Source organism: Ochrobactrum vermis, assembly GCF_002975205.1.
GTDB lineage: Bacteria > Pseudomonadota > Alphaproteobacteria > Rhizobiales > Rhizobiaceae > Brucella > Brucella vermis.
Window position 1 is genome coordinate 2,164,614 of the sequence record NZ_PCOC01000001.1, and the last position, 54,932, is coordinate 2,219,545.

Consider the following 54,932-nt stretch of genomic DNA (forward strand, 5'->3'; position numbering starts at 1 on the left):
CGATACAAGCACAGACGTTTTATCACTACCCCTTTTGTGATCTCAGCCATTGAACTGGTGGTCTGATTCCAACATTTGCATCCCCCGGCTCAAGCGCCGAGCAAATGTTGAAATCAAAAAGACCACTGGCAAGCATATGTGTCAGCCGGGATTCAAACGTCAAATTCAATCCACTCGCTTGCGTTGGCGTTGAAAAATGGCCAAAGAGACATAAAACTGTGCGTGCGCGCTCGCCACGCGTTTTCTCCGGCGCAATCTGCCGCTAAAGTCAAAAAGATAACAAGAAAAGTGGAAAGATCATGGGCGTTACAGTCGTCAGCCATCCGCTTGTCCAGCACAAGCTCACCATCATGCGCAAGAAGGAAACGTCCACAGCCAGCTTCCGGCGGCTGCTGAAGGAAATATCGCTGTTGCTCTGCTATGAAGTGACGCGCGACCTAGAACTGACCACCATGCCGATCGAAACGCCGTTGATGCCGATGGATGCGCCGGTCCTTGAAGGCAAGAAGCTCGTCTTCGCCTCGATCCTGCGTGCGGGCAACGGCCTTCTGGAAGGCATGCTCGATCTGGTGCCAGCGGCCCGCGTCGCCCATATCGGTCTCTACCGCGATCACGACACGCTGCAGCCGGTCGAATATTACTTCAAGGCTCCGGAAGACATCGTCAACCGCCTCATCATCGTGGTGGATCCGATGCTGGCCACCGGGCATTCGGCAATCGCAGCCATCGACAAGCTGAAGGAACGCGGCGCGACCAATATCCGCTTCCTCTGCCTGCTGGCCGCACCGGAAGGCATCAAGCGCTTTACCGAGGCCCATCCAGATGTCGACGTGTTCACGGCTTCCATCGATGAACGCCTCGATGAAAAAGGCTATATCGTTCCTGGTCTCGGCGATGCCGGCGACCGCATGTACGGCACGAAATAAGCTAAAACGTAACCAGACAGTAATCCGCGCCGGATACTCTCGTTTTTTAAAAGCGGGGTAAGCATGGCGCGGATTTTCTTTATTGTTCTGATGCTGGCGGGACTGGCCACGGCTTTTCCGATTCTCTTCGAGAAGTTCCAGTCGGCAACGGTCGAGCAAGCCGCGACGGCAACACACTCCACGTCATCCCAACAGAACCCTTCTGCCTATAGCGGACGCCGCACACAGATCGCGCCGGACAGTCGCGGTCATTTCATCACGGACGTAAAAGTTGCCGGTCAATCCCTTCGCGCCATGGTGGATACGGGGGCGAGTGTCGTTGCGATCAACACAAGCGCTGCGCGGCGCATCGGCCTTTCGCTCAAACCCGCCGATTTCAAATATCGCGTCTCGACCGCCAACGGCGAAACCGTCGCTGCATCCGCCATCCTGTCGAGCATCGAGATCGGACGTGTCCGGCTTGAGAATGTGGAAGCCATGGTCCTGCATGACGACGCCCTGTCCGACACGCTTCTCGGCATGAGCTTTCTGAAGCGTCTGCGCCACTATGAAGTTTCAAACGGTACACTCGTGCTGACGCAATGATGTGATACCGTACTTCCGATATAGATCGAAAGCGGCTACACCCTGACCACCGATACCCAAATACCAATACCCAAATACCAACGGAAGCCAGCCATGACACCGGACCAGCGCCTGACCGAGCTCGAAATTCGCGTAGTCGAACAGGAAAAGACAATTGATGAATTGTCATCCGTTCTGGCCGAGCAATGGAAAACCATAGATCAGCTTTCCAAGAAACTCGGTGCATTGACCGACCGCTTTCTGGAACTGGAAGAACAGACCGCGCCGGACGTGCCGGTCACCAAGCCACCGCACTGGTAAAACCATGCTTCAGATCGTTTCCCTCGCCGACCGCCCCGATCTCGTATCCATCTGCGCTGCATGGAACCATGCGGAATGGGGCGAATTTACCGGCTCATCCCTCGAGCAGACAGCCGAGGCTTTCCGCGACATCTGCCGCGAAGACGATGGACAGGTGGCAAGGGTCGCACTGTGGAACGGGCAACCCGCCGGGCTTGCCCTTCTGATTCACAGCGATCTTGAAACCCATCCACATCTGAAGCCATGGGTGGCGAGCGTGTTCGTCGCGCCCGATTATCGCGGTCGAGGCATTGCCAAGAGCCTGGTGGGCGCCGTTGAGGATGCGGCCAGACAGCATGGCTATGGGGAAGCCTACCTCTATACAAACAAGCCGGACCTTTATCGGCAGATCGGCTGGAGCGATTTCGAGCCGCTGGAAGGCGACGATGCCGGTATGCTGATTCTTGAAAAGAAAATCGCGCGGTAAGAACCGCGCGATCTGTCGATTACAGCCTGCTTATTGCGCCAGCGGAATCGGACAACTCACACCGGTACCGCGCAATCCGCAGTAACCATTCGGGTTCTTCGCCAGATACTGCTGGTGATAGTCCTCGGCATAATAGAGCTCAGGCGCATCCTCGATTTCCGTGGTGATCGGACCGAGGCCACGGGCAACAAGCGCCTGCGAATAGGCTTCACGGCTCTTTTCCGCCACATCACGATCTGCCTTGTCGAAAGTATAGATGACCGAACGATATGTCGTGCCAATATCGTTGCCCTGCCGCATGCCCTGGGTTGGGTCGTGTTCTTCCCAGAAAAGGGTCAGCAGCTCATCAAGGTTCACGACCTTCGGATCATATACGACCAGCACAACTTCGGCATGGCCGGTCAGTCCCGTGCAGGTTTCCTCATAGGTCGGGTTGGGCGTCGTGCCGCCCGCATAGCCGACAGCGGTGACATAAACGCCCGGAACCTGCCAGAACAGCCGCTCGGCACCCCAGAAACAGCCCATTCCGAACAGAACCTGCTTGTAGTCTTCCGGCCAAGGCCCCTTCAGCGGACGACCGTTGACGAAGTGCGTGGCGGCTGTCGGGATCGGTTGCGCACGTCCGGGCAAAGCCTCATCCGACGAAGGCATCTGCGTCTTCTTGCGATAGCTGTCCAAGAAACTCATGGTCTCCACCTCCTGATTATCGAGCGGTGAAGCGTCCCAGAGGACGCTCCCGACGATGACCGATTGCATAGAATAAAAGGGCGAGAACGCCGAAGAGGAGCCAGCCCGGCTGCTCAAGCAGCGGAATGCAGACGGCGTTCCAGGCTCCAGCCCCTATATAGTGTGTCACGAAGGTTTCTGCATCGGCCAATGTCTCGGGCGCGTTGCGCAACCACATGGACAGAAGTGGTTTTGCCATGAACTGCGATGCCCCAACGGAACGCGCGCCATCAAGGACCGCGAAAATCACGGCCAAAGCCAGAAAAACAACCGCAAAACTACGCAATACAAATCGGATCACGATTCTCTGCCCCGGAATTCCTACCCTGATCTCGGCACCCGTTTTCAGTCCCGTCGTCCGAAGATTTGTCTTTTTGATGTTGCTAAAGCATAGCACATAGAGCCCATCAGACTCAAAGCCATGCAGCAACACAATTGCATGATTAAAATAAAACCACATAATTACATATGGTTACGCCACACATACCGTTCTTTGCACAGGCCCGGTGATTTAGACGCAAAAACTTGCAAATAGCTGTTGAACATATGCATTTTCTGGCTATATTCGCGCCGCACCCGCTAGTTGGCGATTAACCAGCGCCTGTTTCGAAAAGCGGTGCATCGTTTGCAGTCAGTTTTTGCCGCGATACGCGGTTTCCCGACAGCAAGGCGGATGGAGAGGTGGCCGAGTGGTTGAAGGCGCACGCCTGGAAAGTGTGTATACGGGGAACCGTATCGCGGGTTCGAATCCCGCTCTCTCCGCCATATCCTTTGTTTTCATTGAGTTTTTTCCGTTTTTCTCCCCTTGTCATAACTGTGAATAACTGCCCATCGCGGCGCTGCGGCAAAGGTTTGCGACCCGACGGTGGCCGCGATGGGCATTCTCGCTCCTCGTGTTTTTGGTCTGCATCCAAAAATGGATGCAATGGCCTGCTGGTGACCGGATCCCGTTCACCTGTCCCGGCTGGTAAACCGGGTTTCGGCTACCCGTATCCAATTTTGGATAGGGGGCTGTCTCCTCGTGTTGTGGTAGCAAAGTTAGAATATTTAACTTTGCTCGCCGGCTGGTGAGGCCGGGATAATGGAGCCCGCGGCGCGACTCGAACGCGCATCATTCAATTACGGCTATCCGCTTAGAAAGCGGGGCCAGTACGCGGGCAATTAGGCAAATTGTTTTGTGTACTTCTCTTCCAGCTCTTCAGCCTTCTGCTGAAATTGCGGCTATTAAAGAGCGATGGCATTGATTGCCTTGTAGGGTGACTGGCTACCGATAAAGCAGCGTGCATTTGCGAACTTCTTTTAGGGTTTTTCGAGAAGTGCGCACAAAGAAGACAGGAAGGACGGCCGCTTCCCGTCACAGGTAGCCAAAAACTACGCCTTATTAATTTGGCTGATTGCCAAATTCGTGAGCTTGTTGTTGGTGGGCTTTTCCTGATCCAGAATCTGGGTCAGCAAAATTTGGGATTCTGAGTATCTCAGTTCTTTGGGTCATTCCCTCGGCGAGCCATACCTGGAAATTTCGCAGTGCTCTACTGTATGAAGGGCGGCCAACAGACCAGCATCGAGGGCCGTTCCGCTTGCCTCTTCAATCAACCCGTCAGCTTCTTTATTCAATCCTTCAATCGCTTCACATTTTTCAGCGGTTGGCTTAAGCGCCTTTGTAAAAAAAGGTCTGACAACAACAGTTGAATGCCCAATCGTCTCGCTTGTCCATAAGAAATAATGGTGCTTATCTCTACTAAATGAGGATTGCCATACTGACGGCCATCTCGATGCTGGCATTTGCCGCAAATTCACTTTTGGCAAGGCTTGCGCTTTCGAATGGTGACATCGATCCGCTTTCTTACACTGGCCTGCGCTTGGTGTCAGGTGCGGTTGTGCTCTTTGCATTGGCATGTATCACATCTCGACGCACGCTAATTTCGGGCATGGGTAACTGGTCAGGAGCATTTGCGTTATTATTTTACGCTGGCGCTTTCTCCACAGCTTATGTGATGATTGGCGCGGCTACAGGTGCCCTTATTCTCTTCGCTAGCGTTCAGATCGGAATGATAGCTTGGGCAATCTTTTGGGGTGACCGACCCGCGATTTTGGAATGGATGGGAATTGCAATTGCGTTCCTGGCACTCTTATATTTGATTTCACCTGGACTTGTGGCGCCTAAACTTTCGGGAACTGTGCTAATGATGGGCGCAGGCCTCTCTTGGGCAGCCTATAGCCTCTTGGGTAGAGGGTCGCAATCTCCACTGTTCGATACCGCCGGCAATTTTGTCCGATGCCTGCCAGTCGGGATCATAATGATTATTGTCGGTTTATTGAAGTTCAATCCAACCCTTGCCGGAGCGACATATGCAGTAGTTTCTGGCGCTATTGCTTCAGGTTTGGGGTATACGATCTGGTACAATGTGCTACCCGAACTCTCACGTACACGGGCCGCTTTAGTACAGTTGACCGTGCCTTCTATCGCAGCACTGGGTGGTGTTTTAATCTTGGGTGAGCCATTGAGCCAACGTCTATTGATCGCCACTATCGGAATAGTTGGTGGTGTAGCGCTTGCGCTATTAGTGGCTAAACGCAGAACCCGAGTGGACGATGGTCCAGAAAAAGCAAACTGACTATTTTACAGCCAGACAGATATCCCTGCAGCCCTTCTTAGTTTACGCGCGCGATTTCATCATTAAGGTGCCATGATATATTGTTTGGCCCCTCTGAACGCTCCCAATGAAAACCCCGCTCGATGGCGGTGCTATTGAACGCAGCGATAGCGCGCTGTAAGTCTTTCGCGGGCTTCCACCTTTTTCCCACAAGGGCCGTTTATGATTGCCGCCTATGTTTCATCTGCTGCCATTGGCGTAAGCGCCTATCTCATACTGAGACGGAGCCCTAGTCACCTGAATCTGAAGTTCGGTTCATTGTTTTTTGGCAGAAACGCTTGACCGAAGCGAGGATTTGGTCGGCGGATTTGACCCACTTATATGGGGTGGGGTTTTCGTTGTGGATTTCGATGAAGGTGTCAATGTCGGCTTCCAGTTCTGCGGTGGAACGATGTACGCCGCGCTGCAACTGCTTTCGTGTCAGTTCTGCGAACCACCGCTCTACCTGATTGATCCAGGATGCCGACGTTGGTGTGAAGTGAACATGCCAGTGTGGGCGGCGCGCGAGCCAGGCCTTGATCCTCGGCGTCTTGTGGGTCGCATAGTTGTCCATTACCAGATGCACGTCCGGCCCATTGGGCATTTCGGCGTCGATCCGCTTCAGGAAGTCAAGGAATTCAGTCGCCCGGTGACGCTTGTAGCAACGACCTATCACCGCCCCAGTGGCAATGTCGAGCGCGGCGAACAGCGATGTCGTGCCGTTGCGGACATAGGTATGGGTACGTCGTTCGGCGACACCTGGCGCCATGGGCAGCACAGGCTGCTCGCGATCCAATGCCTGGATTTGCGATTTCTCATCCACGCAGAGCACAATCGCCCGGTCTGGTGGCGACATATAGAGGCCGACGATGTCCTGAACTTTATCGACGAAGAGCGGATCAGAGGAAAGCTTGAATGTCTCGGCACGATGCGGCTGCAAGCCAAATGCGCTCCATATCCGACGGATGGTGGTATGCGAGAGGCCGCTGTTAGCTGCCATCGAACGAATGGACCAGTGCGTGGCATCCTTGGGAGTGGTGTTCAATGTACGCTCGACAACTTCAGCAACCTGAGCGTCTGAAACAGTTCGCGGTCGACCCGTACGATATTCATCTGTCAGCCCTTCAATGCCATCTTGCACGAACCGGCGGCGCCACTTGCCAACAGTGTGCTCGTGAACACCCAGGCGTTCGGCAACGTCCTTGCTTTGCAAACCCTGCGCGCACAGCAATATCATCCGGCATCGATCTGACAAGGAGCGTGGCGCTCTATGCCGACGCACCTGAGTTTCAAGGAAATTTCTATCTGCGTCACTCAGAACGATGACGTCCGCCTGCCTGCCAACCATTGGTCAAACTCCTGCACTTGTGACAGAAGAAGAACAAATGAAGCTTACTTTGGTTCCAGGTGACTAGGAGAACGCGTATCACCGTCTCGGTCTCAGTATTCTTAGTCCTGTGCACAATTTTCAGCGTTTGGTTTATTAATACAGGGGGAACATACGGCATCATGGGTAAGAACGGCATCACACCAGATTGGTCGCAGCAATAAAAAAGCGGAGCCGAAGCCCCGCTTTCTGTATCCCTAAACCACCATTACGAACATTGAGACCTTCCGCTTTCAGAGTGCACAGGAACCCCAAGACAATTCACCGGATTTCCACAGCTTCAAGATCGTGATTGACTCTCACCTCGGATGAGAACATTTTAGGAACATCAGCGAGCGGCGCTGATGAAATCCAGACACGTTTGGTGGCGTGTGTGTCTGCTTCACTTGGAGCAGGACAATGAATGCGGTTGCGCAGGAAAATGAATACGACAACGAAATTGAATTGGTTCTCACCCACCACAACGGCGATGCGCGGGCTGCGATAGAGACGCTTCTGAAAGATCGGGATTTTCTCGTCAAAGAGATCGAATACGCCAGTATGGCTATGTCGGTGGGCTTTGCGCGAGGCTGGAAGCCGACGGTGTTCGTGAAATGAGCGGCAGATCCCGTGGCGAGCCTCCGAAGACGCTGATCAATAGGGAATACCCGTTCCAGGTGGTTTTGTATCTCACCGATGAACTCCGCAGAGGGCTTCTGGAAGTGATTACAGACGAACATCGGCTGGGCGCCTATCGCTTGCACCGCCGTCAGTATCATGAAGGCCATCATTTCTCGATTGTGAAATTCCAGACCGAGGAAGGCCAGCAAGAGTTCATCCGGCTGAATGGCGGCGTACCTTATGACCCAACGGACAAGAAATCCAAGCCGTGGGAGACGTACTTTGATCGATGAAACCGCGTCCACCATACTTGACCGAAATGCCGGTATCGGCCCGGATCACGGATCTATTCAAATGGTACGAGTTATACGGGGTTTGTTGCCGCTGCGGGCACATCGGATCAGTCGATAGAGAGATGCTCCTACGCAAATACGGAACGCATACCTACTTCGTCGACCTGCACAGGCGTATGCGCTGCAGGGCCTGCACGACAAAAGGCTATGCTCAGTTTGGAATTACGAAAATGCCGAGGGGATAATGGCCGGATATAAAAATGACAACGCACATGTGGCCAAGGCCGGAAGTCTGTTCGTGCATCTCTGTGATTCAAAGGACTGCAAGGAATGGGGATCGTTCGGCTTCAAGGCTACATAAGGCCAGCTATGGTTTTGTCGTACTCATAAGCAGGAAGGCGAAGATGCCCTGACTGGACGGCGTAAATAACCGCGCTATTTGCGCCCGCGCTGGCTCTCAACACAGGTTTTAGCATCCTTTCCAGGTACGCATTCGTCTTCATCTAGCTTTTTCACGCGATCCTGCTTCTGCGGCCCAGAATCAGGAGGAACATGAACCGAATCTGGGTCGGAAGGCGGCTGCCCAGGCGCAGGTGGCGGGTTGCCCGGTACTTCTGGTTCTTGCGTACCTGATTGCGTTGGCATTCCCGATTCCTGAGCTGCCGCTATATTCGGAGCAATCAGTAGTAGCGCAAAAATGACTATGCTTTTCATTTTCCTACTCCGGATTTAAATCATGGAACTGCCTTACATCTTCATTCCGCATCTTACGAAGAAATGCCTATTGAACCTCCGAAGAGCCTTGTTCGCCACTGTTCTGGGGAGTTACTCCATAATAATAAGGTGTTGCGAAGATAAATCCCAAGATCACAGCAACGGCTAAAATAAAGAACAGTATCGACTTACGCATTCAATTCTCCTGTCCAAGATAGGCTAAACGAAACAGCTACCAGTCAGGTTCCATCCTCTCGACAAACATCTGTGGCGCGCTATCTGCCGAAACAGAATATTCAGGGGATCACGATGCCCAGTTTGGAAGAGACGGCGCCGATAGCGGATAGGTTGAAGGAACAACTTCTGCCAAAGTCTGCGGCCCTCTACGAGCTAATCTGGCGGAGGCGCGCATGTGCAATCTGTACAACATCGAGACAAGCCATGAGGCCATGCGCCGCCTGTTTCCGAAATTCGGAGACATGACGAACCGTATCGATCCTCAAATGGATATTTTCCCCGACTATCCAGCCCCGGTTTTGCGAAACATCAAAGGTGATGAGCCAGGGCTCGCAATGCTCCGATGGGGCATGCCTACACCGCCAGACAAGTTGAAATCAGACATCGACAGTGGAGTGACGAACGTACGCAATCTCAGGTCGGGGCATTGGCGGCCGTGGTTTGGCGTCGAGCATCGTTGCGTCGTACCGGCCACCTCATTTTCCGAGTACGGTAAAGTCCGCGATCCTAAAACTGGAAGGCTCCCCGCTCACTGGTTCGCGCTGAACGAGGATAAGCCGCTGTTTGCCTTCGCAGGCATCTGGACAAGCTGGAAAGGCATGCGGAAGAAGAAGGAAGGGCCAGTTGAGTCGATATCTTTGGCTTTCTCACGACCGAGCCGAATGCCGTGGTAAAGCCGATCCATCCAAAGGCAATGCCGGTGATTCTCCGCACCACGGAGGAAATCGACACATGGCTACGCGCTCCATGGGATGAAGCCAAGGAAATGCAAAAGCCCCTGCCCGATGCTGATCTAATCGACCTAACACCAAGCAATGACAATGAAGAATCCCAGGCAAGTTTGTTCTAGGGATGATGAAATGAAAGCCGAGTGAACGTATCAAACCCGTCCTTTTCCGAAGCATAATTTAATCTGAAATTTTATTGTCGCGGTAACGTATTAATCAAACAGGGATTTCACGCTTTAATGAAACTTGTTGTACGCAATTTAACAACGGGTTGCAGCCATTTATTAAAGTCAATAAAAATTGATACTGATTACTACGAATAAGGAAGAATATATGTACCGTCTACTCCTCGCGGCATCAATAGCCGGAACGACGATGACTTCTGCGTTTGCTCAGCAGCCAACGCCTGAACAGATGGAAATGGCTTACAATGCAGCGCGCAATCAACTTGGTGTGCTCGCATATTGTCAAGAAAAAGGCTTTATCGACGGCAGTGCATCAGAAATTCAGACGAAGATGATGACGCTTATCCCTGCTCCTGCGGACGCATCAAAAGGCGATGCAGCCGAGGCTGTCGGCAAAGAGGGCAAAGTTTCCGTCATGGGAACGGAGCAAGACCTTCAAACGGCCGCAAAGGCTCAGGGCATAGACGAAGCTAAGCTTTGCGAAATGATGGCCAGCACTCTTAAACAAGCAGCGGCAAATATGCCGAAATAAAAAAGTAGCCCCGCTCTATCGAGATGCGGGGTTCTCTTTTTAAGTGGCCCTACTGATCTCCAACGCCTTAAGTCGCTCCGCGAAATATATGATCTTGTTCAAGTCATACATGCGACTCGCCGCGCCTTTTTCTCCGAACCGATAGCAAGCCTTAAAGATGTTGCCGAGCGCAAAGGACATGCCTTTGTGCTCGATCAGATCGTTCAGTTCGGTCGCGCCAGCTGGCAATTCGTAATAGCTCGTGCTGCCGCCGTCGGAGGTGACTGCAGGAGGATCGTATACAGGCTGGCCTTCAATGGTAGCACCTACGCGCGCCCAATCAGCCATCTCACGGTCAATTCGTGCGTCTGGAACCATTAGATTTCCTCCCTGACCTTCCGCTTGGGCTCTTCGAACTTCTCAGTCACTGGGCCACCTGCGAGCAGTCCCCGGACCGAGGACAGCTTATCGCGAACAAGCGGACCAAACCGACGCGCAGCGAACGGCGGATTGTCATAACCGAACTGCGGGCAAATGCCACGATCGACGCCTTTGAGGCGCACTCCGATGAAGCTGCCCTGCGTGTAGTGCTCGAATGGGCCAATCCAGGCGATTTCATAAATTTCGCCTTCCTTGATCTCGATGAACTGCTCGAAGCCAACCTTGGCATCGATGCAGACAACCTGATCACCTACGTGGAAGTTGGTCATGGCGTCTCCCCGATCATTTCGAGAGCTTTTGTATAGCGCACTCGATGTTCCTCATCGTCGCCGTAGGTGCGCAGATTATCGCGCAGGTCTGCGATCTTCACCGGTCGCGCGATAGGGTTAGAGCAGGCCCGTTTAACGTAGACGAGATAGTCTTCATCGTCGCGTCGAGTGATCGCGTTCAAAGCCAGCACGATGTCATCATCAAAACCGAACGAATAGATATCGTTCAGCGACGTGTTCGTGTGCTCGACCATGTCGTGCATAACAGCGAGGATCTGCGTTTCACGCGTCTCCTGAGCCATCATAACTCGCAGTGGGTGCAGAATGTACGGATCGCCGTTATCGCTCTTCTGGTCCATATGCGCCGCTGCCGCTACCGCAATTGCAGTTTCAAGGTTACTCATGGTTTTTCTCCTGCGGCGCTCTCAAGCTGCTGCGCTTGCTTCAATATTACGGAACTCGACCAATACACCAAACCGCTTGCCCCGCTCGATACCCTCAATCATACCACCGCTAATGCCACGGTCACCGTAAACAACGCATTTCTCCGCCACTTGATACCAAGCAAGGCCCGCTTCAATGCCGAGTTCACGCTCATCAGGCCACATATCATCCAGCACTTGCGTGTGCAGCAAGTGGCTCGCGATCGGTGCTTCGCCCCGGCGTAGGCTATCCAGCAAACAAGCACGGGCGTATTCTGTGTTGCGCGCGGCGTCGCCGCCATACGGGCTTTCTAGGATTACGAGCGGCTTGCCGGTGTTAGCACGTTGTCGTTATAAGGTTTTGGCAGGTAACTTATAACCTTCCCGCCTGCCCTCATCTGCCGTCCTTCAACAGCCGCTCGCGCAGCGCGGTCTTCTACTTCTTCAAGCATGTTCTCTCCCCGTGTTTGTGGTGAAAGCGCCGCTTGGTGGGCGGCGCAAAAGGAATGATGGATTGCCACGATAAATGTGGTGTCAATGGATCCGCAACAAAGTCGAAAAATTGTAATTTCTAGGAAAAATACTATATAGATTATAGAAGTGGAGTTTATTAAAGAATGTCTAGTGATACCGTAGAGAAAAAAGAGACGTCAATGGAGAGAGCAGATCGTATTTCGCGCGAAATTCTTTCTGGAGAACAAGCGGCACGTGAAAAGAAAACTGCACGTCTTCGTAAAAAACGATTGGAATTAGAGCGCATTGCTGCGCTCTAATCGAGATATAAAAAGAGCGGCCCGAAGGCCGCTTATGTTCTTGTACGCCCCGTCCTCGTCGCCATGATGTTGTCAATCCGCTCCGTGAGCCCGTCGATGCGGTGCGCCACGCTTTCGATGGCCCGCATGATCTGGGAGGTTTGCTCCTGCATACCGGCCTTAGTGGCGAAAGTTTCGGCTGCGCGGAGCTTGTAGTCGGAAAGCTCCTGCCGCGTCAGGCTGGCAATAGCCGTAGCCGCGTCCGCTTTTGCAGCGTTGCGCGCTTCGGCCTTCGCGATCTGGCTTTCCACGTATTTCCAGAGGCCGAACAGAAAGCCCATTAGCATCACGATAAAGCCGACAACGGCCATGATTTCAGCGCCGGTCATCCGGTCGGGCCCTTTAGATTAAACATAGTTAATGCCGTCCTTTGTGGTCGTTTAACGTCTTGTGTGGCAACATTCCAGAATGAGACCTCGCCTCGTTCGACATATTATTCATGCAGTGCTTCGCGTGCTGTGCATTTTGTTACCGATAGTGCTGGCCCTCAGCGCAGTTGCTTTGATTGCCAACTACGAGGACGGCCGAAGTGTACTGCCGGCGGATAAAGTGCCCGGCGCAACCGACCCCACCGGCTACTAGCCCTCACGGCCGCGCCCCGCATAGTTTTTCCAGTTTGGTGTTCTCCGTAAGGATTTGGCGTTTCGTGCCATCAGTCAGGCTGTCCTCGACGCTCGGGCGGACGGGCCGGGCGACATCGCAGTAGCTACCGGCCGTCACGCATCCACCGAGACAAAGCAGCACCAACATCGCCGCCGCCAAGCTTGCTCGTTTCATCTTCGATTATCCTTGCTTTGTTGGCGGCTTTCAGCCGGTCGACGGTGACGCTTGTGGCGTTGTCCGCCCTGCCCTTGAGGTAAGCACCGCCAGAATCGCAAGGGCCGCAGCGACAGCCACGGCCCATCCAACCAAGCGCGCCTTTATTGTCGCCAGCCAAGTCATGTCGGCACTCCCGTCAAGTTAACCGCGCGCTGCTGTCCTGTGACCGGCAGCAGGTAAGCGCTCACACGCTCAAGCGCAGGCATATCAGTCAAGCAGATCATCCTTTTCTTCGCCCTCGTCTGGCGTTGCCACCTTGGAGGCATCCGCAGGCGTCGCGCCCATCTGGCCAAGCATCTGGCGGAGCAAGTTCATTGCCTGCACGCCAACTTCCTGCCCGGCCATGATCCGGCCCTGAATTGTGGCAGCCATGCCGACGAGCGTGCGGTGTGATTCATTCAGCCACGGTAGCTCTTTCGCGAACAGCTTCTAGGCTGACTTCGCCTTGATATCGGCGCTGTCCTTCAACCAGACGGGAGGAGCGCCAAGCGGGCCATTTGCGGCTGGATCTGCGCGGTTTTTGTACCGACCGGCATGCGTTTTGTCTCGCCCCTCGACTTTGGCCTTGCCGAGGGGATTTCTCGGCTTTGCCATGGAAAGAAATCCTTATGGGGCCATATTTTGAATTGGAGATGCGTGCGTTTTGCGTCCCCGCTGGTCCGGGGCTGCCGCACTTCTGGACTTTTTGACGCCCCCGGGGTCGATCAACCGACCGGCCATCCGTCAGGTCCGAACCGAACGACGTCCTGCCCGAGCTCCTCACGCTGTTTCAATCGGCTATGACACGAGGCGCAGAGGGGTTGGAGCTCGCCGTACCAGAACAGGTCTGGGTCTCCACGATGCGGGACGAGATGATCCGCTGTATCGGCAATAGTCACCTCTTCACGCTCAAGGCATTTGACGCACAGTGGCTGCTTTGCGAATAGCGCTGTCGTCTGCGCTCCCATCGGGCCAGCTTGTACCAGTTGCGCCAAGGCCTAGGATCGTACGTCATTAGTCATCCATCAGTGTCGGCGCCAAATAGTATTAATATGTTTACAGAAATATATCTCTGTGCTTAATCGATCTTCGGAACCGGACATACTCAAAGGAAGCCAACATTATGCTTTACCCAAGATATGCTGCCTTGATCCTATTTATAGGAATACTGTATCCTCCAGCTTCCCACGCCGCCAATCCATGTGCAGGAGTTAATCAGACACTCACGAAGGATCTAAAAAAGCAGTACGCTCCACTCATCGCGAAAAGCCTTAATGGGAAAGTGAGCCCTTCAAAGGTGGATATTGAATCAATCATACAATCTGGCACGTGGACGATAATCTACGCATCGACCCCGATTGCCGATCCAGGCTATTTCTTCTTCAACTCATCATCCGGCAAACCTGTGTTCAAAGATGTTTGGGGTGGTATCGCCGAAAAGGGAGACGCTCCGAAGATCGCCGAATGGGCAAGAAACCTTGGCGCCAATAAAACAATATCCACGTGTTTTGCTGGTACCGTTACTGCTGATTAAGAGTCAGCTGCTCGTTAATTGGTTGCGGGCATCGGGATCGAACCGATCATATCCGGCTTATGAGACCGGCGAGCGCACCGGCGCTCTCGCCCGCTTAATGTCGAGGTGGCAGGGTTTGAACCGACGCCCCCTTGCCCCCCAGTCAAGTGCGCAACAGTACTGAGCCACAACCAGAAATGTTCGATTTGGAACTGACGAACACTCAAGGCGTTCCTTATGCAAGGAGGAACGAGTTATGTCAGTTCGATTTCAAATCGCTGCCTTGATCAATATTATGGTCAATGCCGTTATTTTCGGCGTTGGAGCGATAACCGTGCTGTCTATCCCAACCCTGTCAGTGAACGCCATGTTGTGGCTACCCATCGTCGTTGCAGCGAGCATTGTGCTTAGTCCGCCAATATCGTGGTGGTTAGCGCCCAGGCTTCGGAACAGATACTGGCAAAAACGCAAACTGACGCATTGACCAACTGGGAGGAAAGTCATGAACAGTAACGAGATGAAAGCCTGCATTGATGCATGCTTGGCTTGTTACCAGACGTGCATCGGGAGGGCGTCCACACACTGCCTTGAAGCAGGTGGAGAACATACTGAACCGGCGCACTTCCGAACAATGCTTGCATGTGCCGAGATATGCAGGACGTGCGCCCATATCATGCTTTTGAGGACGCCTTTGCATCAAGCGGTTTGCCAAGCGTGCGCTGAAATCTGCGAAGCCTGCTCCAAGAGTTGTGAAGACCTCGATGACATGGAGGAGTGTGTCGCCGCCTGCGATCTATGCGCTGCGACTTGCCGGGAGATGCAGCTTAGTCACGAATGAATTCTCGACGGGGAGCCTACCGCAATAGGCTCAACTCGCCGAACCAACAGCCGGAGGAGAAACGGCGCTGGAATAGTTACCCCACCGGCAATGCCGACAGGGGCGGCTCTTGTAACCGCACTGAAATGAAAAAAGCCGCGCGAGGCGGCCTTGATGTAGTCTTCCCCTCATTGGGGAGCTGAAGCGGATCGGGGTGCACTACGCAGGTTGTGCGATATTCCAGATGTTTCGATACGCCAGTGGATGAAGCTCCAGATCGTCCATAGCGCCCTGCACCGCAGCTACCCACTGTCGACTTCCGCCCGCCCTGACGCGCAGATATAATCCGTCACCGTCAGAATAAATGCCGGGCTTCGTCAGGGTTCGAATCCTTGTTTCAGACAGCTTGTTGCGCGCCATGTCCGTTTCCCGTTGCCATACCTTTATATAGGAAAATACGGGAAAAACGGAAAACTGCAAGAAAAGAGACAAATAATTTCAGTAAGTTACGGGAACGGGGCGGGGGGCGCGCGCTCCGCCATTTGATTTCTTCCCAAACAGCCCATTACATCTTTCAAGACGACGGCAATTGCTGCGCCGCAACCAATCCAGTAAAAGCCGGAGGTTTGGGCCTCCGGCTGGCATTTTTAGTTCAGGCCTTCTTCCTTGAACGCCTTTTGCACGTTGGGGCGAGCCAGCACACGCTCGCGCAGTTTCAAAGCCTTGGGATAAGCGCTGAGATCAAGCTTGAGGCCGACACCCCAACCAATGATAACAGACGCATAGGCATCAGGCTGCGTGAAGTTATCGCCAAGCCAGTAAGCATTCTTATCTGACAGCATGGCTTCTAACTGGCCCAGACGACGATTGATGTTGGCGATAACGCCAGCTTTGGCTTCCTCGCTCAGGTTAGGCGCGAACAGGCCGCTGAAAGCCGAATGCAAGTCCGAGCAGAAGCCGAGCGCTTCCTGCAGGCGTGCGCGTTCGATCGTGCCATAAGCAGGCTTGAACGCCGCAACATCGGAATGGTCACCGATATATTGGAGGATTGCCGCGTTCTGCGTAATGACAGTGCCGGGTTCCACTTCCAGCGCAGGAACTGCGCCACGCGGATTGACCGCGAAATAGTCGGCACCATCTGCCGTCGTCTTGGCCTTGAGGTCCACGGCTTCCAGTTCATAAGGCAGGCCTGCTTCGCTCAGAATGATATGGGGTGCGAGCGAACAAGCACCAACCTTGTAATAAAGCTTCATGGAAATCTCCCATCGGTTTCGATGAGCGATTTCTACCTATTCTGGCGCGCCCTGCAAGAAATTGGGGATTGTGATGCACCATCATTCGAAATGATCGTCCAACCAAAGGCGATTTATCAGAAAAGCGATGCGATCCGGGCTGACTTGGAAGATTGCATTCGCGTCACGACAACCATCTTGTTGAACTCACCGCGCTTGAAGGCGCGCAGGAAACGGGCGTAGTCCTTGAACACCACACAGCCGTTGGAATCCCCACGGCGTCCCAGCATGAAAGTATGCGCCAGCAGACCATCGCGGTTATAGCGGTTGTTGCCGTCGACGGGTGTAAGTCGGATCGCCTCGACGCCATGGAACAGCGCCTCACGCATACGCAGATCATAGGTATGCGGCGGCGTCGGGCCACGGTTCTTCTGATTCACATAACGCGGGTTATCACGCATCGAACCGAGGCCGGAATGCGCCTCAAGGCGTTCTCCGCCCGGCAGATAAACGGTAGCGGCTGAAATATCGTAGACAGCGACTTTGCCGCGCGAAGCCTGATTGAGAAGCGGGGTGAACAGGCCGGAGCGCGGCTCGTCGGTTGCACCGCTTTCCGGGGCATAGGCAAGCTCGGTCTTCTCATGCATGCGGGAGCGGCGCAGCGAAGGCTTGGCGCCTGGCAGCGGCACATCGTCAGGCAGGAATGCGTCATGGGCTGTCTCATCCTCAGCCGCCGTATTGGTCTTCTGGTCCGGAGCAAGCTGCGGAACAGGAACCGCGCTGCCAGTCGGGAGGTTTGCCTGCTTTTCGACAGCGTCCGCTTCTTCGGCTTGCGAAAGAGGTTCTATCGTGCTGAAAGTCGGCGCTGCTTCCGCTGCGGCCGGCATCGGCGCGTAGGCAACCACATTCGTACCGGCAGTCACGGCAGGTTGTTCTTGCCCGACGCTTGCCACAACAGGCTCTTCACGCCGGACGCGGTCAGCGCGCAATTCAACGAGAGACGCCGTATCGACGGGTTTATCCTCGATCACGGAGCCAGGCCCAATGTCTGCAATGATCGGCTCATCGTTCGCGCTTTTGGTGCGATGCCAGTCGAGGTTGGAATAAGCGGTATCGGCAGTATAGGCATTGATGAAACTTTGCCTGATCTTCCGCGATGGCGCGATTCTGTGATCGACGACTGCAAGTGCCTGCGGTGCTGTCAACGACACCCGGCGCATGACCGGGGCGATAGGCGCAAAGGCTGGCACGACCGTTTCAAGCGTGCCGAGCGCCGTCATCATCCAGCTTCCGGCCACAAGTCCCGTCGCTGCGAAGACCGCGACGCGTGTAAAACCCTTGAAACCGAATGGAAGCCTGATGCCGTTGCTGCGCGGAGCTGCGTAGCCATACACTTCTGTTACACACGCCATGATACAAAATCCGAGTGAAGTTCAACTTTCACGGCACCGCCTTGCATGTCAGTTCGGCAAAAAGACGAACAAGACATGACAAGACGGTGACTGGAAGGTCGCCTCCAGCATCGCCAATTATGGTAACCAAATCCTTTACGGGATGAAGAAATCCGGTTCGGCGGGCTTCGGAAAATTCAGGCAGTCAAAAGATAGGTGCCCTGCGTGGCGCTCGGGAACTCCAATCCCTCCACGGCCACACGATTGCGTCCGCGATGCTTTACCCGCATGAGGGCAAGATCGGCACGGGCCGCCGTTTCCCATAATGTTTCACCACCGCGCACCATCGCGATACCGAAACTGCATGTCATCCCACGTTCCGCAGGCAACATGGGAAAACTATGTCGGGCCACACGCCCGCAAAGCCGATTGCCCAGTCGCTCGCATGTTTCCGCATCGCCGTGAACCAGAAGCACAAACTCCTCGCCACCGACGCGCCCGATAATCGTTATATTTGCCGCAGCCATTTGCAGGATCCGGGCAAACTCGACAAGAACCTGATCGCCGGTTGCATGGCCCAGCTCATCGTTGATCGACTTGAAGTGGTCGATATCGGCGATGATGACGCCATAATCACCGCGCTGGGCTTCGGTCAGGCGCAGATGCGCATGACGCTCAAGACCACGGCGATTGAAAACACCGGTCAGCGGATCGGAATCACGTTCTGCCTGCAATTCCTTAACCACATCGGAGGTCGTCACCACCAGAAGAACCAGACCGGCAAAGACACCGGCAAAGGCACCAAATATCATGATGCCCTGCCAATAGCGCGAATGTATCAGCTCCGATGGTCGGGTGATTTCGGCGGAGAGCCCCATTGCCATTCCTGCCTGCACATAGAAATGCACCGTCAACAACAGCAATGCACCGTACAGCACACGCTCGATCCAGCTTCGGCGCGCGAGATCGCGCGCCTGAATGCAAAGAACCGCCACCAGACTACCCAGGGTCAGTTGGACTGCAGGCGCAATCCGCGCATAGCTCGTATCATTTGCAATGAAATAGATCATGCCGCCCAGAAGACCGAGCCCGATCAGGCCCGACGCCAGGCGGGAATAACGTCCGCCCATGCGTACCATCACACCTTCGCAAAGCAGCCAGCCCCCTAGAAAGTGGAAAGTCGTGGCAATCGGCGACGTCAGGGTCAGGCTGTTCGAGATCAGCGATATAGGAACCAGAAGCCCGAAAGCGAAGCTGGCAAAGCTCAGACCGAACAGCAAAAGATGCCTGCGCTTCGTGTCGAGCATCCAGACGCCCAACATCGTCGCAGCAAACAACAATACTACCAGCGGCGGTACGAACTTCACAAACGGGTCCTAAATCGGTTGAAAATGGGAATGCAAAAAACGCTATTTCAAATTGAACCCAATGTGCAATTACAAACTAGGATCAAAGTCAAGTTGTCAGCTTGGAATATTTACGAGCACGAAAGCCTAACTGAGCAATCTTGAGAATAAGTGATTGCTAAAAACCAACTAAAAACAACATCATTAGGCGAGAATCTTTTTTCACGCAGTTTTGACCTTCAAATTTATCCCCAGAAGCTTTTCAGTGATCATGCGACCGATGGGTATCGAAGATGTCGCGGCCGGTGACGGCGCGTTACACACATGAAGCATTCTTTCCGTTTCCTTGAAGAGAAAATCATGCGCCAGCGTGCCGTCATCAAGGACGGCTTGCGCACGTATTCCGGCTCCTGGCGAACCAAGATCGGAAAGCTCCAGTGTCGGGCAATATTTCCAACACTCTTTCAGATAGCGCGCGCGAGATGCGGAATTGCTGAATTCGGATAGCGCCGAGCGCCAGTTCTTCCTCGCCATTTTCCAGAAGCCCGGAAACGTCGACATATCTGCGACATCGCCTGCGCGAAAACTGCCTTTGTCGTACCCTTCTCGGGAGAACCCCAGAACAGCATTCGGACCGACCGTCACGCCCCCGTCAATCGTTCGCGTCAGATGGATGCCGAGAAATGGCAGGTCGGGATCAGGGATCGGATAGATCAGATGCTTGACGATCTTCGCCTTGGATGGCGGCAGGGTGTAGTATTCGCCGCGAAACGGCACGATGCGATGGCGGATATCCAGCCCGGCAAGCCGCGCGATACGGTCCGACTGCAATCCGGCACAGGCGACCAGCTTGGAAGCGCGCGCAGTCTCCCCGTTCGCGGTTACCGTAACGCCTTTGTCATCCTCCCGGATTGCCGTGACCGGCGAATTGAGCCGTACGATACCGCCACGCTCGACGATTTCTGCAGCCATAGCCCGCGATACTTTCGCATAGTCGACAATGCCTGTCGCCGGAACGAGGAGTGCTCCGAGCCCCGAAACCGCAGGCTCGACCTCGCGTAGCGCCTGCTGATCCACATGCTGGAACATTATGTCGTTCTGGATCGCACGCTTGGCCAGAGCCTCCATGCGTTCGACCTCCTGCGGCGAGGTTGCCACCAGAAGCTTGCCGCATGTCTCGAACGGAATGGAATACTGCCTGCAAAAAGCCTTCGTGGCTTCGGCGCCTGCCCGACATAGCTGCGCCTTCAGTGAACCAGGCTGGTAATAGATACCGGCATGAATGACACCACTATTGTGTCCCGTCTGATGGCGCGCAAAGTCGCTTTCCTTCTCCAGCAGGATGATCTTTGCGCCCGGCTCTGCTTCCTGCATGGCTTTTGCCGTCGCAAGCCCGACAATACCCCCACCGATGACGCAATAATCATAATCTGCCACGAAGTCCCCTCCTCATGCTCCGCAAAGAGATAGATAGCGCCTGCCTCTTCGCAAATTCCTGTCTTGTTGCAACCCGACAAGGTTATTACCTGTTATTTATACGAATGCGGCCTTGGTTGCAGCACCGCAAAATGGCATTCTTTGCCAAACCCGTTCCCCCATGCGGAGAAGATATATGCGCCATCAGTTCGACCTTTTTGCTCCTTCCCCGGCGGAAGGAGAGAAACGGGCAGAACTACGTCCTGCCCGTACCAGGCCCGGAAAGACAACCGGCCTTGATGAAGCAGCAATGGTGCAGCAACTGAAGGACAGCGGACGCTACCGCATATTGCGTCGGCTCGATCCGCCGCCGACAGTACCGGATGCCGACAAGGTGGCCTTTCCCCGCCTTGGCGTCATTGTCGATACGGAAACCACTGGCCTCAGTGCCGCGCAGGAAGAAATCATCGAAATCGGCGCCGTGGCTTTTCGCTATGCAGACGATGGCTCCATCGGCGATGTCTGCGCCACCTTCGGCGCCTTGCAGGAACCGTCGAAGCCGATCCCCGCTGACATTACCCGCATCACCGGCATTACAGACGAGATGGTGAAGGGCCAGACGATCCCGCGCGAGAAGCTGGACGCACTCATCACCGAAGCCGATATCATCATCGCGCATAATGCCGGTTTTGACCGTCCGTTTCTCGAACGTTTCTCAATCGCTTTCGCCGACAAGCCATGGGCTTGCTCGGTCAAGGAAATCGACTGGACGGCACGCGGCTTCGAAGGCACCAAGCTTGGTTATCTGATCGGCCAGAGCGGTTATTTTCACAACGGGCACCGCGCCGAGGATGACTGCCAGGCACTGCTCGCCGTGCTGAAGGAACAATCCGGCGAGACAACACCTTTTGCCGAGCTGCTGAAAGCCAGCCAGAAATCGCGCCTGCGCATCTATGCCGAAAACAGCCCCTTCGACATGAAGGACAAGCTGAAGGAGCGCCGCTATCGCTGGTCGGATGGCAGCGACGGACGCCCGAAATCGTGGTGGACGGAGATCGGCGAAGATGAACTCGACGCCGAGCTCGACTATCTGCGCACCGAGATTTACGGTTGGCGCGATGCCGATCCGTTGATCCAGAAGCTTACCGCCGTGGATCGTTACAAGGAACGCGCGCCGCTCAGGCCCGGTAAATAGCAAGGATGGGACTTAGCCCCCTCATCCTGAGGAGAGGTCCTGAGCTTGTCGAAGGACATCGTCTCGAAGGGTGAGGAGGCGACGGGGCGAAATTCTAGCCTTGCCGCCCGCACCCCTCGCCCTTCGAGACGGCGCTTCGCGCTTCCTCAGCAGAGGGATGCTGGTTTGGTGATCAGGCGAGAACCGGCCAAGGGCGCTGCGCTGGCCGGATATTTTCGTAAGCTTGCGCCAGTCGCAACACGCCCAGATCATCGAACCGCTGGCCGAAAATCTGCAAGCCGATTGGCAATCCCGTCGATGTATAACCGCAATTGATCGAGACCGCCGGTTGCTCCGACATGTTCATCGCAACTGTGAAGGCGATGTGCTCGAAAGGACGCTGCGGATCATTGACCGGCGATGCCCATTCCGCCGGATAGGTCGGCATTGGAGAGGTCGGCGAAATGATGAAGTCGAAATCCTTGGACGCGACAAGCGCCGCATTGCGCATTGCGTCGATCTGCGCGAAACCGGAATAGACCTCTTCCCCGTTCAGCGCTTCAGCGGTTTCGGTCCACTGATATATGTAAGGCAGGATTTTCGCCCGGTTTTCCGGCGTCATCTTCTTCACATCCGCCCAGGACCGCGCGCGCCAGAAGCGGTCGAGACCGTCGATCATGGTGCGATTGAGGAATGGGGCGACCGGCTCGATGATCGCGCCCGCATCGGCAAATGCTTTCGCGGCTGCTACCACCGCAGCGCGGGTTTCATCGCCGGTCGGCTCGCCGAAACCGGCATCGAGCCAGAGGCCGATCTTCAGACCCTTGACGTCGATATTCAGGTCCATCCAGTCAATGTCCTGATAGGGCAGGCTCATGGCGTCGCGGCGGTCGGGCCGCGACAGCACCGACATGTAAAGCGCGCTGTCGGCGACCGTGCGGGTCATCGGACCCGCTACGCGGCCGAGGAATGCCGGATCAATCGGAATACGCCCGAAGGACGGTTTCAGACCGACGAGACCGCACCAGCCCGCAGGCAGGCGGATGGAGCCGCCAATATCGGTGCCGATATGCAAAGGACCGTAACCGGCGGCACCGGCGCTGCCTGCACCGGCACTGGAACCACCCGGATTCGTGTTCATGTCCCACGGATTGCGCGCAAGCTTGTGGAAGCTCGACAGGCCCGATGACAACATGCCGAGATCGGGCATGGTGGTCTTGGCGAGCAGCACGCCGCCAGCCTCGCGGGTGCGGGCCGCAGGCGGTGCGTCAGCGGCGGCAGGCTTCAGCGGCAACGCCGCACAGCCAAGAGGAACCGCCGTGCCTTCGGTCGCGATATTTTCCTTGATCGTCAGCGGCACACCATCGATGGGACCGGCAGGTTCGCCCTTCGACCAGCGCGCTTCCGAGGCCTTGGCCGCCGCACGCGCGGCATCCGGGTCATACGCCCAAAGCGCATTCAGCTTCGGCTCACAGGCTTCGATGCGGGTGATGACGGCTTCCGTGACCTCGACCGGCGAAAGCGACTTCGCCTGATAGGCGGACACGAGTTCGACGGCTGACAAATCGGCAAGATTCGACATTGGATATTTCCTCAAATCACTCAGGCAATTTCAGTGTGGAATCGGATCGCCGCACGCGCTTGCGGCGACCGGAGAAAGGCTTTGGCACGGCATCGACCAGCGCCCGTGTATAGTCGTGCTGCGGATTGTCGAACACCGCATTGGTCGGCCCTTGCTCGACGATATTGCCGCGATAGATCACTGCAACGCGGTCAGTGATTGCGCGCACGACGCCGAGGTCGTGGCTGATGAAAAGATAGGAAAGGCCGAACTTTTCCTGCAAATCCATCATCAGGTTCAAGACCTGCGCCTGGATGGAAACGTCGAGCGCGGAGACCGGCTCGTCGGCGACGATCAGCGCCGGTCTGGTGATCAGGGCGCGGGCAATGGCAATGCGCTGGCGCTGCCCGCCGGAAAACTCATGCGGATATTTTTCCGCCGATGCTTTTGGTAGGCCAACCGCCTCCAGCACTTCCGCCACGCGGTCGTCGCGGTCCTTGGAACTGGTGCCGCTTTCCAGTGACACAATCGGCTCGGAAATAATCCGCTTCACCGTATGGCGCGGATCGAGCGAGCCATAGGGGTCCTGAAAAATCGCCTGAAAGCCTTTGCGCGCCTCGCGCAGGCCCGAGCGATCCAGCGCATAGATATCCTGTCCGTTGATGAGAATCTGACCCGATTGCGGGCGCTCCAGCCCCATCACGGCGCGGGCCAGCGTGGATTTGCCGGAACCGCTTTCGCCGACAATGCCAAGGCTTTGACCGGCTTCGATCTCGACATTCACACCATGCAACACCCGCAATGCGCTGGGCTTCGAAAAGAACGATGCGCGCGGAAGCTGATATTCGCGCACCACATCGCGCACCTGTAAAATCATCTGGCTCATGAAACCACCTCGCCTTCACGCGGATGCAGGCAGGCGGCGCGATGCACGATGCCGTCATTCTCGGCGATGAAATCGAGCCCCGGCATTGCCTGTCGACAATCGTCCTGCACAAAGGCGCAGCGATCGGCAAAGGTGCAATGAGGCGGACGCGCCAGCGGGTCCGGCACGACGCCCGGAATGGCGGCAAGGCGCTGGCGTTTGCCCGTGGCGTGGCTGCGCACCAGTGCGGCCCCATGCGGCGAGGCTGCAAACAAGCCGCGTGCATAGGGATGCGCCATGCGGTGGAAGACGGCTTCCGTGCGTCCGGTCTCGACAATGCGGCCCGCATACATGACAGCGATACGGTCGGTCATTTCCGACACCACGCCGAGATCATGGGTGATCAGCATCAGAGCCGTGCCGGTTTCATCGATCAGTTCGTCCATCAGATCGAGAATCTGCGCCTGCACGGTGACATCGAGCGCCGTTGTCGGCTCATCGGCGATCAGCAGGTCCGGCTCGCAGGCAATCGCCATGGCGATCATCACGCGCTGGCGTTGCCCGCCTGACAGCTGATGCGGATAGAGATCGAGATTGAAGCGCGGCGCAGGCAGCCCGACGCGATCCAGAAGGCGGCGCGCTTCACGCTCCGCATCGGCGCGGCTTTCGCCCAGATGCAGGCGGCGACCTTCGGCAACCTGCGCACCGATGGACTTGACCGGATTGAGCGCCGTCATCGGCTCCTGAAAGATCATCGCCATGCGCCGTCCGCGCATCTTGCACAGTTCCGCTTCCGGCTTGTTCGCCAGATCCTCGCCGTCGAAACGCAAGCGACCGCGCACCCGCATCCGATCGGGCAGCAAACCCATGGCGGCAAGGGCGGTGATCGACTTGCCGCTGCCGGATTCGCCCACGATGCCGAGGCGTTCGCCACGGTTCAGCGTCAGCGTAATGCCGGAGACAATATCTGCGGAACGGTCGCCGAAGGGCAGCTCGACAGACATATCGTCCATCTCAAGCAATGGAGCTGTCATCTTTGCCTCCTGACGCGCGGGTCAAGCACATCGCGCAATCCGTCACCCAGCATGTTGAGGCCAAGCACGGCGAACGTGATGGCAAGGCCGGGGAAAATGGCGAGCCATGGCGCGTCGTAAATAAAGGTCTGTGCGTCGTTGAGCATCTTGCCCCAGCTTGGCATGGGCGGCTGGGTGCCAAGCCCGACATAGGAAAGGCCCGCTTCGGCAACGATGGCGAGCGCGAACTGGATCGTCGCCTGCACGATCAGCACATGGTTGATATTGGGCAGCACATGCAAAAGCGTGATCGACACATCGCCGCGACCAGCGCAACGGGCTGCCTGCACATATTCGCGTTTCCAAAGCCCCAGCGATGCGCCGCGCGTGACACGGGCAAACACCGGAATGTTGAAAATGCCGATGGCGATCATCGCATTCACGGCGCCGGGGCCGAAGACCGCCGTGATGATCACCGCCGTCAAAAGTGCCGGAAAGGCGAAGGCCAGATCGGTCATGCGCATGACGAAACCGTCCACCATGCCGCCGCGTGCCGCCGCGAAGGCGCCAAGCGGAATGCCGATCCCCGCGCCGACCAGCACGGCAATGATCGACACCGCGATGGAATTGCGCGCGCCGACCATGATCATGGAAAACACGTCGCGACCGAAATTATCCGTGCCGAACAGATGATTGAGGCTTGGCCCCTGCAACTTGTCGCGGAAATTCATGGCCGTCGGCGAATAGGGCGTCCAGAAAAAGGAGATGAGCGCCATCGCAACCAGGATAACCGTGATCAGCGTGCCGATGGTCAGGCTGCGGCTCAAAAGCACCGTTCGGAAAAAGCCCGGCTTCGGCAGGATTTGCGTGTCTTGCTTTGCTGGGCTCATCGGCTGCCTCCCGTTGAAAGGCGCGGGTCGATAAAACCATAGACAAGATCAACGATGAAATTGACCGCGATCACGGAAGCGGCAAGCAGCGTTACCAGCGACTGCACGGTGACGAGATCGCGCTGCGCAATGGCCTGAAACACCAGCCTTCCAAGGCCGGGCAGATTAAATACGTTTTCGATGATGATGGTTCCCGCCAGCAGAAAGGAGAATTGCAGCCCGATGATGGTGACAACCGGGATCAGCGCATTGGGCACGGCATGACGCCAGAGTGCTGACGTGCGTGTCAGGCCCTTGGCGCGCGCGGTCCGCACGAAATCCTCACCCAGCGTTTCAATGACGGCGGAGCGGGTCACGCGGGCCAGAATGGCGGCAAGCGGCAGCGCGAGCGCCAGTGCAGGCAGAAACAGCGAGCGAATGCCGTTCCAGAAGCCACCTTCCCAACCCGCAAAACCCGAGGCCGGAAACCAGCCGAGCTGCAAGGCAAACAGCAGGATCAAAAGCAGGCCGAGCCAGAAATTCGGAATGGCGACACCAACCTGCGCAACGCCCATGGAAAGCACGTCGCCGACCTTGCCGCGCTTGGACGCCGCATAGACACCGACCGGAATGGCGACCGCGACCGACAGAACCATGGACAAAAGAGCCAGCGGCAGCGTGACCATGATGCGCGGTCCGAGCAATTCGCTGATCGGCACGGAATAGGTATAGCTCGTGCCGAAATCGCCTTTGAGAAAGCCGCCGATCCATGTGAGATAGCGCCACCAGATCGGCTGGTCGAGGCCGAGCTGGGTGTGGAGCGCGGCCAGCGTTTCAGGCTGCGCATTGATGCCGAGGATCACCGCCGCCGGGTCGCCCGGCAGAACCTGCATCAGCAGAAAGACGATGACGGAAGCCGCAAGCGTCGTCAGCAAGAGCGAGACCAACCGCCCGGATATGTAAGCCAGCAAAGCGACCTCCTTGAAAAGACGGACATCCGCTTTCCACATTCCAACTCGCCGCACGCTCTCCCCTTATCTTTATGGAGCGCACAACCATTCGTGTTGTCTTCCGCCCCTTTGCCAAAGCGCCGGGGCGGAGGTTCTTATTCGGCCCAGTAAGCCTGGGTCAGATCATCAGCCGGGATCGGCATGTTCTTCCACAGACCCTTGACGTTTTTGTTCCAGACGCCGATTTTCGGCAGCGCATAGAGGAAGACATTCGGTTCGTCGGCGGCCAGTTTTTCCTGCAACTTCTTGACGAGTTCCAGCTGTTCCTCGTCGCTGCCAGCCTCGGCATAAGACTTGTAGAGCGCCTTATAATCCGGGTTGTTATAGTTGAAGTAGTACTTGTCGCGGGCATAGATATCGAGATCGCGCGCTTCGGTATGGGCGATGATCGTCGCGTCGAAATCCGACCGCTTGAATACCTGATCCAGCCACTGCGCAAACTCGATCGGCACGAGATTGACCTGAATGCCGACCTCGGCCAGCATCGCCGCAATGATCTCGCCGCCGCGACGCGCATAGGCCGGTGGCGGCAGCGTGATGGTGATCGACGTGCCTGCCGGAACACCAGCCTCTTCCAGAAGCTGCTTGGCTTTGGCCGGATCATAGGGATAGGTCTGCGAGAGATCGACATAGCCCGGATCGACCGGCGAATAATGCGAGCCGATCGGCGTGCCGAAGCCCGAATAGGTGCCTTCGATCAGCGCCTTGCTGTCAATGGCATGGGCCAGCGCCTGACGCACCTTCACATTATCGAACGGCGCTTTCGCATTGTTCAGCGACAGCAGAACCTTGCCCGCGGTATCGCCCACTTCAACCTGCAACTTGTCGTCGCTCTTGAAGCGGCTGATCAGTTCTGGGGCCTGGAACATCGGGAAGACGTCGATGTCACCGGCAAGGATGGCGGCAGCGGCAGCCGAAGGGTCGCTGACGAAACGGAATGTGACGGCAGAAAGCTTTGCAGGCTCGCCCCAGTAATCCGCATTGCGCTCCAGTTCGACACGGTCGCCCTGCACCCAGCGCTTGAACTTGAACGGACCTGTGCCGACCGGCTTGGTCTTGTTCTCGCCAGCCGAATTCGGTGCGATCATCACCGCGTCGCCCCAGCCCATATTGAACAGGAAGTTCGAGGTCGGGCGCTTCAGCGTGACAACGGCGGTCGCAGGATCAGGACATTGCGTGCTGTCAATCGGCGCAAACAGGCCCTTTTGCGCATTGGTGGAATCCGGAGCGACGGCGCGCTCATAAGAGAACTTCACCACCGAGCAGTCGAACGGCGTCCCGTCATGAAACTTCACGCCCTGACGCAGCTTGAACGTATAGGTCTTCTTGTCGTCGGAGACGGTCCAGCTTTCAGCCAGAAGCGGCTTCACCGTGCCGTCTTCGACAATGCGCACAAGACCTTCATAAAGGTTGGCATAGGTAACCTGCCGGATACCGGCGGCAGCATTGGCGGTCGGGTCCAGACCCGGCGGCTCCAGCACTTCGCCGACCACCAGCGTGTCTTTCGCGAAGGCACCGTTGATCGATGCCAGCATCGTAGCCGTTATAAGCCCGGCTTTCAGTAAGTTACCCATGGGTTCCCCTATCCCTCCAACTTTTAAATCGAGCGCCCGCCATCCACGTCGAGCGCAACCCCTGTAATCATAGAGGCAGCGGGCGAGCAAAGGAAAGCCGCCGCTTCAGCCAGATCGTCAGGTTTCAACAGGCGGCCCATCGGGATGGAATCGCGGAACTTCTTGCGGATTTCTTCGGTGTCCTCACCCATGAACGTGGTGAGCAACGGCGTCTCACCGGCAACCGGGTTCAACGCCACAACGCGGATTTTCGACGGTGCGAGTTCAATGGCAAGCGCCTTCGTCACCGAAACGACCCAGCCCTTGGTCGCGTTGTACCAGGCGAGGTTCGGACGCGGGCGACCAGCGCCGGTCGAAGCGACGTTCAATATAACGCCTTCGCCATTGCCCTTGAAATGCGGAATGAGCTTGCGCGTCATCAGATAGACGCCGCGCACATTGACGCCGAGAATGCGGTCGAACTCTTCCGGCTCCACCAGTTCGGCATTTTGCGGCTTGTGACCAATGCCGGCATTGTTGATCAGAATATCGACCTTGCCGAATTTCGACAGAGCGGCTTCCACCGCTGCATCGACATCGGCTTCCTTGGAAATATCGGCAGCCACGGCCAACGCCGCATCGCCGATTTCGCCTGCGACGCGCTCAGCGCCTGCCTTGTCGCGGTCAACGATGACGACCTTTGCGCCGCCGTCAGCAAAGCGCTTTGCCATGCCTTCGCCAAACCCTGAACCTGCTCCCGTGATGAGCGCGACCTTACCTTCAAGCGACACTATGCTTCTCCTTAACCGTGATACACGGAAATCGTCTTCAGCGAGGCAAACCCGTAGAGCGCCTCAAAACCCTTTTCGCGGCCATGGCCGGATTTCTTCACGCCGCCAAACGGCAGTTCGATGCCACCGCCAGCGCCGTAATTATTGATGAACACCTGACCGGCATGGATGGCATGCGCGAGGCGGAACTGGCGTCCGCCGTCATTGGTCCAGATGCCGCAGACGAGGCCGTATGAAGTCCCATTGGCAATCGCGATGGCTTCTTCTTCCGTGTCGAAAGGCAGAATGACCTGCACCGGACCAAAGATTTCCTCCTGCGCCAGACGATGATCGGCAGGCACGTCGCGGATCAGCGTCGGCAACACATAGGCCCCGCCTTCCGGCGCGTCGTCGGTCAGCACGCCTTGCGCGGCGATGGCCAGCCCGCTTTCCTTGGCCAGTTCCAGATAGCTCTCGACAATTGCCTTCTGGCGCTGCGACACAACCGGGCCGACCGACGGATCGGCGCTGGCAGGGCCAACCTTCAGTGCGCGATAGCGTTCGCTCATGCGCGCGACGACATCTTCATAAATGCTGCGCTCGACGAGGATGCGTGATGCTGCCGAGCAGGTCTGACCGGCATTTTGAATGCCCGCATTGACCAGAAAAGGCAAAGCGCGGTCGAGATCGGCATCGGCGAAAACGATCTGCGGCGATTTTCCGCCGAGTTCCAGCGTCACCGGCACGGTGTTCTTCGCTGCTGCGGCCTGTACCGCTTCGCCCGTGCGCACCGACCCCGTGAACGAGATGTGGTTGACATCGGGATGTTCGGAGAGTGCTGCGCCAGCTTCCGCGCCAAGCCCGGTCACGACATTGAGCGCGCCGACCGGCAGTCCAGCCTTTTCGGCAATTTTCGCGAATTCCAGAATGGTCAGGCAGGCTTCTTCGGCAGGCTTGACCACGGCTGCATTGCCCATGGCCAACGCCGCACCAAGGCTGCGGCCAAGAATCTGCATCGGATAGTTCCACGGAATGATATGGCCCGTGACGCCATGCGGCTCATAGATCGACAGAACCGTAAAGCCGTTCTGATAAGGCAGCGTGTCGCCGTGCACCTTGTCGGCAGATGCGCCGTAAAACTCAAGATAACGCGCCAGCGCCACCACGTCGGCGCGGGCTTGGCTGACCGGCTTGCCGACATCCTTCGATTCCAGATCGGTCAGAAGGTCGATATTCTTCAACACCTCTTCCGAAATGCGATGCAGCACGCGGCCACGCTCGGTGGCGGTCAGCTTGCCCCATTCGCCGGAAAGCGCCTTGCGGGCAGCCGCCACAGCCTCATCGATATCGGCCTTGGTGCCGCGCGCAATCAGCGCCAGATCGCTGCCATCGGAAGGGTTCTTGACAGTGATATGCTCGCCGCCAGCCGCATCCTGCCACTGACCCGCGATGAAATTGCCATAACGGAGCAAGCCCGCTCCTCCCGTCTGGTTCTCATGCTTCATCTTCATTCTCCCGAAGAGGCTGTTCCGCCTCCAATCTTGCCGTGGTGGCGCGGATATGCGCCCGCGCCAGCCGCTCAGCCTGTTCGCCATCGCGCGCGGCAATGGCCTCAACGATGGCGCCATGTTCGCGGATTGCATCGCGCGCACGGTCTACCGATAGCGAAAAGGATGGCGCGAAAACCTGCGATGTCATGCGCAACAGCGGCACGAAGGCGATCAGCGAGGCGTTGCCCGCCGTGTTCATCACCGCCATATGAAAATCGACATTGGACTGGGTATAGGCTTTCGCATCCCACGGATCGACCACAGCCGACTGGCCCGCAACATGGGTGCGCAACCGCGCGATATCCGCATCGCTCGCCCGCTCGGCGGCAAAGCGCGCCGCAACACCGTCCAGCACTTCACGCACGGCATAGGCATCGATCAGGCGGGTGAGATCGGCGGAGGCGACACGTACTCCCCTGCCCGGCAGATGGATGACCAGCCCGTCGCGCTCCAGAACACGCAAGGCTTCCCGCAAGGGCGTGCGGCTGATGCCGAATTCGGTGGCTATATGCTCCTGCCGGAGGATCGCGCCCGGCGCATAAACGCCCGCATAGATTCGCTCCCGAAGCGCCTCTGCCACTTCGTCCAGCAAACGGGTCTGACTACGCCATTCATAAGCCGCCAATCGAAAAGCCTCCCAACTTTTCTGGACACAATATCCTGGATACAAAATCAGTCAATCTGAAAACGGGCGTGCTTTTCAGAAATCAAACGGGGAATGGAAGACCGGAAATTTCGTAAGAGACGTTCAAAACGATATGAACAGTCGAAATGCGTGACTGTCGAGCGTCAGCGCGTATCGGCGCGTATCTGAAACCTGCTCATTCTCCGACGATTTCTGCCAGCATTTCGGCAAGCTGACGGATCTGATCTGGCCCATTGTCCATGTGCCGGATGACGATTTCCATCGGTTCGACGGACGGCAGTCCAGCAGCGGCAGGCACCACCCGATGACCGGGAAGCGCGACACGCGTCGGCAGCAGGCTGACGCCTAGCCCCTCGGCGACGGCACTCTGGATACTCGCCAGGCTGGAGCTGGTAAAAACCACATGCCAGCGCCTGCCGGCCCTATCGAGAGCTTCCATCATATCACTGCGATAAAGTCCGTTTGGCGGGAACACGACAAGCGGCAGCGGGTCGACATGGGAAACGGGAAAATCAGCGCTATCGAGCCATGAAAGGGGTTCGGGCCAGTGCATGGTCCCTACCGTTTCGCCGCGCTTCTGCTTCACCATGACGAGGTCGAACTCACCGGTCTCAAAACCTTTCTGCAAGTCGCGGCTGAGACCGCTTGTCACTTCAAGTTTCGTGTTGGGGTGCGTGCGCATGAAACGTGCCAGCGCAGGTGTCACCAGCCGTGAAGCAAAATCCTCTGGCAATCCGAGGCGAAATACGGCGGCAAGCGCCGTTCCGGTCATCGCGGCTGCGGCCTCATCATGCAGATGCAAGATGCGGCGCGCATAGCCAAGCAGTTTTTCGCCTGCATCTGTCGGGCGCACATCATGCCTGGCACGCTCCAGAAGCACCTGCCCGGCGGCTTCCTCCAGCCGTATAATCTTCTGACTCACGGTCGATTGTGTCGAGTGCAATTGCAAAGCCGCCGCCGTGAAACTGCGGCTGTCGACGACAGCCACGAATGCCCGCATCAGATCGAGATTGAACGTAGTATTCATAAATCAACTGAATATCATTTTAACATTTAATTTTCAAATATTACCACCAGCCTGTATGAAAACGATCAACCAAGGGAGCCGTGAATGCGCCGAATCTTATTCAGCTTAAGTGCCTTGGCATTGATTGCAGGAGCGATTGTGATGAGCGAACCCACCTTGCCTGGCCATCAGGCCATCGCACAAACCGAAACCGGCCTTGTCGAAGCGGCCAGCGCCGGTAATCTCGCCGCCGTGAATGCGGCCATCAAGGCCGGAGCCGATCTTGAAGTGCGTGGCAAGAATGGCGAAACGGCCCTGCTTGCCGCCACCCACGCCAATCAGATTGATGTCGCATGCGCGTTGATCGAGGCGGGCGCGAATGTGAATGCCAAGGACGCGATCAACGACAGTCCCTATCTTTATGCGGGCGCGCGCGGACACCTCGAAATCCTGAAACTGACGCTTGCGCATGGCGCGGACCTGAAGAGTACCAACCGCTATGGCGGAACGGCGCTCATTCCCGCCTCCGAACGCGGGCATGTCGAAACGGTGCGCACGCTGATCGAGGCTGGCGTCAAGGTTGATCATGTCAACAATCTTGGCTGGACGGCGCTTCTTGAAGCCATCATGCTCGGTGATGGCGGCCAGCGCCATGTCGATATCGTGAAGCTCCTCATCGACGCCGGTGCCGACGTCAATCTGGCAGACAATGACGGCATTACACCGCTTCAGCATGCGAGCAGCCGTGGTTATGCACCCATGGTCGCCCTTCTCGAAAAGGCGGGCGCAAAATGAGCGGCGACAGCACCTTTCTCGATCAGGCCATAAGGCTCGCCTTCGACAATGTCGATCAGGGTGGACGCCCGTTCGGCGCCGTGGTGGTCAAGGACGGTGAGGTCATCGCCACAGGCGTCAATCGCATGCGGGCCGATTGCGATCCGACCGCCCATGCCGAATTGCTGGCACTGCGCGCGGCGGGCAAGACGCTGCAATCGCCGCGTCTCGATGGCTGTGAAGTCTATGCAAGCGGCCAGCCCTGCCCGATGTGCTTTGCCGCGATGCGCATGGCGGGCGTCAAAAAAATCCGCTTCGCCTATTCCAATGAGCAGGCCGAGCCCTTTGGCCTTTCAACCGCAAAAATCGCGACTGAGCTTGCCAAGCCCCTCAGCGCACAGACTGGCGTCAGCTTCGAACATTCCCCGCCGGAAAACGATCCTGAACTCTACCAGGCATGGGAAAACAAGAACAAGGCAGGCGCCTGAGACATGCAGACCACCGCCCATCCTGCAACCAGCAGCAAGCATGCAGCAAGCCTCGCACTCATCGTCCTGATCGGCCTCAACCTGCGTCCGTTCCTGACCGCGCCGGGGCCGGTACTTTCGGACATTGCAGCCGATACCGGCATGGGTTTCGGTGCGCTTTCCCTGCTGACCTTTCTGCCAATGATGCTGATGGGACTTGGCGCTTTCGCTGCTCCCCGCATCCAGTCGCTGTTCGGCACCCGCCGCAGCATGTTCTCAGCACTTGCCATTCTTGTAGCAGGCTCCCTCCTGCGCGGCTTTGTGCCGGGTGGCGTTTCGCTGGTCCTGACCGCCGTTTTGTGCGGTGCCGGCGTTGCGATGATCCAGGCCTTGATGCCCGGCCTTATCAAGGCCAATTTCCCGTCGAGCATTGCCGCCGTGACCGGGCTCTACTCGGCCATGATCATGGGCGGCGGCGCTCTCGGGGCACGGTTGACACCATGGCTTGCAGGCACGGAGCACAATTGGCGCTTTGCCCTCGCCGTTCTTGCAATTCCAGCGGTGCTGGCGTTGCTGACGGCAATCCCCATTCTCCGCGAAACATCATCGTCAGGCAAAAATTCCGGAATAACCGGGCATCTGCTGCGACGCCCCCGCACCTGGGTGCTGATGGCCGCTTTCGGTCTCGTCAACGCGGGCTATTCATCCATGGTCGCCTGGCTCGCCCCCTATTACCAGTCGCTGGGTCTTGCCGCTTCCACGACCGGCAATCTTGTTGCGGCGATGGCCGTCGCACAAGCCATCTCGGCCTTCGGGCTGCCTCTGCTCGCCCGCCACAGCACCGACCGCCGCCCTTGGTTGCTGCTGACACTGGCCATGCAGGCAATTGGCTTCGCAGGTCTTGCTTTCGCACCGCAGCTTTCGCCTTTCTGCTGGTCAGCCATCTGCGGCGCTGGGCTCGGCGGCAGCTTCGCCCTTGCGATGATCACATCGCTCGATCACCTGCCCAGACCGGAAGAAGCAGGCGCTCTGGCTGCCATGATGCAGGGCGGCGGTTTTCTGATCGCCGCTATCGGCCCCGTCGCGACCGCCTTCCTGCACAGTCTTACCGGTTCGTTCGCCTCCGGCTGGATCATGCATCTCGTTCTGGTCGCAAGCATCTGTCCGCTTTATCTCAGCTTCAATCCACGCAAATATGCGCATGTAATGAAACTGCCGGTTCAGGCGGAAACTGGCACACAATAGCGTGACCCCGCCAGTTTATGGCCCAAAAACAGTTTTCGTTGAGCAATTTTAGGCTAGATAGCTTGCTGACCTTCCCAATCGGGTTAAGGTTACAGGAACGCTGCCTTTTTTGCGCGGCACTTGCAGCGATTCCGGCCGACACAGAATCGTAAGCCGCTCTAGTCCCGAATACTGGTCATGACATGAAGCACGAAACCGCTATCCAGCAAGGCAAGCCCACCGCTCCGGATGGTTTGCCTAAGCCGAGAATCTATTGGGCATGGGCGACCCTGATGGTGGGTCTGACACTCGCGGTCGTCGATGGCACGATTGCAAATGTCGCCTTGCCGACGATTGCTGCCGATTTTTCTGCCGGTCCCGCAGCCTCGATCTGGATCGTCAACGGCTATCAGCTCGCAATTGTGGTCACCCTGCTTCCACTTGCGGCGCTTGGCGAAATCTATGGCTATCGGCGGGTCTATCTTGGCGGGGTGGCGTTGTTTACAGTCGCTTCCGTGGCCTGCATCTTCTCGCGCTCGCTTGAAGCGCTCACTTTGGCCCGCATCATACAAGGACTGGGCGCAGCAGGCCTGATGAGTGTGAACACCGCCCTTCTGCGCTATACGGTGCCGCAGGCAAAATTCGGCACAGCCATCGGCCTCAATGCGCTCTTTGTTGCGGTTTCGTCGACCATCGGGCCGACACTTGCCGGCGTCATACTGTCCTCCCTGAGCTGGCCCTGGCTTTTCGTCATCAATATTCCGCTCGGCGTCGCTGCGGTCCTTATGGGTCTCAAAAGCCTGCCCGAGAATGACCGCTCTGCGCGCAAATTCGACGTGGTCAGCGCCTTTCTGTCAGCACTCACCTTCGGTCTCCTGATCACGTCCATCGACAGTGCAGGCAACGAAATCGGTTCTTCCATCGTGCTGTTACAGGCGGCGGGCTGCGTGATCGCAGCCGTTCTCCTCACACGACGGTCGTTGCGCATGGCCGATCCGCTACTGCCGCTCGATCTCTTGCGCATCCCGGTTTTCGCGCTTTCCATCTGTACCTCGATCATGTCGTTTCTGGCGCAGATGATGGCATTCATCTCGCTGCCTTTCCTCTTTCAGATCGTGTTTGGTTTCAAGCCGATCGAGGTAGGCTTTCTGATGATGCCATGGCCCATCGCGCTAGCACTCGTTGCGCCACTTTCGGGTAAACTGTCCGACAAATATTCACCGGCCATTCTAGGCCTGCTGGGCCTGATCACATTCGCCGTCGGCCTTGCTCTGGTCGGCATGTTGCCGGAACACCCATCCATCATGGATATCTGTTGGCGCATGGCAATCTGCGGAATTGGCTTCGGCCTGTTTCAGGCACCAAACAATCGCATGATGATTACGTCCACGCCACGAGCGCGCAGCGGTGCGGCAAGCGGCATGCTGGGCACAGCGCGCCTTCTCGGCCAGTCGCTTGGGGCGGCATTCGTCGCATTTTTGCTGGCGCAATGGGGCGTGGAAGGAACGCCCTATATTCTCTTCTTCGCATCCGGCTTCGCACTGTTTGCCTCGCTCATCAGCGTCACACGCCTTGGGCGATGACTTCATCCACAGCTTTGGAGAGAGCCGGCAAATATCTTGCACAAGGAAGCGAATTTCCCTGTTGCAATCTCAGAAGCGTTGGTCCATATAGCGCCTGCCTGACGGAAACGAACGGTTTCCGGAATGACTGGCGCGAGCGGGTGTAGCTCAGGGGTAGAGCACAACCTTGCCAAGGTTGGGGTCGAGGGTTCGAATCCCTTCGCCCGCTCCAGTTTCTCTTCAGATCAGGTTTTACGAAGGCTGCCGACAGGCGGCCTTTCGTGTTTCAAGACTGAGCTGTTCGGACTTCTGCTAAAGCGGCCCCATTTAAAACAGAGCCGTTGGAACCGCTCTATCTGTTTGTTTTTACGCATGTCTTTATCTCGAAACCCGCTCTCATTTTCGGGAGACATGCTCTATAGCAGCTTGAATGGCAGGCCCGAAACGAGCGCCTTTATATAGCGTTTCTTCTGAAAATTGCCGTTGAGGGAAATACGCGGAATAGCCGCAACCGACATCTTGCCGGGTTGCTGCAACACGCCCGGCTGGGTGGTCACCCCTGCATCGAAGCCTGCTTCGGAGATGGCACCTATCTCGCGCGCTCCAACAGCCGACTTCCATCCATATGGATAGGCAAATGATCGCGGTCTGTAACCGGCATAGCGTTCCACGGTATCGGTCGAATCAGCAATTTCCTTTGCCAGCCTTTTGTCATCGATACGATGCAGATTGACGTGGGTGACCGTGTGGGCTCCAAGGTGCACAAGCGGATCGAGAGCAAGCTTTCGTAATTCCGATGCGCTCATTACTGATTCATCGACAAGAGAAATTGCGTCAATCCCGACCGTCAGCGCGGCTGCATCAATGCGGGCTACCGCTTCGTCTTCATCGAAACACTGCATGAACTGCACGAGCCGGGTAAAGACCGCCGATTTTTGAGCCGGACTTGCCAAGCGGATATCGACAGCACCGCCGCCAAAGTCAAACCAGAAGCTGTCAGCTTCCGTCACCAGAGCAGCGATGGTTCTCCACCACATGGAACGATTGCGCTCCACGAAGCCGGTCGTGATGAAAATCGTGTAGGGGATGTTGTATCGGGCAAATATCGGAGCCGCAAATTCCGCATTGTTCCGATAGCCGTCATCCAGTGTGAAGGCGACATATTTCTGTTTGTTATCCGGCTCGGAAAGCAGTTTCGGCAAATCATGCAGATGCACGGGAACGAGGTCTGCTTCCAACGCCGCTTCTATTGCCATTGCGAGCGTTTGCGGTGTAATCGAAAGAATGGCGTTGGGATCGGAACGATCCCGCACATCGTCCGGTTTTACGTGATGCATTGTGAAGACAACACCGCGGCCGCCGGCTGAAGGGAAAAGCGCCGCCGCACCGGAAAGTGCGATAGCCTCCAGCCCCGCCCTGATCAGCGGATATTTCAAACTGCCCTTTATTGACCGCAGTGACATCGTCTCGAATACATTTCCCCGAGGGACCGGCTTCGCAAAGATAGAGCGCCAGCCCTGAACCCATCTGCCCTATAGCAATTTCATCACCCCGCGTGAATTGCTTTCACAACCCCTTGCTTCAAGCAAAAAGGCCGCACGCAAAGCGTACGGCCCTTTATCATAGTGTTCGTTAAAACTAACACCGAAAACCTATAAGCATAACTCATGGGTTTTCGGTTAAGCCCGAGTGGCGATTGAACTTTTTCAAGGCGTGATGCGTCAGCATCTCAGCGCCTTGGTATAACGTATCAAAGCGAAGTCGAGCTCTTCCACCAGTCGGTTCCGCCATCATGCGCGTACTGGTCGATTTCAGCCAGTTCTTCGGCGCTGAAATCCAGTCCCTTCAGGGCTCCCAGAGAATTTTCCAACTGCGCCACCGAGCTCGCGCCGATGAGCGAAGAGGTGACACGCGGATCGCGGAGCGTCCAGGCAATAGCCATCTGGGCCAAGGTCTGCCCACGACGCTCCGCAATGGCGTTCAGTGACCGGATACGTCCCAGCAGCTCTTCGCTCTGTGCGCTTGCCTTCAAGGAACCGCCCTGATTCGCTCGCGCGCCTTCGGGAATGCCATCCAGATAGCGCGATGTCAGCAAACCCTGAGCCAATGGCGAAAAGACGATGCAGCCGGTGCCCAGCTCATCGAGCGTGTCGAGCAGGCCGTTCTCGATCCAGCGATTGAACATGTTGTAATTCGGCTGGTGAATGAAAAGTGGTACACGTTCTTCCTTCAGGATCGCCGCCGCCTTTTGAGTGAGTTCGGGCGAATAGCTGGAAATGCCGACATAAAGTGCCTTGCCCTGACGGTGCAGATGCGCAAGCGCTCCCATCGTCTCTTCCAACGGCGTCGTGGCATCGACGCGATGTGAGTAGAAGATGTCAACATAGTCGAGCCCCATCCGCTTCAGCGATTGGTCCAGACTGGCAATCAGATATTTGCGGCTGCCGCCGATCCCGCCGTAAGGCCCCGGCCACATATCCCAACCGGCCTTCGACGAAATGATCATCTCGTCGCGATAGGGTCGAAAATCGGCCATGATGCGGCCGAAGTTTTCTTCAGCGGATCCGGGCGGCGGGCCATAATTATTCGCGAGATCAAAATGGGTTACACCCTGATCGAATGCACGACGCAGAATCGCGCGCCCGTTTTCATAGACATCCCGACCTCCGAAATTGTGCCAGAGGCCAAGCGATATCGCTGGCAAATCGATGCCGCTCCGACCGGTACGGCGATAGATCATATCTGACTGATAGCGATCAGCCGCTGCAGAATAATGCATAACGCATCTCCATGAGTGAAATGGTTTGACCACGCATGGAAGACAGCGCCGATCCCATGCATAACAGGTGTGACGCATATTTGATCCCAAAGGGGAACCGAGGCAATGCTAATCTGCTGAGTGTTACTCAACGAAAGAATGACGAATAATCAACAACGGCTCTTAACGTGATCCGACTTCCTCAGCGACCACCAATTTCGCGAGGCCCTGATCTTCGCGGATGAGATCAATCAGCCGTCGCAAACCAGATGGAACCTGTCGTCTGCTCGGATAATACATGGTCAGGGGCGGACCTTCCGAAGCCCAATCCGGTAGCACGGCTTCAAGCGTACCTGCGTCCAGGTAGTTCTTGACCAATGGCTCCAGACAATAGGCAAAGCCGATCCCGCCCAAAGCGGCTTCCACAGCCTGTTCGGTTTCATTGGCGCAAATCGGTCCTTTCACATCGACCCGGCGCAAGGAAGCGCCGTTCCCCAATTCCCATGCATATCGGGAATTGTCCCCGAGCCTCGTCTCTATACACGGCAAGCGGAGCAGATCGTCCGGCGTTTCGGGGCGCCCTGCCCTTGATATCAATGCCGGAGATCCGACCACGATCCATTGCAAGGGACCGGTTAACGCAACGCCAATCATATCCTGCGGCACCCGATCGCCATAACGGATCCCCGCATCGAAGCCCTCAGCGACGATATCAACCATCTGGTCATCTATAGTGATGTCGAGATGCATATCGGGATAGGTTCGCGTATAGCGCGGTAAGATGGGGGCGATGATCAGCCGTGCAGCATCACGCAACGCGTTGAGCCTTATGCGCCCCGATGGAAAGTCGCGCTGACTGGTCAGAGCTTCCAGGGCCTCCCCTATCGTCCGCAGTCCGCTTTCAAGTTGTGTCGCAAGTGCCGCACCGGCTTCAGTCGGTGTGAGGGAGCGGCTGGTACGGTTGAGCAATCGCACACCCAAGTCCGCCTCCAGTTTTTTCATACGATGACTGATTGCGGAGGTTGTAACGCCGAGTTCGATTGCAGCCTGCTTCATGCTTTGGCGGCGTACGATTGTCACGAATATGTTGAGATCAGCCAGCACGGAGCGATCGCGGTTCACTATTGTCTTCCTTTGATAGGCAGGTGATTTGATAGCTTAAACAGGTTGGTTTGTCGCTATTCTGGTCGCTTGGAATAACGTGCGCGGCCTAAACGCCAAAACCCCGCAGCATAGCTACGGGGTTTGTATTTTGGTTGCGGGGGCAGGCTTTAACGGCTGGCATAAAAGGGAGGCTGGGATTCTTGCCCACCTCCCGGCGCTGGCGAAGTCGAGGATGCCGAGCAGCTTGCCGCGTAGGGTGGCGTGCACCTCCCCGCGTTGGTCGCCGGGGGTGGGCCGATTTCTCCGATCAGCGCGCGGAGCGCTTCCGCCGCCAACCTGCCACCATCGGGATCGGTGGGCCTTTCGGTCAGACGCTCAACGCGAAGGCGGTAGAGGTTGGCGATGTCGGATGAACATCGGGAATATCGGCGGGCGCTTCGGCAAGGCGGGCGACAATCTCCGTCTTTTGCCGTTCGAGGTCATTCATGCGGGCCTTCATGCTCGGCTGATACATGCCGTCCTCAATGGCCGTCATAATTCCGGCAACAGCCTTGGCGATCTTCGCCAGCGCCTTGCGGCGGTTTCGGCTTGCGTGCGCCGGTCGCGGTTCAGCCGGTTCATTTCTTCGGCATAGGCGCGGATGGCTTCAGCCACCGCTTCCGACGACACCAGCTTTTCCTTGAGGCCGGTCAGCACGCGCGCCTCGATGTTCTGGCGGGTGATGGTGCGGTTGTTGTCGCCGGTGCCGCGCCGGCGATGGTTGAGGCAGGCATAGCGGTTCGGCGTGATGATGCCGACCTTGCCGCCGCAGCATCAGCAGGCGAGAAGGCCGGAAAGAAGATGAACCGGACGGGTCGCCAGATGCACGCGCTTCATCCGGCCTTCGCGGGTATTGGCCGGATTCGGCCCGAAGTTGGCCGCGATCTGCTTCTGCCGTGCGCGGGCGGCGCTCCACAGTTCGTCGTCCACGATGCGCAGGTGTGGTACCTCCGTCCTGATCCATTGGCTTTCCGGATTGAGGCGCGACACGGGCTTGCCGGTTGATGGGGCCTTGATGAACCGCATGCGGTTCCAGACCAGCACGCCGGCATATAGCTCGTTGTTGACGATGCTGGTGCCGCGCGAGACATGGCCGCGGATGCTGGTATCGCCCCATGCACGGCCAAGCAGGCCGGGAATGCCGTCGCGGTTGAGATCCCTGGCAAGGCCTTCGAACTTTTGCCGGATGCAAATTCGCGAAGATGCGGCGGATGGTGTCGGCCTCCTCCGGGATGATTTCCCGCTCGCCCCGGATCGGCTCGCCGTTGGCGTCCAGCTTCTTGAGGACACGATAGTCGTAGCAATGCCCGCCCCCGCCTTGCCTTTCTCCACCCTGCCTCGAAGGCCGCGATGCGTCTTCATGGCAAGGTCCTTGAGGAACAGCGCGTTCATCGTGCCTTTCAGGCCGACGTGAAGCTCGGAGATTTCACCCTCGGCCAAGGTGACGATGCTGACACCTGCGAATTTCAGATGCTTGTAGAGGGTGGCAACGTCCGCCTGATCGCGGCTGATGCGGTCAAGCGCTCGGCCAGAAGGATGTTGAACTCGCCGCGCTGTGCATCGCACACGAGCCGCTGAATGCCGGACCGCAGGATTGTGCTGGAACCGGATATGGCCGCATCCTCATGGGAACCGACGATCTCCCATCGCTCCTGCGCGGCCCGCTCCCGGCACAGCCGGAACTGGTCGTTTCCAACTGCCCCTGAACCAGAAAGAATGAAGATTTAACGTTTTGTAACAGATATTTAGCTGCCATCGCACTGCGTCGTAGAAAAGGTATAAAAAAGAAAAGTTCTACAATTCAAATCCCCGATCTTGTCCAAAGTCGATGCCGAGGGTTATCATCAAGGTGTGGTTTTCTTCGCCAGCCGCACGCCCGGACCACTGCCGTTTTCGGAAATGAACTCGATACCAGCGGCTTCTAACGCTGCACGGATCGCTTCGAGATTATTAGCGTGAGGTAAGCGAACTCCTCGCTCGAAATCCACAACCGTCGGTCTGGATACCTTCGCTGCGTCAGCTAACTGACCTTGGCTTAGGCCCAGCATTGCTCGTGCTCCCCTACACTGAGCGGCAGTAATACTATTTGGCAATTGCCCGTCCCGTTGTTTGACAAAAAGAAAATATTTTGTTAATTTAACAAACATTGCATGCGCCAATGCTCGCAGCCGAGCGGGATGTTTGCACCATCTCGCCCGGCCTAACCACAACCTAAGCTACTTGGGAGCTCAGATCATGGCTGATTCTGACAATAGCACGACTTTGTCTTCCGTCACGCGCCGGATGTTGCTGACGGGCACGATGGCAACCACGGCAATGTTGTCGTTTGAATATGGCGCGGGCGCTGCCGAGGCACTTACCGGCAATGCCGCCTCCGACCCCGCGATGGCGCAGTGGCGGGCGTGGAAAGTTGCCTGTCTTAACACCGTCGCCTTATGCGAGAAACAGCAGAAGCTTGAGACCCAACTGATCAATGCCGTTGGCTTTCCGCATGTCAACGTCTATCTGCCGGACAAAGGTGCCACCGCCGCCATCTGGTGGCAGGGCGACATCGGGGAGTATTTCGAACGCCGTTCCGCCTCCGCCGATGTCCGCGCCAAAGCCAAGGCCGATCTCGCGGCCCATCAGGCCCGCTGGGATGCCGAAGATGAACGCATCGGCTATTCCGCCGCAAGGCAGGCGGAACGGATCGCCGCCGACCGTGAGCAGGAACTGCTGGACGCCCTGACGGACACGCCCGCCACGACGCTTGCGGGCGTGGCGGGCAAGCTCGATGCTGCCTTAAGCGAGGGCGCACCTTCCGAAGATTCCATGGAGTTCCCTTGGCCGCTGCTACGCTCGGCGTTTGATAACATTCTGCTTATCATGCGGCACGGGGTGCGTCATGAACCGTCCGCCCCCGGGAAAAGGCGGCGGACATGACCCTGCCTGAACACCTCGGCCATTTCCCCGAGAGTAAGCGCCGTGAACTGGAACGGATCGTACGAAACCTTTTCGATGAGTTCGAGGATGCACAAAAGAGCAAGCTGTCGGAAAAGAAGAAGAATGGCCGTATACTCAAGCTGGTTCTCTTTGTCCCTTATCGCTCTGAATATAACCTGCTGGTGGTCGTTACGCCCGAGACCTCTGCCGATCCGCGTTTTTGGTATCGGGCAGAAGAACGTTTCTTACGAGAACTGACGATCACCAGACATCTGGCAACGCCGGTCAATTTCATCGTTCACTCCATCATGGACGTGAACAATCAGCTCGCGCTCGGTCTGCCCTTCTTCGTGGACATCGCTCGCGACGGCATTTTGCTCTACGAGGCACCGGGCTTTCCCTTCGCCAGCCCCAAACCGCTCGATCCAGAGGCCGCCAGGGCTGAGATGCACCGGCATCTCGAGCACTGGTTCCCAAGTGCCGCGCATCGCTTCGAACTGGCGAAGGAGGCCATGGGGCGTGGCTATCACAGGGAAGCAGCCTTTGACCTGCACCAGACCGTCGAACGGCTCTATCATTGCACGCTGCATGTTCTGACGCTCTATCGCCCGAAATCTCACCGGCTGACCTTTCTACGCACCCATGCGGAACAGGTCGCGCCCCAGCTTATGGACGTCTGGCCCAGCGACAGCCGTTTTGCCGCGCGGTGCTTTGCCCGCCTCGAACGCGCCTATGTCGAGGCTCGTTATTCGCATCACTACAAAATCACAGGCGAAGAACTGGCTTGGCTGGCCGAGCGCGTGAAGGAGCTGCAAGAAACCACCGCCGCAATCTGCGCTGCACACCTCAATGGGTTCGACCGCGCAGGAATGTGGAAACCGAGCCTCACCATGACCATCAGGTTGCCCTGAGCGTCAATCGCGGCCAGGGATCAAAGTACGAGGCTCCTTTTGCCAAGCCCATGGCTGAGAAGCGAGTCAGCTCGTCTGCTTCGGAGCCGGTAAGCAACATAAAGCTCGGCCGCTTCGCACCTTCAAATCGGACGTTGTTTCCCGAAAGTGGACGAACCTCACTTCAGTTTGCTTACAGCCCTCAGATAGTTCGATTCCTGCCAAGGGATTCGAACTGCTCGACCTGCCGCCATCGTCAAACACCGAAAGCCCCGGCGCTATTGCATCCGGGGCTTTGTGTTGTCGGCCTGACTGTCTAGCGAGCGCCTGCTACACTTCGATTTCGAGTGTTTTATATGACAGATTTGGTTGCGGGGGCTCGCAACCACCGATACCGACATTCGCTTGAAATAGCGATCTAGCAACATTAAAATTAAGGTTAGACAAAGTACACTGAAAGTCCGCTGCGGAATCGTAGGGTTATCCGTCCATCCATATTGCCAGCACTCCAAAGCTTCAGCTAGGTCAGCTCGCCTCTTTCCAGATCGGCAATAATCTTGTCGGTTACTTGTTTGTTGACATCTGTTTTCTTTTCCTTTGATCGGGTTGCGCATGCAACCGATCTGCCGCGCTGGCGAAGAGAGGGGGGAAACCGTCCAGACCAAAAGCGTCCGGAGTGGTGCGGGCGCAAGGCTAGGCCTGAGCCACGGCCCGGATGCTTTTGCCCGAAGGGCTTGGTCTTGACGGAGGACGGGGCTGCAAGCCCCCAAACAGAAAGCTGAAGACCGCAGGGCGCATAAAAGAGCCCTGCTCAGCAAAAGGGCCGCAAAAAGCGGCCCGTCAAACGCAAGGGATGGATGCCGAATGGCGGAGACAACAGACTCGGTTCACGACAGCCCGGTCCTGTCTGTAACAGGATGAGGTATTCGAAAAGCTCTTACTCAAACACCCTAAAGACCAGCATCAAATATAGAAGCGATAAGAGGGATTGGGTGTCGCGTTATCTGACAACTCGCACATCAGTTCCCCTACACGCCTTGCAAATAGCAGTGTGATCGGGAAACGGGTAATCCCGTCACTGGAATTCCAGTTCATTTTGGTCAATGCCAGGATTTCCTCAGCACGCGCCCGAATGTCGGTTTCACCGCAAGAGCCAATCTCCAGAGGAGCCGGAATGTGCATTCCTGGGAACTCGTTCCACCACGGGATATAGCCGCTCGTGAACAGATAGGAATGACCATCCAGCGAACACAGTGTGCCGCGCCAGGGTTCTTCGGTTCCTTTGCGGACGACACGAAACGAGGTATTGCGCAGCCAGATCAGATCGCAGTTGGCGACCCTATCTTTGGCAGCCGTCCGGAAACCCCGTTCTTCTTCGGTCTGATAGTTTGTGGTTTTATGAATTACCACGCGGTCGGGCGTCACTCCGGCTCGCCGCTCGTACTCTTCGAGTATTTGCTCAAGCAATTGACGCGCTTGCGCTTCATTTAGGTAGGGTTGGCGATCACGCTTCTGGTCATGATCAATGCTCGCCCCTTTGATCGCGTAAGGTTCGATATCTGTCGAATAAGCCTGCGCCACACTGGCATAGACCAGATGGCCGCCACGCTTTTTCATGTGGTGAAAGGAAATCCCGACAAAGCAGACATTCTTCGGCAGGTCAGCAGGCCGCCACGGGATGCCCTTAGATTTGTAGTAGATAGAAACGGCAGCGTTCCAGACACGAGTAGCCTGACTTTGCCCCTTATCGTCTGGCCGTTCGATTGTGTCCCGTCTGACGACCTGGATCGGAACAGCCTGACTATCAGACATGATCTTGGCTTTCAGCGCACGGTAGAACGTTCGGAACAGCAAATCGTCTGCCATTGTATAGAGGGCACTCGCCGCTTCGAGCTCGTCTGGCGAGGGCTGAAAGAGCGCAAGCTGGTCGCTTTCCTCCTCGGCGCGCAAAAATTCCAGCGCCCGGCGTTCTTCTGGTGACAGGCCGGGGTTCATGACGCGCAAATCACCGAGTTCAGGCTTGATGCACAGGATTATGCAGTCCGGGGCCTCGTCCCCGTACAGACTGCTGATCTCGTATTCGAAGAGCTCGACCAACTCACCGAATTTCTGGCCCTTCAGCGCATCGCGAAAAAGCTGATCATATTTCGAAGAAGAAACAATCCGTCTGTGCCGTTTCTCCATCATGAATTTTGCATTCAAGGCCTTTTCTAGTCCCGGCCAATTCCGGAAACGCGCGGAGTTATTCTCCTTCGCCGGAATGAAAGTCTCAAATCGCGACAGCCATGCAACGGCAGCATCGATATCTTCTGACAGGCCTACAAAGCCCAGCTTGATCTGCCGCAGACCCGTGTTATCAGATGGCCCATTCTTTGGCAGTCCCCGGCGTGGATCGATGTCGGTTTTCGCATTTGAAAACTCGATTCTGGGCTCACGCAGTACGTCGATCTTCATTTGAATCGTCATGATCCACCAGCCCTTCTTCTGTTACATCCTGGGTGTAAAAACTGCCTTCCAGCACCAAATCAGGCACGTTTTCATCACCGATATTTATCGTTTGTCCTCCTTGGGATAGGAACCGCCCCCAGAACACGAGATCGCTCTCAACATTGGTATTTCTATCGAAGCGAATTCGACGCGTAGCACGGCTTGTCCGCATGTATCCTGACAGCGGCGTGATGCCGTCCTGCTTCGTGAACATATAAAACGGTTTAATCCGCACGCCCCAGCCATTGCCTAGGCGCACGATCTCGTAGCCGAAACCTTCGCATTCAAACCACGGCTTTCCGTCATCCCCGCGCTTTTTGACAACATCGCGTCTGATACCCTTCCGCCGAGGAGTGTCGTAAACAATGGTTCTGTTGTCTTTATTCCTACTCTGGAAATAGGCCCGCTTCGCCGGATGGCCCTTCTTCGTCTTTTCAACGACAAGACCGTCCTTCTCGAAGAACCGAATATGCTGCTCAAAATGCTTGCGTATCAGCCAAGCAATTTTCCGGTGCAGCACAATGTCTGAACCCGCCTCTGTCAGCGAAATGACTGTCGTCTCTTCCAGAAGGACATTCGCGAATAAAAGGTTGGCGATAGGGGCAGGCAAGAACGTCCACAAATCGCCGCTGCGGCGCTCATAGACGAATGTACCGGCTTCATGCAGCGGAACGCCCCGCCCCAGATCGACGCCCTCTCTGATCTTGAGGCGCGTAATCGTCTCAGGCAAAGCGGAGAACATCAGCGAGTTTATCGTATAAGTACCCACCGGGCGGGTATCGATCGACACGGAGGCTGATCCCGCAGAAGCGCCCGGCCTGAAAAGCTTGGCAAGGAATCCATCCTCTCCCGGCGGGAAAGCGAATGATGCAGAGCCGCCAGCTTCGAAACAAAGATCGAGGGTGTCGGATAACCCGGTACCCGCGCGTTCCATGGCGCTAATGCCAAAGAATACATCGCATAGGGTTCTGTTTCGGAGATCGCTGAACTCCGGCACGGGAGAGAACGCACCTTCATCGTTTGTCTCAAGTCGATTTTTCGACTGCGCAGACATTCCACCAGGGTTGGAAAAGCACACAGCAGAATTTCCGTCCACGTCGATTTGACTCGGCGCAACCATCTCATAATCCCGGTGAACAATCATGTTGACCAGCATTTCGATCAGAGCGCGTTCAGGGTATGCGGCGCGCGTATAATGCTTTTGCTTGCCTTTAACCTTGATAATGGGATTGACATCTTTGCTTTCCAGCCACTCAAGCAATGCACGATATTGAGAGATGAGATTGCCTTCGAAAACGATGCGCCTCTTTCCGGAAATAGTCGCGGAAATCACAGAGTGCGGAAAAAAGCGTTCAGGATTTCGACCAAACAGCAGGATGCACGCATTTGTCGGCTGTTCGGAAGCATCCTTTTTCTGGGCCAATAGGCCGATCTCGCGCATCAGTGGCTTGAGCTGATCCGATGTGAGACTACCACGCTCAAGTTTCTCGCAATATTGCCGGAGGGTTACCAGCGCCAGGTCCGCATCGACATCAGCCCAGACAGCCCCGTCACATATCCGGTCATCAAAGCTGTCTCCGGCTTCGGCCACAGGAAGGGCGACGAACCGCTGGACACCGGCAAGCTCCACATTCAAGTCGGACAGAATTTCATCAAAGCCTTTGATCCCCAGTTTTTGAAAATTACTTCCCAAGCGGTCCGATAACACCTGAACATTTGGGTGAAGATGCTCACCTGCTCTCACACACCAGAATATACCGTGCCGGAATTTCTGATCTTCGGCTCCGAGGAGCGACGACATGATCGACGGCTCGTAACCTCGATAGCCCATGACGATCAAGGGTGAGAACTCAAGGAGCGGATGCAGCTTTTCCAGGAGAGCGCTATCCAGAGTTTGCGTCTCATGAACAAGGTTTCGGTCGGTATACTGTTCTGCCTTGCCGTGAAGCCAGACAATCTGAGCCCTCGCGAAGGGGTTAAATTCGTTGAAGTCGTCTGGCCTTCGATTGATTTCCGCAACATGCCTTATATGAGGGTGCTTCTCCCCGAGCGCCATCGGCAGGCACAAATCGAAATTGGTGGTCATCACCGTTCCGGCAAGCCCGCGCAGCACGAGATCAGATAGGGCGCGGTAACCTGAACCTAGCTCGCCCTTTAGACTGACGAGCTCCAACAACAACCGCCGTCTATAGGCTTCCGGCTTGAGCAAATTCTCGACGACGAGCGGAAAATTCTCGGCGAGATGATCATCTCCATGAATAAACCACTCCTGCTGATGCAGCCAACTGGTCCATTCCGAGGGTTTAATGCGCTCGGGAAGAGTCCTGCCTCCAAGCTCACGCTCGGCATAGACTTGCTTGGCAAGGCGACGGACGCTTTCCGCCGCAAGAGGAACACCGGAGGAAAATGAGGCCCCCGCCCCCAACAAAAATGTGGGGCGAGCGTCGTTGTCGGGCCTCAACAGCGAGGCAAGAATCGAAACGCTAGTTTTGTGGCTCATACAACCAACGTAACTAATCACGAGAACAACTCAAGAACATTTGATGTGCCAAGCTGGAGTTTTCCTCACTTTCACTAAAACAACACGCCACCACAATGCGGCAGCTGCTACCAAGCCGGCCAGCCCAGTTCGGCAGGCACGCCAGAGTCTGATTGCGTGGATAAGATCAGGGCAAGCAATGGTTTTGATTGATTAAATCTGATCAGAACCTAAGCTTTTCAAATGAGTAAGGGGAGGAACCATGAAAGCAGGACCAGTTACCATTCGGCAGCTACTTGAAAACCGCCAGCGATTCTGCGTTCCGATCTATCAGCGTCACTATGTATGGACCCGCGACAAGCAATGGCTCCCCTTCTGGAACGATGTGCGCACCAAAGCCATCGAACGCCTCAACGGGCGGGAACGGAGGTTTTCCCACTTCATGGGGGCTGTTGTTCTAGAAGCGCGCGGCAGCGTATCCTCCCGCCAAGTTACCTCGTTCCAGGTAGTGGATGGGCAGCAGCGCCTGACTACCTTCCAACTGTATCTCGCGGCAGCACGCGACTACGCCAAGCAGGCAGGATTCGACGACACGGTTGGGCTGGTAGAGGGCTACTTGTTCAACGAAAAGCAACATCTCATGGAAGATGCCGAGGTGGAGAAATTCAAGGTCTGGCCAACGAAATACGATAGAGTCCTGTTTCAGGATATTGTCACGCTGGGCCGCCTGGAGCTTCGAAAGAAATACAGCGCTCACTTCTACAAGGGCAAGGACAAGATTTACGACTATAGCACCGTGCCAAATCTACTGGGCGCCTATGGATTCTTCTTTGAGCATATTCGTCATGCGGTTGAGAGCGACGATCTGGAAGACGATTTTGCCGAAACGATTGACGGCGCGCCGGACGAGGAAGATGAGGTGGCACAGGAAACCTTTGATCAAGATCGTGCGGCGATGGAGCTGCGGCTGGACGCGCTGTGGGAGTCGCTGATTGAAGAATTCAAGGTTGTCGAGATCATACTCGAAGAGGGCGACGATGCTCAGGTTATCTTCGAAACGCTGAATGAACGCGGTGAACCTTTGCTAGCGGCGGACCTAGTACGCAACAATATCTTTCACCGTGCTGATGCCCGGCAAGAAAAGGCTGAGAAGCTCTTTGAAAAGCACTGGAAGGATTTTGAAGCCCCCTTCTGGAGCGAGATGGAAAAGCAAGGGCGGTACAAAAAAGCCAGGATCGAATTCTTCCTTGCGAACTTCATTGCAGGTCAGGTCGCTGGAGAGGTTACGCTTTCCAAGCTATTCAGCGAATACAAGGCCTTCTTAAAGGTGCAGGCCGACCGGCCGGGCGGCGGCTATCAAACCGTCGATGCGGAGCTCACGGATCTCGCGCGCTACGGTGCGCTATACCGAAGGCTCCTGGAAAAGAAGCTAGATGATCCGCTCGGTCACTTCGCTTGGTTGCTGAGTCCATGGGACGTGACAACGGTTTATCCATTGATCCTCCGGCTTTGGGCTGAAGATGGCATGGGTGACGGTGAGCGCCATACGTGCCTGGATACGGTGCTGTCACTCATCGTAAGGCGCGCCATTTGCGGGCTGACGACAAAAAATTACAACAAGTTCTTTCTATCGGTGCTTAGGCACCTCGAAGCGAAGGGCTTCAGCGCCGAAAGACTGTCTGCCTTTCTTATCGCCCAAACGTCGGAAAGCGCGCGCTTCCCGACAGACCGCGAATTTGAGGCGGCATGGCTGTCCGCGCCTGTCTACGGCAAACGCCTGACGCCACTGCGCGTCCGTGCGGTGTTGGAAGCAATAGAGCGTCAAAAGCGTCATAAATTCCATGAAACTGAACATTTAAGCACAGACCTCTCTGTGGAGCACATCCTCCCGGCTGAGTGGAAAGCGCATTGGCCCCTAGGCGACGGTAACCTCGTCAGCAGCGATGAAGCTTATCAGGCTGTCTTTGCGATGGACGAAGATGAAACTCGGGTCGGCCAAATCATCCGAAGACAGCGCCTTCTGAATACATTCGGCAACCTGACGATCCTAACTCAGCCGCTAAACAGTAGCGTCCGCAACGGAAGATATGAAATCAAGCGCAAGGCCCTGCAAGATCATTCGCTCCTGGTGATGAACCGGGAAATCACGAAGGTCGAGAATTGGAACGAGGATACTATCGAGGCGCGAGGCAAGTTGCTTTTCGAAACAGCCCAAGAAGTGTGGCCATATCCGAGTACTGTGATCTCAAAGGCAGCGCTTGATTAGGTGGCGAGGCGGTAGGCTATTTTACCCAGCCATCTGACTCATATATGTCCCGATAATCACCTACCGATAGATACGTGATCCCGAGCCCTTCGAAGAATGGCCTTCGGCTGTGTGTTCCGCCTTTATTTCTAACGTCTATATACCAACTGGGCGCACTCCATTCGGGTACGAGTTTATGGATGCGCGCCCGTTCCAGGAACAGCCAACGTAAGAAATTTTCGTCCTTCCCGAAACGGAAACCGAGCATCAGGATCGGACTAAAGAAGAATATGTCGAGCCAAGTATTGCTTCCACGCCACTCTTGTGCGCCACTCTTCGCAGACGCCCGCAAGCCTTCTTTGCCGTAAACCCAGGTTCGAGCACGCTGAACAGATCCCATATAGTGAGTGAGGCCCAACCTGATGCTGCGGGAATATTTCATCATCCCGTGTGGGTGCCAGATCGCAAACTCATCACGTGGATTTCTGATCTGCCTGTCAGAGAAATAAGATGCCCACGGATAATAGTCCGTGAATTTCTGCTCGGCGCGATACAGCTTTGCACCGATCGACGCAGAAAGGTTCTCGTCAAAATTCACGGTAAGGAGCGGCACGCGGTGCTTCTGTGCCCACCTGACAATCGTGCGATGGTGCTCGGCGGGCTTCCAGCCGCTCATCAGCTCACAAAAATCAGATTGCAGGGTACTGCGATCATCCTTTGGTCGAGTAAGGTCCAGCAAGTCAAAGAATTCTGTATTGGACATCTCGTCTGCGTCCGTAGCCGAAAGCTTGAGTCCGTTCCGTGTCGCGAGAGTACCTAACAATCCTTCCCAGCTGGAGGAGCCATCACCGTTGAACCGGTTAATACCATTCCCGACAAGTAACGCAGGCCTGACACCAGCCGACAGAATTTTTGTGAACTCTTTGGAATGATCGACCATTTTCAGTTCGCCGCGTGATCGCCTCGAAGCGACAAGCGAGCTCCCTGCGGGTTGTAGGTGTAGTTGCTTATGCTGCCATCCTTGATCCTCTCCACAACCTCATCGACCACGAACAGCGGCACCAAAAACCACTCCCTCGGCACGACCGGATTGCCGAAGCGATCTTTGATCTTGATTTCAAGCTTTGCAGGCTCGAACACCCGATGGATCAGGTTTTCGAGTTTCGCCCGGCTGATGTTGTAAAGTTTGTAGGTTGCGACGATTTCCACGTCCGCCAGCAAGAAGGTGGCATCGAGCTTGGCGTTGGCAATGCGCTTTTCGACGCTGCCGCTGGTCACTCCTATTTTGTGCACGATGTCGCGGTTCTCGACCACAAGAGGATGGTTCGATTTGCTGCGCAGAACATAGATCGTTCCGCTGGCGGTATCATCCTCATCGGTCTCCTCGGCAAAAAGCGGCCCGGCGCTTGGCTCGGTGATACGGCGACCCGCTTCGTCCTTGTAGAGAGCGCGCTGAAGTGACCGCAGCAACAGATTGCTTTCCGTCCCGTTGGAATAGATCACGCGCAAACGGGCGTCTGTCTCGCCATTCGGAGCCTTAATCGGTTCGCCGACATCCGCGACATAGGCAGTCTGCCCGCCCAGAATGAAAAACTGACCTGCCGTGATTTCGGCTTTCAGGAAACCCGCATCCTTTACGAATTTCCGTGTCGTGCGCACGCCGCTTTTCAGATCGGCCTGGACCTGGTCGAACAGTGGCTTGAATTTATCGAAATCCTCGCAGCGTTCACGGTTGGCAATCTCCTCGGCGGCCCGTTTTTCTGCCGTTGAGCGAACATGCTTCAGTGTCGTGATCTCTGGCGCTTCCGCTTCGATTCCGAGTTCGGCCAGAAGCGCATCATCGTCCATTTCGTCAATATCGGGCTGAGCGGTGGCAATCTCATCGCCAAGTAAGCCCTGATGATCGAGCGGTTCGACTAGCGCGCGGCACTCTTCCAGCGAACGGATACGATCCAGCCGAACGGCATAAAGCCGCTCGAAAATGTCGCGGTCTTCGCCGTGGCGTGGCGCGCGGCCATGCTCTTCGACAAAGCGCTGAATTTCTTCAAAGCCTGCGATAATCCGCTCTTCGCGCGGCGTGCGGCTGCCCGCTTTCTTGGTTTCGACCTCAACCCCTAATTCAGCAAGCAGAGCATCATCTTCATCGGTGAAATCAGCCATTTGCGGCCTCCGCTTTCATGCGCGCGAGGAAAGCCACACCTTCCGCCATCTTCCGTTCCCACGCATCGGCGGCGGTGATGGACGGCAAACGTCCGCGCTCCTGCTTGAATTTCACCGCGCGGCGAGCAAGATCGCGGGCCTCTTCGGGTGTCAATTTGACATTCTTGCCGGAGATGACGGCAGCGACCTGCTTGAGGCTCTCCTCGTTCATCGTCTTGGCAAGGATCGCGTAGGCTTCACCGAACGGATTGATGCGGTCGATCAGGTCAATGTCGAGCTCTCGCACATCCATGGCGATCTTCCGGATGCCGTCAAGCAAGGCGGTATTGCCGGATTTCGGAGCTTCCCCATCGGGGTTCAGCGCGGCTTTGGCCTGCTGGGTCAGGTTCAGAGCTGCAATAGCATGCTGGCGCACGGCCTCCTGATCCTCGTCGTCCAATTCCGGATATTTATCCTTGATGATCTTACCAAGGCGGACCTGGGTCAGCTCTTCCGGCACCAATTCCTCATCGAACAGGCCCCGTTCAATTGACCTCTTGTCCTGAACGAAAGCCGTGATGACCTCGTTCAGGTCTTCCTGGCAAATGCGCTGGGCCTCTTTGCTTGTCGGCTCGGCAAGCCCCTTGATCTCGATCTGGAATTCACCGCTCTCTTCGTTGAAACCGACATTGTATTTGTTCGGATCATAACCGCCCTCGCCATAGTCGAAGCCGGGTGTCGGCTCGCTTTCCAAGCGCTTGGGCGTGAAATTGAAACGGGGCGCGAGCACCTGTTCCATGAGCAAGCTCGCCGCAATCGCTTTCAGCGTATCGTTGATCGCTTCCGTCACGGCCTCCTCGGACGCATCCGGTTCGGCAATCAGATTGGTGAAACGCGCGCGGGCTTTGCCAGGGGCATCACGTGTCGCGCGGCCAATGATTTGAACGACCTCGGTCAGGCTAGAGCGATAGCCAACGGTGAGGGCGTGCTCACACCAAATCCAGTCAAAACCTTCCTTCGCCATGCCAAGGGCGATGATGATGTCCACATATTCGCGGTTTGTCTTCATTTCGGGCG

The 54,932-nt window shown here is 56.3% G+C and carries 59 protein-coding genes, 4 tRNA genes and 3 pseudogenes (1 of these 66 only partly in view); 22 read left to right on the plus strand and 44 right to left on the minus strand.

Annotated elements, in window-relative coordinates:
- Positions 1-299: 299 nt before the first annotated feature.
- The 4 genes from upp (at position 300) to CQZ93_RS10710 (ending at position 2,277) form a co-directional block, all read left to right on the plus strand.
- The gene (gene upp / locus CQZ93_RS10695; protein ID WP_006467614.1) at positions 300-926 is read left to right on the plus strand and encodes a uracil phosphoribosyltransferase; all 627 of its coding nucleotides are present in this window, start codon (positions 300-302) and stop codon (positions 924-926) included.
- 63 nt (positions 927-989) lie between these two features.
- A complete protein-coding gene (locus CQZ93_RS10700) occupies positions 990-1,511 on the plus strand; it encodes a retropepsin-like aspartic protease family protein (RefSeq protein WP_105542546.1) in 522 nt (173 codons plus the stop codon).
- A gap of 93 nt (positions 1,512-1,604) precedes the next feature.
- Positions 1,605-1,811, plus strand: coding sequence for a SlyX family protein (locus tag CQZ93_RS10705; protein WP_105542547.1), 207 nt, complete (start codon positions 1,605-1,607; stop codon positions 1,809-1,811).
- Positions 1,812-1,815: 4 nt separating this feature from the next.
- The gene (locus tag CQZ93_RS10710; RefSeq protein ID WP_105542548.1) at positions 1,816-2,277 is read left to right on the plus strand and encodes a GNAT family N-acetyltransferase; all 462 of its coding nucleotides are present in this window, start codon (positions 1,816-1,818) and stop codon (positions 2,275-2,277) included.
- A gap of 30 nt (positions 2,278-2,307) precedes the next feature.
- Here CQZ93_RS10710 and msrA read toward each other — a convergent pair whose 3' ends face one another.
- Positions 2,308-2,964, minus strand: coding sequence for a peptide-methionine (S)-S-oxide reductase MsrA (gene msrA / locus CQZ93_RS10715; protein ID WP_105542549.1), 657 nt, complete (start codon positions 2,962-2,964; stop codon positions 2,308-2,310).
- Positions 2,965-2,980: 16 nt separating this feature from the next.
- Positions 2,981-3,304, minus strand: coding sequence for a hypothetical protein (locus CQZ93_RS10720; protein WP_105543270.1), 324 nt, complete (start codon positions 3,302-3,304; stop codon positions 2,981-2,983).
- 374 nt (positions 3,305-3,678) lie between these two features.
- Between CQZ93_RS10720 and CQZ93_RS10725 the strand changes: the two genes are divergently transcribed.
- A tRNA-Ser gene (locus CQZ93_RS10725) sits at positions 3,679-3,768 on the plus strand.
- 317 nt (positions 3,769-4,085) lie between these two features.
- Here the strand turns inward: CQZ93_RS10725 and CQZ93_RS26615 are convergent.
- Positions 4,086-4,162 (minus strand) — tRNA-OTHER (locus CQZ93_RS26615).
- A 212-nt stretch (positions 4,163-4,374) separates the two neighbouring features.
- Positions 4,375-4,653, minus strand: a pseudogene (locus tag CQZ93_RS10730) (DUF892 family protein); the annotation flags it as partial.
- Positions 4,654-4,745: 92 nt separating this feature from the next.
- Between CQZ93_RS10730 and CQZ93_RS10735 the strand changes: the two are divergent.
- A complete protein-coding gene (locus CQZ93_RS10735) occupies positions 4,746-5,618 on the plus strand; it encodes a DMT family transporter (RefSeq protein ID WP_105542550.1) in 873 nt (290 codons plus the stop codon).
- Between the two features lie 268 nt (positions 5,619-5,886).
- Here the strand turns inward: CQZ93_RS10735 and CQZ93_RS10740 are convergent, their stop codons facing one another.
- A complete protein-coding gene (locus tag CQZ93_RS10740; RefSeq protein ID WP_105541459.1) occupies positions 5,887-6,984 on the minus strand; it encodes an IS630 family transposase in 1,098 nt (365 codons plus the stop codon).
- A gap of 438 nt (positions 6,985-7,422) precedes the next feature.
- Between CQZ93_RS10740 and CQZ93_RS10745 the strand changes: the two genes are divergently transcribed.
- Positions 7,423-7,620, plus strand: a complete 198-nt coding sequence (locus tag CQZ93_RS10745) for a hypothetical protein (protein ID WP_105542551.1) — start codon at positions 7,423-7,425, stop codon at positions 7,618-7,620.
- Positions 7,617-7,916 (plus strand): hypothetical protein, encoded by a 300-nt coding sequence (locus CQZ93_RS10750; protein WP_105542552.1) that lies wholly within the window; start codon positions 7,617-7,619, stop codon positions 7,914-7,916. Before CQZ93_RS10745 ends, CQZ93_RS10750 begins: the two co-directional genes overlap by 4 nt.
- 435 nt (positions 7,917-8,351) lie before the next feature.
- On the opposite strand, the gene CQZ93_RS10760 is transcribed toward CQZ93_RS10750, so the two are convergent.
- On the minus strand, positions 8,352-8,630 hold the full coding sequence (locus CQZ93_RS10760) for a hypothetical protein (RefSeq protein ID WP_105542553.1): 279 nt from the start codon (positions 8,628-8,630) through the stop codon (positions 8,352-8,354).
- A gap of 410 nt (positions 8,631-9,040) precedes the next feature.
- On the opposite strand from CQZ93_RS10760, the pseudogene CQZ93_RS10765 reads away from it, so the two are divergent.
- Both CQZ93_RS10765 and CQZ93_RS10770 read left to right on the plus strand, forming a co-directional pair.
- A pseudogene (locus CQZ93_RS10765) lies at positions 9,041-9,717 on the plus strand (SOS response-associated peptidase).
- A gap of 211 nt (positions 9,718-9,928) precedes the next feature.
- Complete coding sequence (locus CQZ93_RS10770) at positions 9,929-10,312, plus strand: pore-forming ESAT-6 family protein (protein ID WP_105542554.1); 384 nt, start codon at positions 9,929-9,931, stop codon at positions 10,310-10,312.
- 39 nt (positions 10,313-10,351) lie between these two features.
- Here the strand turns inward: CQZ93_RS10770 and CQZ93_RS10775 are convergent, their stop codons facing one another.
- Genes CQZ93_RS10775 through CQZ93_RS26905 form a run of 4 tightly spaced genes read right to left on the minus strand, consistent with a single transcriptional unit; the run spans position 10,352 to position 11,741 of the window.
- Positions 10,352-10,669, minus strand: coding sequence for a hypothetical protein (locus CQZ93_RS10775; RefSeq protein ID WP_105542555.1), 318 nt, complete (start codon positions 10,667-10,669; stop codon positions 10,352-10,354).
- Positions 10,669-11,001 (minus strand): hypothetical protein, encoded by a 333-nt coding sequence (locus tag CQZ93_RS10780; protein WP_105542556.1) that lies wholly within the window; start codon positions 10,999-11,001, stop codon positions 10,669-10,671. The genes CQZ93_RS10775 and CQZ93_RS10780 overlap by 1 nt, the downstream gene beginning before the upstream one ends.
- Positions 10,998-11,405 (minus strand): GTP pyrophosphokinase, encoded by a 408-nt coding sequence (locus CQZ93_RS10785; protein WP_105542557.1) that lies wholly within the window; start codon positions 11,403-11,405, stop codon positions 10,998-11,000. Before CQZ93_RS10785 ends, CQZ93_RS10780 begins: the two co-directional genes overlap by 4 nt.
- A 21-nt stretch (positions 11,406-11,426) precedes the next feature.
- Positions 11,427-11,741 carry a DUF7768 domain-containing protein gene (locus tag CQZ93_RS26905; RefSeq protein WP_105542558.1) on the minus strand — a complete coding sequence of 105 codons (315 nt, stop codon included), beginning with the start codon at positions 11,739-11,741 and terminating at the stop codon, positions 11,427-11,429.
- Positions 11,742-12,040: 299 nt separating this feature from the next.
- Between CQZ93_RS26905 and CQZ93_RS26620 the strand changes: the two genes are divergently transcribed.
- Positions 12,041-12,196, plus strand: a complete 156-nt coding sequence (locus CQZ93_RS26620) for a hypothetical protein (protein ID WP_181153338.1) — start codon at positions 12,041-12,043, stop codon at positions 12,194-12,196.
- A 32-nt stretch (positions 12,197-12,228) separates the two neighbouring features.
- Here CQZ93_RS26620 and CQZ93_RS10795 read toward each other — a convergent pair whose 3' ends face one another.
- From CQZ93_RS10795 to CQZ93_RS10810, 5 genes are all read right to left on the minus strand, one after another.
- Positions 12,229-12,564: a hypothetical protein gene (locus tag CQZ93_RS10795; RefSeq protein ID WP_105542559.1), complete on the minus strand. Its 336-nt coding sequence runs from the start codon at positions 12,562-12,564 to the stop codon at positions 12,229-12,231.
- Between the two features lie 377 nt (positions 12,565-12,941).
- Positions 12,942-13,172, minus strand: a complete 231-nt coding sequence (locus CQZ93_RS26625) for a hypothetical protein (protein ID WP_105542560.1) — start codon at positions 13,170-13,172, stop codon at positions 12,942-12,944.
- A gap of 89 nt (positions 13,173-13,261) precedes the next feature.
- On the minus strand, positions 13,262-13,426 hold the full coding sequence (locus CQZ93_RS26910) for a hypothetical protein (protein WP_286153066.1): 165 nt from the start codon (positions 13,424-13,426) through the stop codon (positions 13,262-13,264).
- A 57-nt stretch (positions 13,427-13,483) separates the two neighbouring features.
- Positions 13,484-13,648, minus strand: a complete 165-nt coding sequence (locus CQZ93_RS26915) for a hypothetical protein (RefSeq protein WP_286153068.1) — start codon at positions 13,646-13,648, stop codon at positions 13,484-13,486.
- A gap of 110 nt (positions 13,649-13,758) precedes the next feature.
- Positions 13,759-14,001: an HNH endonuclease signature motif containing protein gene (locus CQZ93_RS10810; RefSeq protein ID WP_286153470.1), complete on the minus strand. Its 243-nt coding sequence runs from the start codon at positions 13,999-14,001 to the stop codon at positions 13,759-13,761.
- A gap of 155 nt (positions 14,002-14,156) precedes the next feature.
- Here CQZ93_RS10810 and CQZ93_RS10815 point away from each other — a divergent pair, with 155 nt between their 5' ends.
- The gene (locus CQZ93_RS10815) at positions 14,157-14,567 is read left to right on the plus strand and encodes a hypothetical protein (protein WP_105542561.1); all 411 of its coding nucleotides are present in this window, start codon (positions 14,157-14,159) and stop codon (positions 14,565-14,567) included.
- 19 nt (positions 14,568-14,586) lie between these two features.
- Here CQZ93_RS10815 and CQZ93_RS10820 read toward each other — a convergent pair.
- A tRNA-Met gene (locus tag CQZ93_RS10820) sits at positions 14,587-14,662 on the minus strand.
- Positions 14,663-15,048: 386 nt separating this feature from the next.
- Between CQZ93_RS10820 and CQZ93_RS26925 the strand changes: the two genes are divergently transcribed.
- Complete coding sequence (locus CQZ93_RS26925; RefSeq protein WP_105542563.1) at positions 15,049-15,384, plus strand: four-helix bundle copper-binding protein; 336 nt, start codon at positions 15,049-15,051, stop codon at positions 15,382-15,384.
- Positions 15,385-15,582: 198 nt separating this feature from the next.
- On the opposite strand, the gene CQZ93_RS26630 is transcribed toward CQZ93_RS26925, so the two are convergent.
- The 5 genes from CQZ93_RS26630 to lhgO form a co-directional block, all read right to left on the minus strand.
- A complete protein-coding gene (locus CQZ93_RS26630; RefSeq protein ID WP_181153339.1) occupies positions 15,583-15,783 on the minus strand; it encodes an Arm DNA-binding domain-containing protein in 201 nt (66 codons plus the stop codon).
- A 227-nt stretch (positions 15,784-16,010) separates the two neighbouring features.
- Positions 16,011-16,616 carry a glutathione transferase gene (gene gst, locus CQZ93_RS10840; RefSeq protein WP_105542564.1) on the minus strand — a complete coding sequence of 202 codons (606 nt, stop codon included), beginning with the start codon at positions 16,614-16,616 and terminating at the stop codon, positions 16,011-16,013.
- A gap of 116 nt (positions 16,617-16,732) precedes the next feature.
- Positions 16,733-18,007 carry a DUF2778 domain-containing protein gene (locus CQZ93_RS10845; protein WP_105542565.1) on the minus strand — a complete coding sequence of 425 codons (1,275 nt, stop codon included), beginning with the start codon at positions 18,005-18,007 and terminating at the stop codon, positions 16,733-16,735.
- 176 nt (positions 18,008-18,183) lie between these two features.
- Positions 18,184-19,353, minus strand: a complete 1,170-nt coding sequence (locus CQZ93_RS10850; RefSeq protein WP_105542566.1) for a GGDEF domain-containing protein — start codon at positions 19,351-19,353, stop codon at positions 18,184-18,186.
- A 201-nt stretch (positions 19,354-19,554) separates the two neighbouring features.
- A complete protein-coding gene (gene lhgO, locus CQZ93_RS10855; protein ID WP_105542567.1) occupies positions 19,555-20,769 on the minus strand; it encodes an L-2-hydroxyglutarate oxidase in 1,215 nt (404 codons plus the stop codon).
- Positions 20,770-20,944: 175 nt separating this feature from the next.
- Between lhgO and CQZ93_RS10860 the strand changes: the two genes are divergently transcribed.
- The gene (locus CQZ93_RS10860; RefSeq protein WP_105542568.1) at positions 20,945-21,943 is read left to right on the plus strand and encodes a 3'-5' exonuclease; all 999 of its coding nucleotides are present in this window, start codon (positions 20,945-20,947) and stop codon (positions 21,941-21,943) included.
- A 172-nt stretch (positions 21,944-22,115) separates the two neighbouring features.
- On the opposite strand, the gene CQZ93_RS10865 is transcribed toward CQZ93_RS10860, so the two are convergent.
- The 10 genes from CQZ93_RS10865 to CQZ93_RS10910 all read right to left on the minus strand — a co-directional run bounded on the left by CQZ93_RS10865 (position 22,116) and on the right by CQZ93_RS10910 (position 32,786).
- The gene (locus CQZ93_RS10865; protein WP_105542569.1) at positions 22,116-23,504 is read right to left on the minus strand and encodes an amidase; all 1,389 of its coding nucleotides are present in this window, start codon (positions 23,502-23,504) and stop codon (positions 22,116-22,118) included.
- Positions 23,505-23,520: 16 nt separating this feature from the next.
- Positions 23,521-24,369 carry an ATP-binding cassette domain-containing protein gene (locus tag CQZ93_RS10870; protein WP_105542570.1) on the minus strand — a complete coding sequence of 283 codons (849 nt, stop codon included), beginning with the start codon at positions 24,367-24,369 and terminating at the stop codon, positions 23,521-23,523.
- The gene (locus CQZ93_RS10875; protein ID WP_105542571.1) at positions 24,366-25,382 is read right to left on the minus strand and encodes an ABC transporter ATP-binding protein; all 1,017 of its coding nucleotides are present in this window, start codon (positions 25,380-25,382) and stop codon (positions 24,366-24,368) included. Before CQZ93_RS10875 ends, CQZ93_RS10870 begins: the two co-directional genes overlap by 4 nt.
- On the minus strand, positions 25,379-26,251 hold the full coding sequence (locus tag CQZ93_RS10880) for an ABC transporter permease (RefSeq protein WP_105542572.1): 873 nt from the start codon (positions 26,249-26,251) through the stop codon (positions 25,379-25,381). Before CQZ93_RS10880 ends, CQZ93_RS10875 begins: the two co-directional genes overlap by 4 nt.
- Positions 26,248-27,201 (minus strand): ABC transporter permease, encoded by a 954-nt coding sequence (locus CQZ93_RS10885; RefSeq protein ID WP_105543271.1) that lies wholly within the window; start codon positions 27,199-27,201, stop codon positions 26,248-26,250. The genes CQZ93_RS10880 and CQZ93_RS10885 overlap by 4 nt, the downstream gene beginning before the upstream one ends.
- Before the next feature lie 134 nt (positions 27,202-27,335).
- On the minus strand, positions 27,336-28,814 hold the full coding sequence (locus CQZ93_RS10890; RefSeq protein WP_105542573.1) for an ABC transporter substrate-binding protein: 1,479 nt from the start codon (positions 28,812-28,814) through the stop codon (positions 27,336-27,338).
- Positions 28,815-28,837: 23 nt separating this feature from the next.
- Positions 28,838-29,584 (minus strand): SDR family oxidoreductase, encoded by a 747-nt coding sequence (locus tag CQZ93_RS10895; RefSeq protein ID WP_105542574.1) that lies wholly within the window; start codon positions 29,582-29,584, stop codon positions 28,838-28,840.
- 11 nt (positions 29,585-29,595) lie between these two features.
- Entirely contained in the window at positions 29,596-31,068 is a 1,473-nt protein-coding gene (locus CQZ93_RS10900; RefSeq protein WP_105542575.1) for an aldehyde dehydrogenase family protein, read from the minus strand.
- A complete protein-coding gene (locus CQZ93_RS10905) occupies positions 31,058-31,738 on the minus strand; it encodes a GntR family transcriptional regulator (RefSeq protein WP_105542576.1) in 681 nt (226 codons plus the stop codon). Before CQZ93_RS10905 ends, CQZ93_RS10900 begins: the two co-directional genes overlap by 11 nt.
- Before the next feature lie 196 nt (positions 31,739-31,934).
- Positions 31,935-32,786: a LysR family transcriptional regulator gene (locus tag CQZ93_RS10910; protein ID WP_105542577.1), complete on the minus strand. Its 852-nt coding sequence runs from the start codon at positions 32,784-32,786 to the stop codon at positions 31,935-31,937.
- 141 nt (positions 32,787-32,927) lie between these two features.
- Here CQZ93_RS10910 and CQZ93_RS10915 point away from each other — a divergent pair, with 141 nt between their 5' ends.
- The 5 genes from CQZ93_RS10915 to CQZ93_RS10935 all read left to right on the plus strand — a co-directional run bounded on the left by CQZ93_RS10915 (position 32,928) and on the right by CQZ93_RS10935 (position 37,024).
- Positions 32,928-33,560, plus strand: coding sequence for an ankyrin repeat domain-containing protein (locus CQZ93_RS10915; RefSeq protein ID WP_286153078.1), 633 nt, complete (start codon positions 32,928-32,930; stop codon positions 33,558-33,560).
- Positions 33,557-34,027 (plus strand): nucleoside deaminase, encoded by a 471-nt coding sequence (locus CQZ93_RS10920; protein ID WP_105542579.1) that lies wholly within the window; start codon positions 33,557-33,559, stop codon positions 34,025-34,027. Before CQZ93_RS10915 ends, CQZ93_RS10920 begins: the two co-directional genes overlap by 4 nt.
- 3 nt (positions 34,028-34,030) lie before the next feature.
- Positions 34,031-35,251 (plus strand): cyanate transporter, encoded by a 1,221-nt coding sequence (locus CQZ93_RS10925; protein WP_105542580.1) that lies wholly within the window; start codon positions 34,031-34,033, stop codon positions 35,249-35,251.
- Between the two features lie 182 nt (positions 35,252-35,433).
- The gene (locus tag CQZ93_RS10930; RefSeq protein ID WP_105542581.1) at positions 35,434-36,813 is read left to right on the plus strand and encodes an MFS transporter; all 1,380 of its coding nucleotides are present in this window, start codon (positions 35,434-35,436) and stop codon (positions 36,811-36,813) included.
- A gap of 136 nt (positions 36,814-36,949) precedes the next feature.
- Positions 36,950-37,024: transfer RNA gene (locus CQZ93_RS10935), tRNA-Gly, on the plus strand.
- Between the two features lie 184 nt (positions 37,025-37,208).
- Here the strand turns inward: CQZ93_RS10935 and CQZ93_RS10940 are convergent.
- The 8 genes and pseudogenes from CQZ93_RS10940 to CQZ93_RS10960 all read right to left on the minus strand — a co-directional run bounded on the left by CQZ93_RS10940 (position 37,209) and on the right by CQZ93_RS10960 (position 42,840).
- On the minus strand, positions 37,209-38,255 hold the full coding sequence (locus CQZ93_RS10940) for a polysaccharide deacetylase family protein (RefSeq protein ID WP_105542582.1): 1,047 nt from the start codon (positions 38,253-38,255) through the stop codon (positions 37,209-37,211).
- Positions 38,256-38,542: 287 nt separating this feature from the next.
- Positions 38,543-39,571 carry an L-glyceraldehyde 3-phosphate reductase gene (gene mgrA, locus CQZ93_RS10945; protein ID WP_105542583.1) on the minus strand — a complete coding sequence of 343 codons (1,029 nt, stop codon included), beginning with the start codon at positions 39,569-39,571 and terminating at the stop codon, positions 38,543-38,545.
- Positions 39,572-39,733: 162 nt separating this feature from the next.
- Positions 39,734-40,672, minus strand: coding sequence for a LysR family transcriptional regulator (locus CQZ93_RS10950; protein ID WP_105542584.1), 939 nt, complete (start codon positions 40,670-40,672; stop codon positions 39,734-39,736).
- A 349-nt stretch (positions 40,673-41,021) separates the two neighbouring features.
- Complete coding sequence (locus tag CQZ93_RS26635) at positions 41,022-41,189, minus strand: hypothetical protein (protein ID WP_181153340.1); 168 nt, start codon at positions 41,187-41,189, stop codon at positions 41,022-41,024.
- Positions 41,186-41,350, minus strand: a complete 165-nt coding sequence (locus CQZ93_RS26640) for a hypothetical protein (RefSeq protein WP_181153341.1) — start codon at positions 41,348-41,350, stop codon at positions 41,186-41,188. The genes CQZ93_RS26635 and CQZ93_RS26640 overlap by 4 nt, the downstream gene beginning before the upstream one ends.
- Before the next feature lie 117 nt (positions 41,351-41,467).
- Positions 41,468-42,085, minus strand: coding sequence for a recombinase family protein (locus CQZ93_RS10955; protein ID WP_350308593.1), 618 nt, complete (start codon positions 42,083-42,085; stop codon positions 41,468-41,470).
- Positions 42,071-42,417 (minus strand): annotated as a pseudogene (locus CQZ93_RS27235) (recombinase family protein); the annotation flags it as partial. The pseudogene CQZ93_RS27235 and the gene CQZ93_RS10955, both read right to left, overlap by 15 nt.
- A gap of 120 nt (positions 42,418-42,537) precedes the next feature.
- On the minus strand, positions 42,538-42,840 hold the full coding sequence (locus CQZ93_RS10960) for a helix-turn-helix domain-containing protein (protein ID WP_286153084.1): 303 nt from the start codon (positions 42,838-42,840) through the stop codon (positions 42,538-42,540).
- A gap of 88 nt (positions 42,841-42,928) precedes the next feature.
- On the opposite strand from CQZ93_RS10960, the gene CQZ93_RS10965 reads away from it, so the two are divergent.
- Both CQZ93_RS10965 and CQZ93_RS10970 read left to right on the plus strand, forming a co-directional pair.
- Positions 42,929-43,615, plus strand: coding sequence for a hypothetical protein (locus CQZ93_RS10965; RefSeq protein WP_105542586.1), 687 nt, complete (start codon positions 42,929-42,931; stop codon positions 43,613-43,615).
- The gene (locus CQZ93_RS10970) at positions 43,612-44,526 is read left to right on the plus strand and encodes a HEPN domain-containing protein (RefSeq protein WP_105542587.1); all 915 of its coding nucleotides are present in this window, start codon (positions 43,612-43,614) and stop codon (positions 44,524-44,526) included. The genes CQZ93_RS10965 and CQZ93_RS10970 overlap by 4 nt, the downstream gene beginning before the upstream one ends.
- 942 nt (positions 44,527-45,468) lie before the next feature.
- Here CQZ93_RS10970 and CQZ93_RS10975 read toward each other — a convergent pair.
- On the minus strand, positions 45,469-46,959 hold the full coding sequence (locus CQZ93_RS10975; protein ID WP_105542588.1) for an argonaute/piwi family protein: 1,491 nt from the start codon (positions 46,957-46,959) through the stop codon (positions 45,469-45,471).
- The gene (locus CQZ93_RS10980) at positions 46,937-49,492 is read right to left on the minus strand and encodes a hypothetical protein (RefSeq protein ID WP_146114440.1); all 2,556 of its coding nucleotides are present in this window, start codon (positions 49,490-49,492) and stop codon (positions 46,937-46,939) included. The genes CQZ93_RS10975 and CQZ93_RS10980 overlap by 23 nt, the downstream gene beginning before the upstream one ends.
- 241 nt (positions 49,493-49,733) lie before the next feature.
- Between CQZ93_RS10980 and CQZ93_RS10990 the strand changes: the two genes are divergently transcribed.
- A complete protein-coding gene (locus CQZ93_RS10990) occupies positions 49,734-51,737 on the plus strand; it encodes a DUF262 domain-containing protein (protein WP_105542591.1) in 2,004 nt (667 codons plus the stop codon).
- A gap of 16 nt (positions 51,738-51,753) precedes the next feature.
- On the opposite strand, the gene CQZ93_RS10995 is transcribed toward CQZ93_RS10990, so the two are convergent.
- The 3 genes in view from CQZ93_RS10995 to CQZ93_RS11005 are tightly spaced (at most 2 nt apart) and all read right to left on the minus strand, a layout consistent with a single transcriptional unit that may run on beyond the window.
- Entirely contained in the window at positions 51,754-52,656 is a 903-nt protein-coding gene (locus CQZ93_RS10995; protein ID WP_105542592.1) for a hypothetical protein, read from the minus strand.
- A 2-nt stretch (positions 52,657-52,658) separates the two neighbouring features.
- A complete protein-coding gene (locus tag CQZ93_RS11000; protein WP_181153342.1) occupies positions 52,659-53,876 on the minus strand; it encodes a GIY-YIG nuclease family protein in 1,218 nt (405 codons plus the stop codon).
- A protein-coding gene (locus CQZ93_RS11005; RefSeq protein ID WP_105542593.1) for a DEAD/DEAH box helicase crosses the window boundary here: on the minus strand, positions 53,869-54,932 show its 3' portion. It continues 976 nt past the right edge of the window; the window shows 1,064 of its 2,040 coding nt (coding positions 977-2,040); its start codon lies beyond the right edge, outside the window; its stop codon occupies positions 53,869-53,871. The genes CQZ93_RS11000 and CQZ93_RS11005 overlap by 8 nt, the downstream gene beginning before the upstream one ends.

Coding starts and splice junctions, on each gene's coding strand:
- upp (WP_006467614.1), top strand. CDS start 300: ATGGGCGTTACAGTCGTCAGCCATCCGCTTGTCCAGCACAAGCTCACC.
- CQZ93_RS10700 (WP_105542546.1), top strand. CDS start 990: ATGGCGCGGATTTTCTTTATTGTTCTGATGCTGGCGGGACTGGCCACG.
- CQZ93_RS10705 (WP_105542547.1), top strand. CDS start 1,605: ATGACACCGGACCAGCGCCTGACCGAGCTCGAAATTCGCGTAGTCGAA.
- CQZ93_RS10710 (WP_105542548.1), top strand. CDS start 1,816: ATGCTTCAGATCGTTTCCCTCGCCGACCGCCCCGATCTCGTATCCATC.
- msrA (WP_105542549.1), bottom strand. CDS start 2,964: ATGAGTTTCTTGGACAGCTATCGCAAGAAGACGCAGATGCCTTCGTCG.
- CQZ93_RS10735 (WP_105542550.1), top strand. CDS start 4,746: ATGAGGATTGCCATACTGACGGCCATCTCGATGCTGGCATTTGCCGCA.
- CQZ93_RS10740 (WP_105541459.1), bottom strand. CDS start 6,984: ATGGTTGGCAGGCAGGCGGACGTCATCGTTCTGAGTGACGCAGATAGA.
- CQZ93_RS10745 (WP_105542551.1), top strand. CDS start 7,423: ATGAATGCGGTTGCGCAGGAAAATGAATACGACAACGAAATTGAATTG.
- CQZ93_RS10750 (WP_105542552.1), top strand. CDS start 7,617: ATGAGCGGCAGATCCCGTGGCGAGCCTCCGAAGACGCTGATCAATAGG.
- CQZ93_RS10760 (WP_105542553.1), bottom strand. CDS start 8,630: ATGAAAAGCATAGTCATTTTTGCGCTACTACTGATTGCTCCGAATATA.
- CQZ93_RS10770 (WP_105542554.1), top strand. CDS start 9,929: ATGTACCGTCTACTCCTCGCGGCATCAATAGCCGGAACGACGATGACT.
- CQZ93_RS10775 (WP_105542555.1), bottom strand. CDS start 10,669: ATGGTTCCAGACGCACGAATTGACCGTGAGATGGCTGATTGGGCGCGC.
- CQZ93_RS10780 (WP_105542556.1), bottom strand. CDS start 11,001: ATGACCAACTTCCACGTAGGTGATCAGGTTGTCTGCATCGATGCCAAG.
- CQZ93_RS10785 (WP_105542557.1), bottom strand. CDS start 11,405: ATGAGTAACCTTGAAACTGCAATTGCGGTAGCGGCAGCGGCGCATATG.
- CQZ93_RS26620 (WP_181153338.1), top strand. CDS start 12,041: ATGTCTAGTGATACCGTAGAGAAAAAAGAGACGTCAATGGAGAGAGCA.
- CQZ93_RS10795 (WP_105542559.1), bottom strand. CDS start 12,564: ATGACCGGCGCTGAAATCATGGCCGTTGTCGGCTTTATCGTGATGCTA.
- CQZ93_RS26910 (WP_286153066.1), bottom strand. CDS start 13,426: ATGGCTGCCACAATTCAGGGCCGGATCATGGCCGGGCAGGAAGTTGGC.
- CQZ93_RS26915 (WP_286153068.1), bottom strand. CDS start 13,648: ATGGCAAAGCCGAGAAATCCCCTCGGCAAGGCCAAAGTCGAGGGGCGA.
- CQZ93_RS10810 (WP_286153470.1), bottom strand. CDS start 14,001: ATGGGAGCGCAGACGACAGCGCTATTCGCAAAGCAGCCACTGTGCGTC.
- CQZ93_RS10815 (WP_105542561.1), top strand. CDS start 14,157: ATGCTTTACCCAAGATATGCTGCCTTGATCCTATTTATAGGAATACTG.
- CQZ93_RS26925 (WP_105542563.1), top strand. CDS start 15,049: ATGAACAGTAACGAGATGAAAGCCTGCATTGATGCATGCTTGGCTTGT.
- CQZ93_RS26630 (WP_181153339.1), bottom strand. CDS start 15,783: ATGGCGCGCAACAAGCTGTCTGAAACAAGGATTCGAACCCTGACGAAG.
- gst (WP_105542564.1), bottom strand. CDS start 16,616: ATGAAGCTTTATTACAAGGTTGGTGCTTGTTCGCTCGCACCCCATATC.
- CQZ93_RS10845 (WP_105542565.1), bottom strand. CDS start 18,007: ATGGCGTGTGTAACAGAAGTGTATGGCTACGCAGCTCCGCGCAGCAAC.
- CQZ93_RS10860 (WP_105542568.1), top strand. CDS start 20,945: ATGCGCCATCAGTTCGACCTTTTTGCTCCTTCCCCGGCGGAAGGAGAG.
- CQZ93_RS10865 (WP_105542569.1), bottom strand. CDS start 23,504: ATGTCGAATCTTGCCGATTTGTCAGCCGTCGAACTCGTGTCCGCCTAT.
- CQZ93_RS10870 (WP_105542570.1), bottom strand. CDS start 24,369: ATGAGCCAGATGATTTTACAGGTGCGCGATGTGGTGCGCGAATATCAG.
- CQZ93_RS10875 (WP_105542571.1), bottom strand. CDS start 25,382: ATGACAGCTCCATTGCTTGAGATGGACGATATGTCTGTCGAGCTGCCC.
- CQZ93_RS10880 (WP_105542572.1), bottom strand. CDS start 26,251: ATGAGCCCAGCAAAGCAAGACACGCAAATCCTGCCGAAGCCGGGCTTT.
- CQZ93_RS10890 (WP_105542573.1), bottom strand. CDS start 28,814: ATGGGTAACTTACTGAAAGCCGGGCTTATAACGGCTACGATGCTGGCA.
- CQZ93_RS10900 (WP_105542575.1), bottom strand. CDS start 31,068: ATGAAGCATGAGAACCAGACGGGAGGAGCGGGCTTGCTCCGTTATGGC.
- CQZ93_RS10910 (WP_105542577.1), bottom strand. CDS start 32,786: ATGAATACTACGTTCAATCTCGATCTGATGCGGGCATTCGTGGCTGTC.
- CQZ93_RS10915 (WP_286153078.1), top strand. CDS start 32,928: ATGAGCGAACCCACCTTGCCTGGCCATCAGGCCATCGCACAAACCGAA.
- CQZ93_RS10920 (WP_105542579.1), top strand. CDS start 33,557: ATGAGCGGCGACAGCACCTTTCTCGATCAGGCCATAAGGCTCGCCTTC.
- CQZ93_RS10925 (WP_105542580.1), top strand. CDS start 34,031: ATGCAGACCACCGCCCATCCTGCAACCAGCAGCAAGCATGCAGCAAGC.
- CQZ93_RS10930 (WP_105542581.1), top strand. CDS start 35,434: ATGAAGCACGAAACCGCTATCCAGCAAGGCAAGCCCACCGCTCCGGAT.
- CQZ93_RS10940 (WP_105542582.1), bottom strand. CDS start 38,255: ATGTCACTGCGGTCAATAAAGGGCAGTTTGAAATATCCGCTGATCAGG.
- mgrA (WP_105542583.1), bottom strand. CDS start 39,571: ATGCATTATTCTGCAGCGGCTGATCGCTATCAGTCAGATATGATCTAT.
- CQZ93_RS26635 (WP_181153340.1), bottom strand. CDS start 41,189: ATGACGGCCATTGAGGACGGCATGTATCAGCCGAGCATGAAGGCCCGC.
- CQZ93_RS10955 (WP_350308593.1), bottom strand. CDS start 42,085: ATGAACGCGCTGTTCCTCAAGGACCTTGCCATGAAGACGCATCGCGGC.
- CQZ93_RS10960 (WP_286153084.1), bottom strand. CDS start 42,840: ATGTTTGTTAAATTAACAAAATATTTTCTTTTTGTCAAACAACGGGAC.
- CQZ93_RS10965 (WP_105542586.1), top strand. CDS start 42,929: ATGGCTGATTCTGACAATAGCACGACTTTGTCTTCCGTCACGCGCCGG.
- CQZ93_RS10970 (WP_105542587.1), top strand. CDS start 43,612: ATGACCCTGCCTGAACACCTCGGCCATTTCCCCGAGAGTAAGCGCCGT.
- CQZ93_RS10975 (WP_105542588.1), bottom strand. CDS start 46,959: ATGAAGATCGACGTACTGCGTGAGCCCAGAATCGAGTTTTCAAATGCG.
- CQZ93_RS10980 (WP_146114440.1), bottom strand. CDS start 49,492: ATGAGCCACAAAACTAGCGTTTCGATTCTTGCCTCGCTGTTGAGGCCC.
- CQZ93_RS10990 (WP_105542591.1), top strand. CDS start 49,734: ATGAAAGCAGGACCAGTTACCATTCGGCAGCTACTTGAAAACCGCCAG.
- CQZ93_RS10995 (WP_105542592.1), bottom strand. CDS start 52,656: ATGGTCGATCATTCCAAAGAGTTCACAAAAATTCTGTCGGCTGGTGTC.
- CQZ93_RS11000 (WP_181153342.1), bottom strand. CDS start 53,876: ATGGCTGATTTCACCGATGAAGATGATGCTCTGCTTGCTGAATTAGGG.